Origin of the sequence: Segatella copri, assembly GCF_949820605.1 — a bacterium.
Taxonomy (GTDB): domain Bacteria; phylum Bacteroidota; class Bacteroidia; order Bacteroidales; family Bacteroidaceae; genus Prevotella.
The window spans coordinates 12501-64774 of record NZ_CATKVU010000004.1; the positions used below are offsets into that span (position 1 = coordinate 12501).

Below are 52274 nucleotides of genomic sequence, written 5' to 3' on the forward strand. Positions count from 1 at the left end.
GAAGCCCTCTTGTCCTATCGGTCGCTCTACCTCTCACGGTGACCATCCGACGCGGCACCTAAATGCCTTTCGGGGAGTACGAGCTATCTCCAAGTTTGATTGGCCTTTCACTCCTACACTCGGCTCATCCAGAAGCTTTTCAACGCTTATTGGTGCGGACCTCCATCCCGTGTTACCGGGACTTCATCCTGGCCAAGTGTAGATCACTTGGTTTCGCGTCTACCCCCACTGACTGTGCGCCCTATTCAGGCTCGCTTTCACTGCGGCTACGTGTCTCGTGACACTCAACCTCGCCAGTGACGGTAACTCGTAGGATCATTATGCAAAAGGCACGCCGTCACATCTTCCGATGCTCCGACCGCTTGTAGGCGTATGGTTTCAGGAACTATTTCACTCCCCTGCTCGGGGTTCTTTTCACCTTTCCTTCACAGTACTCGTTCGCTATCGGTCTCACGGGAGTATTTAGCCTTACCGGATGGTCCCGGCAGATTCGCGCAGGATTCCTCGTGTCCCGCGTTACTCAGGATACCGCTATGCCTGATCTGGCTTCGTGTACAGGATTATCACCTTCTGTGATGTAACTTTCCAGATACTTCCACTCACCATTTCAGTACAATGTCGCGGTCCTACAACCCCGCTGGCGCCTTGCGACGTCAACGGTTTGGGCTGTTCCCCGTTCGCTCGCCACTACTGGGGGAATCATTCATTTATTTTCTCTTCCTGCAGGTACTAAGATGTTTCAGTTCCCTGCGTTAGCTCTCTTACTTGGTAAGAGTAACCGCCCTTCAGACGGCCAGGTTGTCCCATTCGGAAATCTCCGGATCAAGGGTTATTTGCACCTACCCGAAGCTTATCGCAGCTTATCACGTCCTTCATCGCCTCCGTGAGCCTAGGCATCCGCCATACGCCCTTTCTTACTTTCTTTACGACTGTATTTGCTATCAGTTTAACCTGACAGCGAATAAGTAGCTCATACTTTCAGCTGTATTCTAACAAAGTGAAATCTCATCTTGCGATTTGATTTACTTTAGTCTGAACTAAAGTTCATTACTTACAGTTTTGCTTGTGTCAATATGTCAAAGATCTTCTTGCCTTAAAGGCATGGTGGAGATTGTGGAGTTGAACCATTTTGCTTGAGCCATCCCTACATATTATATAATGTATAAGGAATCCCAGTCTCCTGTATTTTATGAAACAGATGGTGCGTACAAGAAGAGAAGCGAACTTTTAAGTCCTGTTCCTAAATCTTCTATAGGAAATTCGTCTCTCCAGAAAGGAGGTGTTCCAGCCGCACCTTCCGGTACGGCTACCTTGTTACGACTTAGCCCCAATTACCAGTTTCGCCCTAGGCCGCTCCTTACGGTCACGGACTTTAGGCGCCCCCGGCTTTCATGGCTTGACGGGCGGTGTGTACAAGGCCCGGGAACGTATTCACCGCGCCATGGCTGATGCGCGATTACTAGCGAATCCAGCTTCGTGGGGTCGGGTTGCAGACCCCAGTCCGAACTGAGACAGGCTTTAAGGATTTGATCCGTTTTGCAAGGGACCGTCTCTCTGTACCTGCCATTGTAACACGTGTGTAGCCCCGGACGTAAGGGCCGTGCTGATTTGACGTCATCCCCACCTTCCTCACACCTTACGGTGGCAGTGTCCCCAGAGTGCCCAGCTTCAACTGATGGCAACTAAGGAGAGGGGTTGCGCTCGTTATGGCACTTAAGCCGACACCTCACGGCACGAGCTGACGACAACCATGCAGCACCTTCACAGAGGCCCCGAAGGGCGTCATTGTCTCCAAATCCTTCCTCTGCAATTCAAGCCCGGGTAAGGTTCCTCGCGTATCATCGAATTAAACCACATGTTCCTCCGCTTGTGCGGGCCCCCGTCAATTCCTTTGAGTTTCACCGTTGCCGGCGTACTCCCCAGGTGGGATGCTTAATGCTTTCGCTTGGCCGCTGACCTGTTCAGACCAACAGCGGGCATCCATCGTTTACCGTGCGGACTACCAGGGTATCTAATCCTGTTCGATACCCGCACTTTCGAGCTTCAGCGTCAGTTGCGCTCCAGTGAGCTGCCTTCGCAATCGGAGTTCTTCGTGATATCTAAGCATTTCACCGCTACACCACGAATTCCGCCCACTTTGTGCGTACTCAAGGAAACCAGTTCGCGCTGCAGTGCAGACGTTGAGCGTCTACATTTCACAACACGCTTAATCTCCGGCCTACGCTCCCTTTAAACCCAATAAATCCGGATAACGCCCGGACCTTCCGTATTACCGCGGCTGCTGGCACGGAATTAGCCGGTCCTTATTCATAAGGTACATGCAAAAGGAGTCACGACTCCCACTTTATTCCCTTATAAAAGCAGTTTACAACCCATAGGGCCGTCTTCCTGCACGCTACTTGGCTGGTTCAGGCTCTCGCCCATTGACCAATATTCCTCACTGCTGCCTCCCGTAGGAGTTTGGACCGTGTCTCAGTTCCAATGTGGGGGACCTTCCTCTCAGAACCCCTACTGATCGTCGCCTTGGTGGGCCGTTACCCCGCCAACAAGCTAATCAGACGCATCCCCATCCATCACCGATAAATCTTTAATCTCTTTCAGATGTCTTCCAGAGATATCATTGGGTATTAGTCTTACTTTCGCAAGGTTATCCCCAAGTGGTGGGCAGGTTGGATACGCGTTACTCACCCGTGCGCCGGTCGACGCCTATCGGAAGCAGGCTTCCAATATCGTTTCCCCTCGACTTGCATGTGTTAAGCCTGTAGCTAGCGTTCATCCTGAGCCAGGATCAAACTCTCCATTGTAAAATATCATTTTTACCTAGCCTTGCGGCTTGGTTTGTTTGTTGTCTGTACTTAGGACGAATATCCTTTTCGTTTATCGAAGCTTAGTAAACCTGACTTGTCAATTGCTTGACGGTTCGTTTCTTTTACCCAGTCAACTTTCTTATTTCTAAGAAGTTAACCGCTTCTTGTACTACTTGTCTGTTTATGTAAAATCTTTCAAAGAACTCTTTCTTTAATCGCTAAGAGAAACCGTATTTCTCAAAAGCGAGTGCAAAAGTACTAACTATTTTTCATTCCACCAAATCTTTTCGCAAAAAAGTTGAGATTTTAGTCAAAATTTAACATATATAAAGATTTTTGCATGACGATTTTTTGTGTATACATTATTATATATGCATGCGTACGCTTGCGTGCATATGCGCTAGTGCGCGCACATGATAAAATTATGGTATAACTCAAATCATGCTTAGTTTTAGACAAAAATAGAAACAGAAAGATGAATTTTCCTCCGATATTTTTTGTCTATTCACATATTTATATTACTTTTGCAGCAGAATTACATAAGAAGCATTAAAACAAGAACAAGCATCATGAAAAGATTTACGATTATCATTTCTTTCATTATGCTCACCTTCATGCCTCTCATGGCACAGGTGAAGCAGACCGTTGCCGTTCTCGGTGACTCGTATTCCACTTTCGAGGGGTTCATTCCTAAGGGTTATGCCACCTGGTACTCACCTACTACTCCACCAGAAACTACAGATGTAAACAAGGTTGAGCAAACCTGGTGGTGGCAAGTTATCAAGGAAGGAGGCTATAAGATGGGAAATATCAATTCCTATTCTGGTGCTACCATCTGCAACACTGGCTATCGTGACGAAGATTATACCGACCGTTCTTTCATCACCCGAAGTTCTCTTCTTGGCAATCCGGATATCATCCTGATTTGCGGTGCTACGAATGACAACTGGGCTGATGCCCCACTCGGCAACTATCAGTATAGCGACTGGAAGCGCGCAGATTTGTATAGTTTCCGCCCTGCCATGGCCAAGCTGCTTTCTGATATACGACAGCATTATCCTAATGTAGAGGCATATTTCATCTTAAACTCTGAACTCAAGGATGTAATCAATGAATCGGTAAAAAAGATCTGCAACAAATATCAGGTTCCAGTCATTGCTCTTCATGATATTGACAAGAAAAACGGTCACCCTACAATAAAGGGAATGAAAAGTATTGCTGACCAGGTTCTGAAGGTTATAAAAAAGTAAAGAAATAAGAAGTTTTAAATAGATAAATGATAGATTCAATACAAAACATTTTAGTTCAGGTTAGCGATTTCCTTTGGTCGTATATCATCATCACCGTCTTGATATGCTGTGCCCTGTTTTTCACTTGGCGTACCCGTTTCGTCCAGTTCCGCCTTATCAGAGAGATGATCAGGCTGCTGATTCATCCCGACAAGGTACAACCGGAAGAAATAGGACACGATGAACTGTCGATGGAGGTGAAAGTGGATGGAGAAATGAAACACATCTCTTCCTTCCAGGCATTTGTGGTAGCATTGGCTAGCCGTATTGGCACCGGAAATCTTGCAGGTGTGGCTACTGCTGTCAGTATCGGTGGACCGGGAGCTGTATTCTGGATGTGGATGCTGGCTTTGCTGGGCTCAGCATCCGCTTTCATAGAATCAACTCTCGCCCAACTTTACAAACGGAAAGGCAAAGCATCTTTCTATGGCGGACCGGCCTATTATATGAAGTATGGTTTGGGAAAAGGATGGATGGGTATTCTTTTTGCCGTGCTGATGATCATTACCTTCGGCTTTGCCTATAATTCAGTGCAGAGCAATACTATCTGTCTGGCATGGCAGAAGGCTTTTGGCATAGAACCTGCCACCATGGGAATTGCCCTCACTGTACTCACCCTGCTCATCATCTTCGGTGGCATCCATAGAGTGGCTAAGTTCTCTTCTACCGTGGTTCCTGTGATGGCTGTCGTTTATCTTCTGATAGCTGTAGGTGTTGTTGTTTGGAATATCACCAGTCTGCCAAAGGTTCTGCTTACCATTATTGAGAATGCTTTCGGATTCAATCAGGCTGCTGGTGGAGTTCTTGGCGTTACTGTGATACAGGGTATCAAGCGAGGTCTATTCAGTAATGAGGCAGGTGAAGGTAGTGCACCGAATGCTGCTGCGGTAGCTACAGTCAGTCATCCTGTAAAACAGGGATTGATACAGGCTCTGGGCGTTTTTACAGATACGCTAGTGGTATGTTCCTGCACTGCTTTCATCATCCTGGTGAGCGGTGTGGACCTTACGGCTTCAAATGGAATTCAACTCACCCAGGATGCCCTGACCCACGAAATTGGAAGCATCGGCAATCCGTTTGTTGCGGTAATGATATGGCTGTTTGCCTTTAGCAGCATCATCGGCAATTATTATTATGGAGAAACCAACGTGAGATATATCAGGGACTCCAAGCTGGGTGTATTTGTCTATCGTCTTGCTGTAGCAGCAATGGTGATGGTCGGAGCAGTAGTATCTCTGGATTTTGCATGGAGTTTTGCAGATATCACGATGGCTCTTCTCACCCTCTGCAATCTCGTAGCCATCGTCCTGCTTTCCCGTCAAGCTGTCTTCCTGTTGAAAGACTATCGCCAACAGAAGAAGGAAGGCAAGAATCCTATATTCACAAAGAATAAGATGCCAGAGATTGCAGATAAACTGGAGGCATGGTAAATAACAATGATGGATTTTCATTTCGCGAAGATCTATCCTTCATACAATTCATCAACAAAATTCCCCGATACGAATCCTGCAGGAATACTGAGGATTCATATCGGGGAATATTTTTATGCACTAAACTACTTTATTCCTTGTAGTAATCGTACAAGAAAGCATCAAGATAAGCACCACGCATGTTGGTCTTATAGAAATTGCCATCCTTATCTAGGATGAGACAGGCTGGAATACCATTGATGCCATACTCGCCCATCACCATACCGCCAAAACCTTCAGGATTGCGAACCTGTGTCCAGGTCATTCCTTCCTTGGTCATTGCCTTTTTCCAGTCGGCATCTCTCTCATCTACGGAAATACTGATGATGTTGAAATCCTTGTATTTCTCGTGTACCTTCTTGAGATGTGGAATCTCCTGACGGCATGGACGACACCAGGAAGCCCAGAACTCCAACATGGTGTATTCACCCTTCTTGATAAGTGAAGAAAGCTTCACCTGCTTGCCTTCAGGAGTGACAACGGTACCATCGATATAATGGTTGCCGATAGCTGTATGCTTTGCCATCTCTGCCTGCATCTGCAGCATCGGATATTGTGCAGAAGAACTCCAGTCGTTCTTCAACCAGCCCATCATCTCGTCAATCTGCTGAGAGGTATATGGGGTTGGTAAAGAAGAGAAACTCTCGAGAAGCAAGTCGAAGGCTACCAGAGAAGTGGTATGCTGCTGAATAAACAGACCTCAGTTCGGGATAACGAGCTCTATCTAAAGGCTTTATAATGTTTTTATATAAGGGACACAGAGGCTTGGCAACCATCTATATATCTTGGATGGTTGCTGAGACAAAATCCTCATGTAAAATATGCAATGTTAGAAAAGACTAAGCTGTTTCGTATCTTCGATAACGTATCCAGTAAGTGCCTTGGGCTTGTTGTCAAAGAAACAGTATGCCCCTAATGCAGAAATAATATTTATGATGAAATTCGCAACAGACCTGTGACGTGAATGTACTATCTGAGCCGTATTTTTCAACAGGTCATTAATCGTTTCAATGATGTATCTTTTGCGTAGCATCATCTTGTCATAGAACGGCATTAGTTTGTTCTTCATGTTCACTCTCAGTCCTGTTACCAACTGGATGCCTTCCTCAAAAAGCGAATCGAAAAGTTTTTGCGAGATATAGCCTTTATCTGCAAACAGCTTACCATACAGACGTTTAGCCAACACATCGAATACCGTTGGATCTTTGTCGCTAACGTTTGCACCAGTGAGAACAAAAGCAATTATCTCACCTCTATCATTACAAGCCAGATGTAGCTTGAACCCATGACACCATCCCATTGTTCCCTTTCCGTTTGTGGCAATGCCTTTGAACACTTTGTTGGCATAACGCCTGAGATTGTGGCATATTGGTATCATGGTTGAATCAACAAAGGTTATACCTGTACATCTGCCAAAAGCACGGAGATTCAGGAAGAACATAAGAGGGAAGAATACGCGACTTTCAAGTTCTACAAAACGGTTATAAGACACCGCATTTGGAAAATATGACTTCAAAGTTCCTCTAATAAAAAATAGGTAATAATGCTTGAAGTTTCGGAACGAGCCGAAATGGAAATACAGCAAAATCGTCATGATTTCACTATCAGATAAAGAGGCTTTACGTCGTCTGCGCTTTACTCCATCTTCACCCAAAAGCAATTTTCCTGCATTTTCAGCATCAAAAACTTTGTAAAATTCATCAATAATACAAAATAATTCTGTAACTTTGTCCTTGGTAATCTCCATAATGATATCTTTTTATGTTTGTAACTAATTGGATTTCAACTACAAAGATACAAAAAATATCGGAGATTACCAACTTTTTTAGGCACTATTTCTTATCCCGAACTGAGGTAAACAGACTGGTCTGATGGCGCATTTCCTCCTGCAACTTGATGGCTTCCTTGGCAAGGGATACACGCTGTGCCAAATCGGTAGTCTGGTTGATACTATCATCCATCTTGTGCATCTTGTCCTGAATAGGTGACATCAGTTCAAGATAAGCCTGATAAATATCCTGAGTGGTAGAACCCTTTACAACAGGCTCTATCATACTCATATCACGCTCTGCAGGAAAACCGGTAAGGTCTACATCGTAGGTCATCGGTTTATTCTCTACATAGACTCTTGTTGAGAATATTTTCTGATAGTCAGGCTCAGCTGTACCAGGCTTGTTCATATCAATAACCATCTGATACTGCTCAGGCTGGTTAACTACCCCCTTGAGGATGAACTCACCATTCTTGATAGTAACGCTATCCAGATTGGTAACACCTTCCAATCCATACTTCTGTAACATGACAGAACAGCCGTCCACGTTACCTTTAACCTTACCTTTCATCACAAAATTCTGCGCACTGGCAGCCATTGCAAGTACAAGACCGGCAAGTGTCATCATGCAAGTTTTCATTTTCATCTTATTCATTTTTTCTCGATTTTATTTATTATATAATGTTTATTGATTCACATATTCAGGATTCTGAACGAGAAGATTATTGGCTCCCATAGATGCCTTTGGTATAGGAAGAAGATATCGGCGGAAGCTAGGAAGTTCTGCTTTCTCATCTTCTGTCCAACTCTCGAAACCACCCTGACGGTTATAACGGCAAAGATCGAACCATTCTTCCAGATTTTCGTTACTCATATCACACAACTTATGCTTGAGGATTTCACCCAGAAGATCACTGTCGGCAATAGCGTTCACATCGTCCTCAGTATATCCAGCACGTTCGATGACAGTAGCCAAGAGCGTACGAGCCTTAGCATACTGCCCCTGACGAGCCTCTGCTTCGGCAGCGATATAATAGACTTCGGCAAGGCGCATGAAATAATAAGAATCTTCGAACATAAACTCAGGAGTCAACTTGCTGTACTTGGCAATTCCAGTCATGCCTTCACCCTTGTATGCCCAAGTATAAAGAGGATCGTAGGAAGCTGCATCATCTTCACCTGGAGGGAATGGGAAATCGCCACCATCACCACCAGGGATAACGATGCCGCCATCATCTCCATCACCAGGCAATACAACATCACCGCCTTCACCTGGATCAGGAACTACTACATCCCCACCCTCTCCCGGATCTGGAACAACGATATCACCACCTGTTTCATCATCAGGAACCAAATCATCAGCCACCTTTTTAAGGAGTGATCCTGGAGAGAAGGCAAACCAAGAAGCATCCATCAATTCATTCGGATTAGCTGTATAAGGGGCGAAAAGCATCTCCTTGGAATTGAACTGTTCTGTAAAGATATTAGCATAGTCTTTCTCCAGTTCATATCCTGCTGCTTCAGCCTCATTAATCACTTCTTCAGATAATCTTGCTGCCTCCGGATAGTTATCCTGAGCAAAATACATCTTTGCCTTCAAAGCCTTGGCAAAAAGACTGCTCATGTGATAATGGTCTGCCGGATGCTGTTCGCAATGGGCGATGGCATAATCGAGATCTTCAGAAATCAGCTTGTAAGTTTCAGCTACAGAAGAACGCTGACGAACCTGGTTATCTCTTACCAACTCATCCTTGAAGAGACAGACTCCGTATTGGGAATCCTGCTTCCAGTATTCTCCGAAACATTTCAGGAGAGTGAGATAAGCCAAAGCACGCTGGCAACGAGCCTCTGCAATCATCTCCGTACGTTTCTCCTCGCTCAGTCCTGGTATATTCTTGTTGATATGTACCAGAAAGGTATTGGCCGCATTGATTACATTGTAATAGGCGGTATAAGCCGTCTCCACATTACTGTTATTGGTCTCGATATTCTCGGCAGCAAACTCATCCGCCCCCATCACCATTGGTATCTGCAAACATGTAGTCACCTACAGCAGCTCCATTCTGATAGAAACCATATCCCTTGGCCATAGCCTGTTCATTCAACTTACTAATCTGATCCTGACTCTGATAGATGCCTGCCACTTTATATCCCTTCACGGTTCCCATGGCATGACCTTCCATATAGAGATCCTGATGCATCATATCGAGGGTTGAACCATTGAGCTTGGTAATCTTATTCCTGTTGGATGAGATACTGAGCATAGTGTTATAGGTGAAATCATTGGTACGAACTACATCACCACCGATAGAGAACTCGAAACCATTGTTGGTAAGATCAAGAATATTGCTGTAATAGGTGCCGATACCAAACTCCAGGGCGATAGGAGCAGGAGCAAGCGCACCATAAGTAAGTGTTCAAATCAAACAAAGTGTATTCTGTTCTCCGTGATACATTATTTAAAGAGGATCCCATAGCTTTTGTGTTATGGAACCCTCCCCTACTCTACTTAGAGTATCATTTTTTCATATTCCAGTCCGAAGACATCCGCTACGGCCTTGAATACCACCTTTCCATTTACGATATTCAAACCCCTATACAGGGCTTTATCCTCCTTGCAGGCCTTTCGCCAACCCTTATCAGCAAGCGCCAATGCATATTTCAGTGTAGCATTGGTCAAGGCTGTAGTAGAGGTATTCGGCACAGCACCAGGAATATTAGCTACTGCATAATGAACGATTCCATCGACCATATATGTCGGATCAGAATGTGTGGTTGGATGCGATGTCTCGAAACAGCCACCCTGATCGATTGCTACATCAACAAGTACTGTTCCTGGCTCCATCAATTTCAACATATCTTTCGTGATAAGATGCGGCGCCTTATCACCTGGTACGAGCACACTACCCACAACGATATCCACATCTGTCAATTCTCTACGAATATTATGCTCGTTGGAATAGAGCGTGTGTACATTGATAGGCAGCTCCATCTCTAACTGACGAAGACGAGGCAAACTGATATCTGTAATCCATACATCAGCTCCCATTCCTGCAGCCATTCTTGCCGCAGCTTCTCCTACGGTTCCGCCGCCCAATACCAAAACCTTGACGCGGTTCACACCAGGTACACCACTCATCAGTTTTCCTTTTCCTCCCTTTGTCTTCTGCAGATAAAAAGCACCATTAATAATGGCCATTCTTCCAGCTACTTCACTCATCGGAATGAGTAAAGGCAAATGGTGGTTATCTGTCTCCACAGTCTCGTAAGCCAGACAGACAGCACCACTCTTGAGCATGGCATCGGTAAGTTCCTTGTCACAGGCAAAATGGAAATAAGTGAAAACAAGCTGGTCTTGATGGATAAGTGGATATTCCTCAGCGATAGGCTCTTTCACCTTTACTATCATTTCCGCCTCACGATATACACTCTGAATGTCGGGTAAGATTATGGCTCCTACCTTTTCATACGCTTCATCAGCAAATCCGCTGTTCTCTCCAGCCGTATGCTGAACCATCACTTCGTGACCATGTCGAATGAATTCAGCTACTCCTGCTGGTGTCATTCCAACACGGTTCTCATTGTTCTTAATCTCTTTTGGAATACCAATTTTCATGATGTTATAGTTTTAAAGGTTCGACATCAGTTTAACTCTGTAAAGATACTGAAAATTTCAATAGGTTGTACGCACTTAGAGGAAAAATTAACATATCTTATATAAACTGTTCCTGTTGAATATACGTATTTTAGTTTATTAGGCAATTAGACTAAACTAACATTCTAATTTTATACATTATAGATATTCTACAAAAAGGATAATTAAAATGCTGAATTATAAAGTGTCAACATGTTAGGTCTGCAATATACATGTTTATCTCGCTAATCATTAGATTATTATAATTGCTGTCAGTTAGTATATTTGTTTAAACGTATTTTTATATTTTCGTCTATTCTAACAAACGTCTTTACTGCTATTAGTTTATAAGTTTGTTAGTTTATATGGTTATACATAAATATGTTTATTTATCTATTAGTATAATCGTTTATTAGCATAATGGTCTATACAAATATTTGTTTAATAGAATATTCATATATAAGTTTAATTAATTTATCCGTCTATTAGGCTATTCATATTTTCGTTTAGTAGCATATTCGAAGTGATGCTTATTCTTCATGAAGATTGTTAGAAAAGTATAAAAAAAAGGATATTTACAAAGAAATAAGACGATAAATTCTTTTATATCAACTATTTTGGCTATTTTTGCAACCAATATTAGAACTAAAGAATATTAGACAATCCAAAAATAAGACTTTTAGTCTTTCTGGACGAAAGAACATAAGTCAATTCGTTTATTCTAATTGCCAGCAATTCTAATATATGTAAATTATATTAAACCATAACGTGAAATAAGGAAAAAAGAAATATGAAACATGAACTACAGGAAATTGTTGCAGTAGTGAACAACAAGGGTGGAGTAGGCAAGACGGCTACTGTGCAGTCTCTGGCTTCTGGCATAGTCCGGTTGAATCACAACCTCAGGGTTCTGGTAATAGACTTAGACCCACAATGCAACCTCTCTTCGCTTTTCGGAGTGAGAGATAACGAATATGATAACATATACAACGCCATGTGCAAACAGAGTGGTGTGCCAGTCTACAAATGTAAAAATGGAGTATATGCAGTTCCAGGATCTGCTCAGATGGAAAATATAGAACAACACCTTCCAGGAGGCCCTTCACTGAGAGAACAGATGAAGAGCTACACGGTATTACTGGGATGTTTGCAAGACAACGATTGCCATGACATGACAGGAGAAGGACTGAAAAACGTATTTGATGATTTCGACTACATTTTCATCGACTGTCCTCCAGCACTTTCCAAGAACACTTATAATGCTTTGGTTGCAGCGAGCAAGATTTTGATTCCAGTACAGATGGAAGCATTATCTGTCAAGGGAGTAAGTGAAGTACTCAGCGTAATGGATGAAGTGAAAGAGTTCCACATGAACGATAATTTGGAATTACTTGGACTCCTGCCAGTTATGGTAGATGAACGAACCAAGATTACCAAGGAGTTGAGCAAACTTTTAGGCGAAAAACATGGCGACTTAATTCTGCCTTGCCGTATCCGCCGCTCTGTAAAGTTCCTGGAAGCTCAGGCACACGGACAAAGCATATTCGAATATGCACCTTACTCAAGTACAGGTATCGATTACGAAATTGCTATCAAGCGCATGTTCAACATCAAAATCTAATCTTGGTAGGGTAGGGTGAAACATGCAATAATAAAACAAAAGAAGATAAACTTATAAAATATAAGAATTATGGCTGTAGCAAAAAGAAATTTAGAAGAAATTGGTGAGTCTCTTGAAAATATGGGCAAGAACGACCGACCAAGTTTATTAAACACAGAAATGGCAAAAAGCGAAGAGGATAAAAATATATCTAAAGGTGGTCGCAAGAGAAAAAGTTACTGGACTGCAGAGGAAAGACGCACTAGAACGAGTGTGGCTACATATCTTAACAAGGAAGAACTCCTTCTCCTGAAGATGAAATGCCTCTCAGATGATATCCCACAGGAAAACCTGCTCTACAATATCCTGATGGATTACTTGAAAAAGTAAGCAAACAAAAAGTAGTTATTAAAAGGGTGAAAACCACAAAACTGTTTACCTAAAAAAGCGCTAAGCTTAAAAATAAGGTATAAGTTCCAACAAAAACCACATTTCTGTTTACCAAAAGAATGATAATTATAGATTATTCTTTATAATAAATTATATATCTCTTATTTATTACAGAGTGTATAATATCTTGATTAATAATGAGTTATGTTTGAAGTGGTAAATAGAAATGTGGTTTTAGGTAAATAGAAATATGGTTTATGGTAAATAGCTTGGTGGTTTCGGGTAAATATTTATGTGGTTTTAAGTAAATAAAAAAGTGGTTTTAGGTAAACAACTTTGTGGTTTATGGTAAACAGAAATGTGGTTTTTATATGAGTGAACCAAAAGGAAACAAGAATCTGGTGTGGATTAACACACCTTTTTCGCTGACAAAATTGGATAAGCAATATACATTATTGCAACAAAACATATTGATGGTTGCAAGTACCCATCTGCAGAAGTATGTTGAAGAGTATTTTACCGAGAAGAGAGTGCTTGGAGATGCACGCTCCGACTATCTTTTCGAGAAAGGAATAGAGCATGCTGTTATGGAGATTCCGCCCATCAAAATAGACATCAAGGATTTTCAGGTATCAACGGAGTTTCATAATTATAAGAATCTGCGTGATACGCTGAAGAACGATATCCTCAACCTGTCGGTGCGTGTAAAGACGGATAGCAAGACAGAGAAGATACAGCACGTATTTTCAAACATCGAGATTCCGACAACGCAGAAAGGCTATACAAAGAGCGATGGTGAGAAAGTAGAACGCATCAAGGGTGAAGTAATACTTGAGATAGATCCAAAACTCACCATGAGCCTTTTTGACATGCGTCAGGGATATATTCACCATATCTCCATGATTGCTAAATATTCCAAGAAGGTGAATACACCTCGCCTCTATATATATCTGCTTCGTCAGATGGGACTAGACAAGAGCTTGGATGTTAAGGTTGAGTTTTTGCCGATGAAACAGTATTTGGGTCTGGTAGAACTTGATGAACATGGCAATATTCTGCTTGACGACAAGGGGGAGCCTGTGATGAATAAATATCCTAAATTCTCGCAATTCAGAAAACAGGTACTCGATGTGGTAAGGGAAGATCTCAACAGAATGGCTAGTCGCAGTGAGACAGATATCGTATTTGATGAATTTTCTGAAGAAGACTTTATTTATCGGAACGGAAAGTATAAGGGAGATCCTGAATATGTTATCTTCCATATCAAGCGGACGGATGTAGGTATCAATCATATCGGAGATAAAGATGCAGATATTGCTCGTCGTCTGAATGAAAAAATAAACCGTAATAGGGGAAAGAAAACATCTGATGATGCCACGCAGCAGGGAGATCTTTTTGCGCATGTATATCAGAATCCTGACAAGAAGATAGAAGTAGACACGACTCAAGGTTTTGAGCAATGGAATCAGTTTATTTCGATGGTACAGGATACCAGTCAGCAAGCGCTGTTGGGCAGATGCAAATTCATAGGAATCAAGAATGACAGATTCTGTATTGCTGCTAGTGATGATGATTTTGCTGCTTTGAAAACATCGGGTCTTGAAAGGCTGGCACAAGAATTTTTTGACTGTGTCGGTTCATTCATGCCTGTATTCTATAGAGGCTAAGCAGAACAAGAAAGCAGAAGAGGAAGTAGGGGAGTACCGTACTTCCTCTTTTTGATATGTAAAACCACATTTCTGTTTACCTACTTTTAAGAATGGCTTATCATCATAACCACAAAACTGTTTACCTGAAATGGCATGTATATAATTCATTCCATTTTGAGGTTATATTAATTATTTACCAAATCCCGTGTTATAATTTGATATGTAATAAGTTATATAATTTTTATATCAGTCTTTTATTCTTTGGTAAACAGTTTTGTGGTTTCTGGTAAACAAAATAGTGGTTTTAGGTAAACAGTTTTGTGGTTTTTATCTTGATAAGATGCTATTTTTTATCTTATTCTATTTGAAATCAGGCACCTGAATACAATTTGAATATGTGTATAACTATCAGTATGTTAATATGTTATGTAAAACGCCTAAAGGAGTTGTCTAGACATTTTAATTTTTTCTTTAGTAGCAACTGAATAAGAATTTAAAAACCACAAAACTCTTTACCTGGCAGAACGTTCATCGATTTTTCTCTTAAACCACATTTCTGTTTACCTGTTTTTCTTATGAATTTAACTAGGTAAAAAACACATTTCAATTTACCTAAAAAGGAGCAACTGCTTTTTACTAGGATAGGTAAACAGTTTTGTGGTTTAGATAAATAGAATAGTGGTTTAGGTAAACAAAAATGTGGTTTGTGTTACAAAATGCAGTGATTTTTGGTAAACAACTTTGTGGTTTATGCGTAGTTTTTGAATTTAGGTAAACAGTTTTGTGGTTTTCTCCTTATAGAGAATCAAATTCTTAATTGTCTAATTGTAGAATTGACTAATTGCCGGAAAAACGACAAGTAAGTTTCTTTTTTAGGTTATTGTTTTGTCATTGAACTGCTTTCAAGTAAGAAACATTTTAGTAAGAGACTGACTCAAACGTTAGTTGCTGCTACAGTATTATATAATAGTGCCAAGAAAACCCAAAGGTCTTTAGTCTTTGGATTTTCTTGGCACAAAATTTAGCCTTAATCTGTTTCCTTATGTTTATGCAAACGGCTAATTATCTTGTAGCCTCTTCCGTATCTTTTGCCTTTTATTCCAATCAGTCCACCATTATAATAATTCAGAACTTCATTTTTATGGAGTCTTGATAGGGTGGTGTTGAAACAGTTTATCTTGAGAGTAGGATAGAGTTGCATAGTCTTATCAATAAGACTCTCTTTGGTTTGCGGGAGGGACTCATCTGTTAAGACTTTTACCATCGTAGATGCCAAAGAAGGTTTGGAATTAGCTTTCAGGATAGTCTTTTCTTTTTTCTTTTCCTTCTTCTCCTTCTTCTTATGGTTATCTACAGTTGGAGTGGCAGTCTTTTTCTCTTCCTTCTTTGCCTGTTTGGCAAAGGATTCCGCATTGATGTCAAGCTTCAGTCCCAGAATTTCCGAAATGATGTTCTTGAGGACATAGATGAACAACTCGCTGTCTTTACTCTTGAGTGAGGTCTCTTGTTTCCAGTAGCGACTCTTGAAAGCAAGTTGGGTCAACTCTTCAATCTCCTGTTCTGAAATATCTTCTTTGTTAGCGAGACGTGCATTGGCCACATTGAGGAATGAAGCAAAGGAGAAGGTGGAGAATTGACTTGGAATTACGTATGTGAAAATATGATTGTTTTCTCCCTTTGCTGAAGGATGTTTGAGATTAATCATACTCATCCCTTTTACCAGAGCAATTAAAAAAGCCATGCTGGCGTATGAGAGATTTGTATTTTCAACCTCACAGATTCCTTTATAGTCGAGATTCTTATCCGAGATAAAGTTCATGGTAAAAATACCATAGTTAGTCCATTCTGTAGAATGGAGCAACTGCTGGAGTGTGGGATCTTCCGGTGCACCCAAGCCTCTGTTAACGCTATCTATATAGCGACGCATTGTTTCTACTTCTTCCCATTGGAGAAGTGAATCATCTCCCGGCTCATGGTTTCTGATGCAGCCGATGGTTCCCAGTCTGATAACATCAGCAGAAGTTGAAGTTCGCAGGTGATTTGCGAGCTTGGCAAATAAATTAGGCATCCAGTCGAAATCATCAACCGGTGAATCTATATAATCTTCCTGATAGTAATTGTTATCAGTAAAATCTAAATCTTGATACATGCTATATTCTGTAAAAATATTGAATTCAAATCTTTCATGCAAAGGTAAGAAAAAATATTCTATTCTCCAAATTTTTGGCTAACTATTTGAACATCAGAGTATATTTTATGGTTTTGTTTGCTGAAAAATCACAAAAAATGGTCAAAAGACAGACTTTTTAATAGTTTACAGGTCAAAAGGTGAGAAAGAATCTGTATTGATGTCTTTGAAAACCGCAGGGATGACGTCATCAAGGTTGCGATATTTCCTGGTTAAACTAGAGAGAGGGTGTGCAAATAGGTCTGGATAATAGTTGGCGCATAACAGTTGCCCACCGCATGCATAACAGGTGTTGTGCATGCGCATATCAGCTGTTATGCAAGCGCACAACAGCTGTTGTGCGACCGTAGATACTAACTGTCTCAACAACATATCCTATCTTTTCCAACAACATATCCTATCTTTTCCAACAACATATCCTATCTATTCTAACAACAAGAAGAGGGTGAATCATTAACTTATGACCCACCCTTTCTCGTTAAAATGCTATGTTCTGCAAATATTAAGCTTTACTGTCAGGAATGGCAGATACAATACCTTGGTACATCATACGCGATTTTTCCTTAGCCAATGCCTGCATATCCACTGCCACATCGTCTTCATCTACGATTTCTACGCCAGTCATCGTTTCGATTACGTCTTCCATGGAAACCACTCCTCTCAGACATCCGTATTCATCTACGATGATAGAGATGTGTTCTCGTTTTTCCAACATCTTTTCCCATATCTGGTATAGAGATTCATCCTCGTTGAAGGAAAGAATCGGACGCATCAGTTCGGATAATCTGGTTTGGAACTCATCGTCTGAAACCAATTTGAGAACCATATCTTTCAATACGTATCCCACAATGATATCTTTATTGTAGTCATAAACGGGAATGCGTGAGAATTTCCATTCTTTCTGTTCGTAAAACTCCTTGGTAGTCAGATTCATGTTGGCTGATTCTACTACGATGGATGGAGTCATAACCTCCTTGGCCTTTACTCCTGCCAGGCGAATGCAGCTTTTGATGATCTTGCTTTCCGATTCACGGAAGATGCCTTCTGTAGTACCTACATCTACCATGGCCGATACCTCTTCGCGACTCATGGAAGCCTGGTGGTTCTTCGGAGTAAATACCTTAGTGATAAGTTCCGAAAGCAGTACCAAAGGATAGGTGATGAAGATGAGCACACGGATGATCTTGGTAGATGTCATGGCAAGAGAGCGCCAATATGAAGCTCCGATAGTTTTCGGGATGATTTCTGAAAGTACCAGAATCAACAGAGTGAGAATGGCGGAAATGATACCGAAGTATTCTTCGCCAAAGAGTTTCATAGACTCGGCTCCTACACCGGCAGAACCGATGGTGTGGGCGATGGTGTTGAGTGAAAGAATGGCACCCACCGGACGGTCTACGTTGTTCTTATACTGTTTCATCAGTGAGGCAGTCTTGTTGCCTTGATTCTCCTTCATCGAGATAAACGACATCGGAGTAGAAAGTAATACCGCCTCCAGGACGGAGCATAAAAAGGATAGTGACAGAGCACCTAAAAAATATAAAATGATTAAACCCATGTAATTTTAAATTCGTTAATAATATAGTATCTCAAGCAAGATAGATATTATTTCCGAAGGCTACAGTTGAGGATGTAATGGGGAACATTACATCTATATTTATCCAATATCAGTGTATTTATAAGTCTCATCACAATATGTTTCTATTTTCTGCAAAGATACTGATTAAAAAATGAATCTAATATGTTTTTGTTGAAAATTAAATTGTTTTAATATGTTTTTGGCAAATTTGCAGAGAAGTATAAAAAAATCTAATTTTAACAATAATATAATGTATAATTCATCAAGTATTTATGAATATTAGGTATTTTTGCAATCAGCATTTAGAAAATTGATTCAATATGAAAAAGAAAATACCTATCATTCTCCTTAACTTTACCGGCGTATACGAATTGGAGGCATTTGCCTCAAATAAGAATATTATCCATGTAGATTGCCGGGACATGAAAGGGGTAGACTGCTATTGTGACGAAGAGGGTAGCGAGGAACTGCATCGCCGATTGGCTCCTTTTCCTGCCAAAGCCGTTCATTTCATAGATTCCGGAGATTTCCATTATCTTACGGAATATTGGGTGTCAAGAATTCATGAACCTTTCTCGCTCATTGTTTTCGACCATCATCCGGATATGCAGCAACCGGAATGGGAGGGTGTTGTGTCATGTGGCGGTTGGGTGAGAGATGTTTTGGAGAAGAACCCGTTTGTCAAACACATTATCATTGTGGGGGCATCGGACGAGTTGATAGCCCAGGTGCCTGTTCACTTAAGAGAGAGGGTGTTGTTTTACAGTCAGGCAGAGATAGACCATCACCAGGCTTGGCCGTCGAAGGCTGGTAAACTTATACATGAGCCGATTTACATATCCATAGATAAGGATGTATTGAGAAAGCAGGATGCCATCACCGACTGGAGCAATGGAGATATGACACTTATGCAGCTCCAAGCCGTGCTTCGCATCATCTATGCCCATGAAAAAGTGATAGGGGTAGATATTACAGGCGAATGTTCAGCTACGCTTGATTATTTCTCTGAGTTGGAGGATGCAGAGATTAACAACGAGGCAAATGAAGAATTGCTAAGGATGATTCTGGAGGAGAACCATCCTTAGCCTTCTTAAGCGTAAGCTTGAAGAATACGGTCTAGCTCGTCGAGTTCTTCCTCCTTTGTTGCCCAGCTTGTCACGAATCGGCAGATGATTTCATGTTCGCTCTTTCTTTCCCATATCTCGAATATAAGTGGTCATTATACAGATGTCATGTTCCGTCAGTTAACCAGGTTTATTTTTTTTACAAAATCATGATTTAAATCCTCTGAAAATCACGAATTTCCGCTCGGAAAATATTTCTTGAAGAATATTGGAAATATAGCGAAATTCGTAATCGTCAGATATTCAACGTGTTATAAATCTCACTAATTTCTTCGGAAATCCGGAATTCTGTAGTCGTACAACTATAACCCCTATAGTTGTACGACTATAACTCCAGAGTTGTACAACTATAGCCTATATAGTCGTACAACTGTAGCCTTACGGTCGTACAACTATAGGTGATTCGTCTTGCAGAGAGCAAGTAATACGCTATCAAACCAAAAGATTTTTATCATCATGACCTTCTAGATTGAAAATACGGAAATTGCGATAATTAAGAAACAATATTTGACACCCGCATATTTCCGAAGTACAAATTCCAAACTGATATCGTTGTAAGCAGGGTATGATTTATATATACGTACCGCCTATTTGTCATAATCACCCTTAGAAAAATAGGAAAGTACTAAGCAAGAAAAATCTCAGGAACTTATAATTTTTTATAAAAAGAACAATATATTATACCTTTTTTTGCGTAATCTAGATTTTTTTGTTAACTTTGCAGGAAAAGTACAATATAATATACTACTTGGTATGAAAATTCAAGAAGTAATGAAATTGCAGCGTATGGCCTTGGGGATTACCCAGCAAGACCTCGCTGACATGTCTGAGATAGCCATTTCAACCATCAAGAAAATAGAGAGTGGTAAAGGAAACCCCTCTCTATCGACGGTTGAAAAAATCATGGATATCCTTGGCATGGAGGTTAAATATGAGATTCGTCAAACAGTTTAAATAAAGTAAGTCATGAGAAAAGCTATCGTTTATTGTCACGACACAGAAGCAGGATTCTTAGAGGAGTCAACTCCTGGCAGAGGTTATACCTTCACATACGACAAGCAGTATATGATGGATAGGACCCATGATCCAGTCTCACTTACCATGCCTTTCAGGGAAGAGCCTTATCAGTCTGATTATCTATTCCCTGTTTTTACCAATATGCTTCCAGAAGGAGCAAACAGAAAGATAGTCTGCAGAAGTTGGCGATTGGATGAGAAGGATTTCTTTGGACTTCTTCTGAAGATAGCAACCCATGATACGATAGGAGCATTAACTGTAAAAGAAGTAGAATCATGAAAGAATTAAATCATTGCCCATCCACCCTTGCAGATGGTTTTTCCACTTACTCTCCTACAGCTTGCAAAAAACTGTTTGATGGTCAGAAAGTGTCGCATTTGCTTGATTTTGAAGTAGATGAAATCAGTAAGACATCAGAGACTATGATAGCCATGAGACGTATCTCCGTATCTGGAGCTCAGGAGAAATTTCCTGCAGTGATAGAGAATGGAATCATCAGAATCTCGCAGACGGATGAACGTTCTCGCTATATTCTGAAGCCAGCACCTTGGGACAATACTCTTTATACAAGGAAGCAGATTCCTGCTAACGAGCATCTTACCATGCAGATAGCCTCACAGGTATATGGTATCATTACAGCAGAAAATGGTCTTTGCTTTACCCCTCATGGAGATATGGTATATATTACCAAGAGATTTGACATAGCCAAGGATGGAAGCAAATATCTCATGGAGGATTTCGCTTCTCTGGTTGGTAAGAATGAAGCCGAGCAAGGTACTTATTTCAAATATGATGGATGCTTCGAGGATATTGCCTGTGCAATAAAACGATTTATTCCTGCCTGGATGATAGCCATGGAACGTTTCTTTAAGTTAGTTGTATTCAATTACATCTACGGTAATGGCGACGACCATCTGAAAAACTTCTCCATCATGAGAATTGGCGAGCATTACCAGCTTGCTCCCGCCTATGACCTGATGAACACCTGTCTCCATATCGAGGGCGATGATTTGGGGTTGAATGGGGGGCTTTCTCTGACTCTGGAGAAAAGTGATGTGTATGAGCGGACAGGGCATCCATGCCGTCTGGACTTTGAGAGATTCGGAGAGTTTATCGGTCTGAAGAAGAAGCGTATAGAAATGATTCTTGACTCTTTTCCAGTCTTGCCTGACGAAGTAGAGCATTTGGTCAACAATTCTTTTTTGACAGACAAGATGAAACGCACCTATTTACGAATAGTCAAAGAAAGAATTCAAAGATTCAATCGTAAATCAGAATGAGAATCATGAACGGGAAATCTTTTCATGGCGCCAGTGCTTGAAAAAGAATAATTTAAATTAATACAATGAACATCAAGTCAATAGGTAGTAAAATCAAGGGAAATCCTAAGATGGTAGAGGGTACGGTATATTCCATGCTCATCATCTGTAGCATTTCCCATTTCTTGAATGATATGATTCAGTCGATTATCCCTTCCATCTATCCGATTGTGAAGGATAAGTTCGACTTCTCGTTTGCACAGATAGGTATCATCACGCTGGTCTTCCAGATGACGTCTTCCATCCTGCAACCTTTTACGGGGCTTTATGCTGACAAGCATCCCCGTCCCTATGCCCTCTCCATCGGCATGTGTTTCACCTTGGTGGGTCTGCTCCTACTGGCTTTTGCCGAGAATTATTTTCTGATTCTCCTGGCTGTGAGCGTCGTCGGTCTGGGCTCATCCGTGTTTCATCCCACAGCTTCAAGAGTGGCACAGATGGCATCGGGAGGCAAGAAGAGTCTGGCACAATCTATCTTTCAGGTTGGCGGCAATGGCGGATCGGCAGTAGGTCCGTTGCTGGCTGCCATCATCATCCTGCCTTTCGGACAGCATGCCATCTCCTGGTTTGCCCTTGCAGCCCTCCTCGCTGCCATCATCATGGTAAGATTGGGAGTCTGGTACAAGGCACGACTGGCTTACGTGGTGAACCATCCTCAGAAACAACCGCTTCTCAATACCCATATTTCTAAAAGGGTGAAGTATTGGGCACTGTTCATCCTCATCATGCTCGTGTTCTCCAAGTATTTCTATACGGCGTGCATCACGAGCTACTTCACCTTCTTCCTGATGGATAAGTTCGGTGTCTCGGTACAGACTTCACAGCTGTGTCTCTTCGTGTTCCTTGCAGCCTTTGCCATAGGAACTGTGGCAGGAGGAATGCTGGGTGACAAGTTCGGCAGAAAGTATGTCATCTGGTTTTCCATTCTGGGAGCAGCACCTTTCGCCATCGCCATGCCTTTCGTCAACTTCACGTGGACCATCATCTTTACCTTCCTGTCAGGATTGATCATTGCCTCGGCTTTCTCTTCCATCGTGGTATATGCCACCGACCTGATGCCAGATAAAGTAGGACTGATAGCCGGCATTTTCTTCGGACTGATGTTTGGTTTGGGAGGTTTGGGCTCTGCTTTCTTCGGCTGGTTAGCAGACAAGACGAGCATCGAGTTTATCTTCCAGGTGAGTGCCTTCCTGCCATTGCTCGGCATCATAGCAGGATTCTTGCCGAATACACAGAAGAAAAGCGTTGAAGAAACGGATGAAAACGCAAAGTAAATGAAAGACTAAAATGATAAGAGAATATTAACAAATGGAACAAGAAGAAAAGAAACAGAAATCTCAAGCTGCAGAGAATCAGGCATCCTGCTCGTCTCTGCAGCCAGTTGAACCACATCCTTTTATTTCTGTCATACCGCTGGCAGTACTTATCACCCTCATCGTCCTGGTTGTCAAAATCTTCCCTGATGATGCCCTGGCTGGTGCCTCTCAGGTGGCCCTCATGATAGCCACAGCCGTTTGTGTAGCACTCGGTATGGGCATCTATAGGATGAAATGGAATATCTTTGAAGAGATGATCAAAAAGACCGTGGGCGATGCCGGAGTATCTATCCTGATCCTGCTGCTCATCGGAATGATGTCAGCTACCTGGATGATCAGTGGTGTGGTACCCACATTGATATATTATGGTGTACAGATCATGTCGCCAACCTTTTTCCTTCCCTGCGCATGCATCATCTCCAGCATCATTTCTGTGATGACGGGAACCTCATGGACCACAATTGCCACCATCGGTATTGCTCTGATGGGAATCGGTGATGCCCTGGGAATACCAGCCCCCTACACCGCTGGAGCTATTATCTCCGGTGCCTATTTCGGGGATAAACTCTCGCCAATGAGCGATACCACCGTCCTTGCTTCGAGTATAGCCGGAGCGGATCTCTTCTCACATATCCGCTATATGCTCTATACTACCATACCAAGCATCCTGCTCTCGCTGGTACTCTATCTCATCATCGGACTCTGTTATGATTCCCATCCAGTGGATATCAGCCAGTATCTCACCGGTCTGAGCCATGGATTCAATATCTCTCTGTTTACCATGCTCGTTCCGGCTTTTACAGGATGGCTCATCTACCGCAAGACTCCATCTCTCATCACACTTCTTCTTTCAGCCCTTTCAGCATGCATCTGTGCCCTCATTCTCCAGCCGGAAGTACTTGTAGGGATAGCAGGTGAAGACAGCATCTCTGCCAAAAGCCTCTTTGAAGGAATCATGACCACCTGCTATACCCATACCCAGGTAGATTGCGGTATGGTGAACATCAATGATCTCGTAGCCACCCGAGGTATGGCTGGCATGCTCAATACCATCTGGCTCATCCTCTGTGCCATGTGTTTCGGTTCATGTATGGTAGCCAGCGGCATGCTCCACGCCATTACCCACATGCTCCTGAAAAGCATCCACAGCACCGTATCACTTGTCTGCAGCACCGTGACATCGGGCGTCTTGCTCAATCTCGTTATGGGTGACCAGTTCCTGAGCATTATTATGAATGCATCTATCTATAAGGATGAATATGCCGAACGAGGCTATCGTCCGGAACTCTTGAGCCGAAGTACAGAGGATAGCGCTACCGTAACGAGCGTATTGGTTCCATGGACAGCCTGCGGTATGACGCAGAGTACGGTTCTTGGCATCCCGACACTTGTCTATCTCCCCTTCTGCTTCTTCAACATCATCAGTCCTTTGATGAGTTGTCTGGTTGCCATCCTTGGCTTCGTACCCAACCCACAACCCAAGGAAAACAAAGCATCAGCAGCTGAAGAGTCTGATATCCATTAATATTAATAGGAAAAAGAACACAATGGTATATAAAAAAGTGGTTGAAAGAAGTAAACTCCCACATTTAAACGTTTATCTTCGTTCCCAATCCGTAAGCCAATCAACTTACAGATTGGGAATTATTGCTTATAAGTTTTTTATCAAGAATTTTATAAATTCATCCTTGACATTAGAGATTTCTCCCTTGTCATAGATTGTAAGAAGAGTTACATTCATACCATCCTCACTAACTTTTACATTAAGAGTTAGGATTCTTGCACCACCACTTTTGCCTTTACCCTTGTCAGCAATGGTCATTCTTATCTTACGAACGCCGCCACCAAGGTCATCTCCAACAAGAGGATTCTTGTAAATTTCATCTAACCAAGCATCATAGTCAGATTTCAATGAATGATATTTTTTAGCCAAACGTTTAAACTGTCTTTTAAACTCAGAGCCATATTCAACATGTATTTTCATGTCAATCTTCCATTTCTAAATCTTTTAATAAATCCCTTGCATCTGGTAGTTTTCTTCCTTCCAACTTTGCAAGTTTCACTTCCTGCAATGCTCTTGTCAAACTTTCCTTCACAAAAGCTTGCTGCTTCTGTGTCTTTGTCAAGACAGGCTCTTTTACAACTGTAGTTGACACAACACCACGAAGCATATTAATAGCCTTACGAATGTTTTGCAGAGGCTGGTTAGTATCTACCGTAACTAATATCTGTTTCATAATCTTCTCCTTTTAAACGTTTTACTGAATTAGGTTGCAAAAATACTTTTTTCCCCTCACACCGCCAAACTTCTTGCATTATTTTAACGTTAAAGGTCTATATTCCAGTCCATTCTTGTCATTATCATCAAACCATTTCTGAAAATCACATTATTATTTAGTTTATATAACTTGCCGCCAAAGTTACGCTTTTTTCTCAAATGAATACATCTAAAGCAGTAGATGTCGTATCACCACTAACACCTAGGCGGTCCCATCCCGCACAACCATGGCGAGGGCTTTGATGCCCCGCCAACCTTATAGCGTAGCGGTTCCGAGCACCGGAGGGCGGTTACAACTTCTCTCTTCGGGCAAGAGAGAGGCTTGGTGAGAAAGGCAATCGCCATACTGCCCGTAGTATCTTTCCTTTATCAGACTTGCTATAACCATGTTTATCTCCTATTTTCGAGTGCAAAGTTAATAAAAGTCTTGTTTTTTACGCAATAAACTTGACTTTTATATATTTCTTTAACTATTTTCATGCTATAATCCATTCCATATCCTTTCATCCTCCCTTGTTTTCCCTTCCGAGTTTGTCATCCTTTGCCAGGAGCAAGATGTCATCAAATACCACTATTGCCACCATCGGTATGGCTGGCATCCTCGCCACTCTTAAACCTATTGCCCTTACGCATATTTGTGCAAATATAATTTTAGATAGTCCAAATTTGTTGCTTAATAGAATGTCCTCGTATGATAACCTTCTCTTAAAATATTATTTGAAATAGTCAAACAGAAAAATTGGGAAAGCATTGAGTACAGCTACTTTGCAATCTTCGGTATTCACATACTGTTCTACTTGTGAGTTGAATATTTTGTCTTGAAGTATGTCTTCTTTAGATGCAGGCATCGTATTCTTCCCCTTACATAGATAGTTCGCTTTTCCCACATTCATTTCCTTTAAATATTCCCAATTTTGCTTAACTTCCTCCATCTCTACTTCTGTTGGCTCTCGATGATCTTTCAGTAGGATGAAATCGAAACTGTCATACGCAGAAAAATCTGCAGATACACCTTTAAACTTACCACACTCAGAACGTGTTACAGAATACGTCCAATAGTTTGCATCGGGCAACTGCTTAGTATATCGTATAGACTCAACCATCGGATAGTCAATATATAGCCTACCAAACTCCGTTTCGTTGTTGAATGTTTCAAGCATTTCCTTTACCTGCCTGTTGATTTCTTCGAGAGATAAATTCCGGTTATGAAAGTCATAGTCGAAGAACAGATAGATTTCAGAAATGTCAGCAGATGCATCAATATCCTTGAGCGGATTGTCTGCTTGACCAGCAAATTTCTCCATCAGCAAAGACACAATATCTCCATCGCCATCATACTCCTGCAAATCTTTGTATAGCTGATAGATGTTGTTGTTATAGGAACATACTATCTGCTCATCTCTATTTGCAAAGTATAATCGCTGGATGGTGCGGAACAAATCCGGCTCCCGTTTTACTCCTTCAAAAACGAATAGTATCATACTTCGAATGCGTTACCTCTAAACATTTTTTCTATATTATGCCCGAATCTCAACTCTTTTTGAGTGCAGTCGCTCAACGGCTTGATTTTGTTGTCTTGCAAGATGAAATTGCAATCTGGGCGAAGCAAGTCGTTGGTCATCAGATAGGTGTTGTGTGATGACGTAAAAGCCTGACATGGAAGGGAAAAGAGGGTTTTACAAACCTCATAAGAGAGTCTGAAATGATAGAATGCATCAAATTCATCTATGAAAACGAACGATGCTTTTGTCATCTGTTTCAGCCAGTAATATAGCAGCATCAGAGATTGAGTACCCGTTGATGCAATCTTATCGAATGGAATGCGACCTAATCCAAATACGCAATACAACTCTTTATCATCATCCTTTGGCTCCTGAAACTCAAAACTTTGTCCGCTTACCCGATGGATGAATTCCTCAAAGTCCCGAGTCAGCTTATTCTTGATGATATACTCATCGAGATTTGCCGGAGCAGTAGCCAACCCCATAAACTCATTTTTTTCAACACTTCTGAACCATAACATTGAGTTTACGAATTGCTGCAGTTTCAGAAGATAATGTTCCTTGGCAAGAGGATAGGAAGTAAGCAGAAAGTTTACGATGGATACATTATTGGCGTTATTGGCAAGGTTTGCCTTCACCGCAGAATCCATCGGGAATTCAACATCATCCAATGTCAAGACAGAATTCTTGTTGCAGAAAATAAGCTTGTTATTCACAACAAGTTCTTCTTCCTCCAGTTTTCCATCAGGTGATTTGCTATATGTATATAGTAACGTATTATCTCTAAACTTGAATGTATATTCAAATTTTACGGGGAAGTTCAACTTTCCCGTATATGTAAAGTTATCATAATAGTTCACCTTCTTCCACTTCTGTGAAAGATGATTGGTAATGTCGAAGATGGCCATTGCAAAGTTCGACTTGCCAGAACCATTAGGTCCATATACGATGCCATTCTTGATGATACCATCTTTAATGGCAAAAGTATTGAACGAATAGTTACTTGGTTTCGACAAATCCCATTCTATGCGATTGGCAAATCCTCTATAGTTCGTTACGGCAAATTTTACTAGCATGCTTATATATACTTTATTTTTAATTGATAACAATTTTGTTGGTGCAAAGCTAATACACACTTAAACAATGCAAACTATCTTTTATTATAATGTCAAGTGCAGCTAAGCAGTTGCAAAGATATACAAAATATCAATACGCCGTAATTTTTTTACGGTTATTTAAGATAATAATCCTTGCAATACAATTTATATGCTTTATCATTAAAAAAACTAATTGCTAAAGTTATATATTTATTTCACTTGCTTTCTTCGTCTTTCTGTCCGAAAAACTATGATTTTATGTCCAGAACTCTTCTTCGCCAGTGGTTGCATCTTGCCAATCTATACCATCATCGACATGATAGAGAATGCAGGATAACCCATAATATAATGAAGCAAATAAGTTTGATACTTCATTATATTATAGGTTAAGCTTAAACCTTTCTTTAAACATAGCCATCTCTCTAGCTGGGATTTGAAGCAGAGTAGCTAAACTTTCCCATTGACTAACTGCTGCTTGAACCTCTTGGATGATGATTTTAGCTTCCTCCCTCTTAATCATGTAGCTTTCAGATGAATCAAGCAGAATATTGATGTCTGCCTTGTTTGAAGATTCATTAATCAGAAGACTCTGATATTCATTGAGGGTAGGATTCATATCATAGGCTGGTGATAGAGTCCAGCCCTTTGGTGTGAGTAGAAAGCCATGGTTTCTGAAGTGGTCATCAGAATTTCCAATGCAGATGTTGAAAACAACCCTTCGGTAGAGTTCCAGAAGATTTTTCTCTACGTCGCAGCAACCTTGGAGTATGAAATCAACAATATCGAGATAACCATAACCACCTTGTGCATTATCTCCATCCTTCAATCCCAGCAGAGACATGGATGACGCAAAATGGATTCTCTTAGCTTCTGCAGTTCGGTCAAAGCGTTTAGACAGGAGTGTGTGATATTTACCCAATCCTCCCAACACCCTGGTTTGAGCTACCAGGATACCAGCCTTTTGAGCTAGCAGGTGAGAAAAGTGCTCCCAAAGTCCTGCGTCATAGTCATCTTTTCGAGAAGGAAACTTTGCGATGCATAGATTACCTTTTTCATCCAATACGCCTGCTTTAGGTCTTGCGCCACCCAATGAAGTACCAGGTTGGATGAGCTGCGCTATCCATTTTTTTTCAGGCAAAACATCATTCTCTTCAGATCTTTCTACTTCTTGACTGGCATGAACCAATTCTCTAATCTCTGTTAATGGAGGTATCTTGAGAGATGGAGACACATTGATATAATCACCTTCCATTTCCTTCTTAAACCTAAATCCACCCATTCTGGAGAAGTCATCGATACCCATGAGGTAATCGAACGAAGAAAGAGGTCTGACTGCTCTTTTTTCTTCAGCGGCCTGTATCTGTTCTCTTCTTTTGAGCAAGGTACGTCCCCACCTATCTGGCAAAGCATCAGAAAAACATCCGAAAATATCACTTCCTGGCTGGGTATATTGCATGCCTGGGTAATTGTTGATGTCCTCTGAAAGCTTGATTCCGGCATGAACCTTAAGCCAATTCTCATCAAACTTAAATGCATAACTGTCAGAGCCGCGCAATTTTTCATAGCACAACTCCCCTACCAGCTCCGCTTTGCCGAGCCAGTTAAAATCAGCGAAAACAAACAGTCGTTCCATTCCTACTCCTTTTTAGATGCTCGTTGACGATTCTTCAGTCCCATATCCTGCAATGCCCTTCCGAGTTTGTCATCCTTTGCCAGGAGCAAGATGTCATCATCCAGCTGAAGAGCATAGAGTACACGAAGGTAAATTCCGATGGAAACCGTTGGTAATCCCTTTTCTACCTTGCAAAGTGTAACTTCCGAGCATGTTGCCCTTTCTGCAACTTGCGCCATGCTCAGGTTGCGCCGTAATCTGGCAAGCTTAATCTGCTCACCCACGATTTCCATCTTTTGAATCAACTTCCTTGGAAGTTTGTTTGCCATTGTATTCTTTGTCATAGCTTTAATCTTAATTATGATATGCAAAAATACATAATTTACTTTATTATAAGATGGGTTATCAAGTTTTTTTAAGAATAATTAGATGTATTAAATTAAACGGATAAAAACGCAAAGTAAATGAAAGACTAAAATGATTAAACCTATTGCCCTTACGCATATTTGTGCAAATTACACTTATTAATCATGTGCTTTATGATGTGTGTGCGTAAACAGATTGCATAAACGTGCAAACGTTTGCACAAAGAAATGTAACCTTTTTGAAAGTTTTTCTTGCTTCGTATTGGATTTCCTCTTAAATTTGCAGCCGAAAAAAGATACCAACTAGCAAACGAAGACTCAGTTTAATATAAACGAAACCAAATATAAAAGTAAAGATAAGATGAAGCAAACATTCATAAAATCAGCTATGTTGCTGCTGCTGATCCTTTCAATGGCAACAACGCGAGCGCAGGAGGTCGCTCTGAAGACCAACTTACTGGGATGGGCTTCCACATCTGCCAACGCCGGCATCGAAATAGGCACGGGCAAGAAAACAACCTTCCAACTCTTCGGCACTCTGAACCCCTGGAAGTTCTCGGGCGACAAGAAGATGAGATTCTGGAATGTTATGCCGGAATACAGATGGTACACCTGCCAGAAGTTTGGAGGCCATTTCTTCGGAATTCATGCCTTAGGCGGTGAATACAACATTAAAAACATTGACATGCCCTTCGGCATCCTGCCGAAAACTCTGGAGGGCAGGCACTATGAAGGCTGGTATGTAGGTGGAGGCCTCACCTACGGCTATCAGTGGTTGCTCAATAAGCACCTCAATTTCGAAGGGTCTATCGGTTTGGGATATGCCTACAGTCCTTACAAGCTTTACGGACGATGCGAAAAATGTCTCGACAAAGATCACCGCAACTATGTGGGCCCTACAAAAGCCGCACTATCTCTCATATACGTGTTCTAAGAATTTAACTTAACTGTGGTTTTAAACTGACAATATAAACACGTAATAACTAGACAGAATACAAAAAAAAATAGGGAAATCATAATATGGATAAGATGAAGCTTTATGCGGTCATTTCGCCCCTCTGCATGCTCTTCTCTCAGGGCATCATGCCTGCTCAGGCTCAACAGCTGGCAGGGGGTAAGGTTCAGGTAGAAAGTGTTTTAGCACGCAAGAACGGCAACCGGATGGACGTTGCCTTCCGTATGAATCTGAACGATTTGAAGATGAAATCAGAGCAGCAGATTATTTTTACACCGGTAATGGTAGGAACTGATTCTATCGCTCTCAACCCTATCATCATCCAGGGTAGAAACCAGGCTGTAAGATACCGCCGACTTGCCGACAGCAAGAAGAATCCGCAGGCACAGGTTCTTACCCGCAAGAACAAGACCAGTCAGCAGGTTTACTTCGCCCAGTCTGTTCCTTACCAGAAATGGATGAAGAAGTTCAAACTCTCGGTAAAGGAAGATCTCTGCGGATGCGGCAACCTGATAGAACAGGACAATACGCCGATTGCGGATATCGACCGTACACCGAAGATTACGAAGGATTTCTTCGTGCAGCCGAAGGCGGAAGCCAAGAAGGTGAGAGCCGAAAAGGGTGAAGCTTATCTCAGCTTTGTGGTTAACAAGAGTTATATTCTTGCCAACTTCCGTGAGAATGCTACTGAGCTGAAGAAGATTACTTCCACCATCGACCTGGTGAAGAACGATAAGAACGTTGAAATCACAGATATTGATATCCATGGTTTTGCTTCGCCTGATGGTTCGTATGCCAACAACAAGCGCCTTGCCAACGAGCGTGCAGCTGCCCTCCGCAAATATGTGAGCAGCCTCTACACCTTAAACAGCAAACTCTTTACCTATCAGGCTACACCGGAAGACTGGGAAGGATTCAAGAAGAAGATTCAGGCTAGTCATCTGGCTGATAAGGAAGCGATACTCGAGATAGCTAACTCCTCGCTGGCTCCCGACGATAAGGACCTGAAGATCAGAAAGCTCCATCCGGCAAGTTACCGCTATATCCTGGATCATATCTATCCTCGTCTCCGTCATAGCGACTATACGGTAACCTACACGGTTCGTCCGTTCAGCATCGAAGAGGCCAAGGAGATATTGAAGACCAAACCACAGCAGCTTTCTCTGCAGGAGATGTTCCTGGTGGCACAGACTTACGAGCCGGGTTCGCCAGAGTTTAACGAGGTATTCGACATCGCCGTCCGCCTCTTCCCAGATGATGAGACAGCGAATCTCAATGCCGCCTGCACCGATTTGCAGAAAGGTGATCTTACTTCTGCCGAAAAGCATCTTGCCAAGGCAGGCAACTCGAAAGAGGCAGAGCGTGTAAGAGATGTCTTCAAGCAGATAAAGGAATTGGAATAACAGAAAATTAGAGAATAACGATTATATACAAGCTTAACTTTCAAAAATTATGAAGATTAAACATTTATTTGGCTTGGCTGTCATCGCAGCTATGACAGCAAGCTGTTCAAGCAATGAGGATCTGGGAACCGCAGGTCCAGGTACTGGTACTAACGAAGCTGGTGTTGGTTATGCAACTTTCACCATCAACTTGCCTACAACAAGTGGAACACGTGCAGATGGTGATCCTACCTATGGGCAAGGTACTCTTGATGAGTATGATGTAAATGACGTTACTTTACTTATCTTCAAGAAGGCTGGTAAATCTGAAGGCGACTACACATTCGTAGAAAAAGCTGAATTGGGTAATATGGCTCCTTGGAAGGCAGAAGGATCTAATGGTATTACTGCGTCTGCTACTATTACTGCAAAATTAGATAATGTTGATCTTACAGGAACAGATTATTATGCGCTTGCTATTCTTAACAATACGACTGCAACAGCAGGTAATAAAGTAAAAGACCCAGGTACAGATCAAACTTATTCAGATTGGAATGCAGCTGCAAATGCCGTTGCTGCAAATTTCACGGATACATCAAAGGGTTTCTATATGGCAAATGCCCCAAAATTTACATCAGGAGAACCAACAACTCTTGTAAAGATTGATAAGGTATATGCTACAAAGCAAAAAGCTGAAACCAATGCGGCTACAACTATTCATGTAGAGCGCGGTTTGGCTAAGGTGACAGTTGCTGCTCTTCCTACAAACATCACCCCATCTGGTACAAAATATACTAGCGATAAGGTTGATATTACTGCTTGGAAGTTGGATGTTACTAACAAAAGTACATTCCCTATCCATAAGACTGCGGGCTTGACAGAAAAATTCACTACTATTTGGAACAATGTCTCTGGTACGGCACCGGTTACTGCCCGATTCGTAGATGCTGGTAATACAGCCTTCAGCCGTGTATATTGGGGCGTTGACCCTAACTATAGTGATGATTTAGATGAGGCTAAATGTGAGGCCGCATTTAATTTACTTGAACCAAATGCAGAAATTAAGGGTACAGCAAAAGAACCTCAGTACTGTCTTGAGAATACTTTCGACATTAAGCACATGCTGCAAGGTCAGACAACACGTGTTGTATTCAAGGCAACATATCAACCTCATGGAATCACTAAGGGAGAAACATTCTATAAGATTGGTAACAGCACCGACCTTTGGAAGGAAGCTGATTTGGAGACTCAAATCAAGGCTAAGGCAGTAGAAGTTCTTGGCGTAGCAGAAACTGAAATCAAAGTTGATCTTGAAGCCAACAATTTGAACGAGGCAGGAACAAGACTGTTGACAGTTAATAATGTTAAGATTAAGGATAGTAGTGAGGCTGGTTCTCACGCTGTTTCTCAACCTAACATCGATGATATTAATGCCAAGCTTGGTTTAAAAGCTGCAAAAGGTACAGACCCTATCGTAGGTATCGCAACCTATAAGAATGGCGAGGCTTACTACATTGCCCGCATCAAGCACTTCGGTGACGTTCTGACACCTTGGAATGAGGGTGATAAGACTTATGGAGATAACGATGATACATATAACAACATGTATCTCGGCCGTTATGGTGTTCTCCGTAACAACTGGTATGAGTTGACTGTAGGAAAAGTTAGTGGTCCTGGTACTCCTGATATTCCAACCATCAAGCCAACAGAACCAGATGATGAGAGCTACAAGTACATCAGCGTCAGCGTGAAGATCCTTCACTGGGCTAAGTGGTCTCACACATACGATTTGTAATTCATTTCATATTATTATATATAGCTCAGCCGCTCTAGCGCTAAGGAGCGGCTGGCTATATCGGAAGAATAAGAATCAATTTATACACTTTACTTTTTCATAAAACAGATAAGCATCATGGCAAACAAGAAGTTTAACAGTTGGATCAAGAATATATGCATGGGATGGGGATTCATCATGGCGGGCAGTATGCTCAGCAGCTGCAACGACTTGATGCACGACGACCTGCCTCCTTGTGACATGGGTGTTGACTTGCAGTTCAAGTACGACTATAATGTGCAGCGTGCCGACATGTTCAATGATCATGTGGGCGGACTCAGCGTATTCGTATACGACGAGCAGGGCAACTTCATTGCTCGCCATGATGCCTATAACGATGCGGTATCACAGCCGCTCAAGGACCCTAACTATGCCATGCGAATCAATCTGGAACCGGGCAAATACCGATTCGCAACCTTCGCCTTCCAAAAGAAATACGAAGATGCACTCGCGCAGCCAGGTGCCAAATTCCAGATAGCTCTACCACAGCAGGGTGACAACATCACCGCCCTCCATGCACGACTCGACCGCGAACAGGGCAAGGTGAACAACCAGAGCCAACCGCTCGATACACTCTGGCAAGGACTCAGCAACGAACTGGTTGAAGTAAAAGACCTGCAGGTTACACGCCATACCATCGGTCTGGTTCGTGATACCAAGCAGCTCACCATCAGCCTGCATCAGACCGACGAGCCTGCCAACATCAATGCCGATGACTTCAGTTATCAGATAACCAATGCCAACGGCGATATCAGTTACGACAACTCTCTCCTCCCCGACGAGGAGTTGACATATACCCCATACTACACCTGGACCTCTGAGTTTAAGGATAAGGAGGGCAATGTAAAGGAGCGCACCGCTCATGCCGCCCTCATGTTCTCCCGACTCATCTGGCATCCGGTAGAAGAAAACGACAAGAACGCCATCCTCACCATCACGAACAAGACTACTGGCGAAGAGGTGGCACGCATCAATCTTGCTGACTGTCTGGCTCAAGGCCGTGGCGCCTTCGAAGCCCGCCATTATTCAGAGCAGGAATTCCTGGACCGTGAGTACGACTACAAGCTCGACTTCTTCCTCCAGGGCAACCAGTGGAAGTATATGCAGCTCAGCATTTCCATCCTGGATTGGAGCAAGCGCATCCAGCGTGTCGATTTCTAACCGTTTCAGGTGTCAGAGCCCCTTCCGGGCATTTAGCTCATAAGAGTATTTGACTTTAAAAATTAGAAACAATGAAAATACGAGATTTCATTTTAAGTTTAGTTAGTTGGTTTATATTGTTGGTTACAGTAAGTTGCTCTGACGAACTTGGAGGCGAGCGCGCTCCCATTTCGTCAGAAAGCAACTTACATGTACTCGTGCCAACCGTGCTCAGCAGCCGCGGCACCCGTACCGACGATGCTTCCGGCCTTCCTACCTATAATGCCACGGTAGATGAATGCCAGATCAACGACCTGACCCTCTATGCTTTCCCTGTCCCTACAGGAAATGGAAATGATGGCAAGCTCCTGGTAGAGACGCTCCCTGCCCCACTGGCTACGATGATGGTAGAGCAGCATGTAGCTAACTATCAGCTCAATATCGAGCCGGGCACTTACCATATCTATGTGGTTGCCAATATGAACAAGGTGTTGAGTGGTAAGAATATCCAAACTGAAGATGAACTCAAAAAAATAGTACTGAACTATGTAGATGGAGGAGAACCGGGAATGCCTGTTTCTACAAATATCCCGATGATTTATGAGCCAAAGGATGTAAACGGTACTATCATCGATACAAAAATAGAAAAAAGTGGTAAGAAATATACCGAGGTGGCAGCTAACCTGAAGTTTACATGCGTAAAGGTTAAGCTCAACCTCATTATGGACCCAACTGCGAGCGATAATCTTTATGGCAAGAGCTATAGCATAACAGATATTGTTGCACAGAAGCTTACTCCTTCTACCCATTTATTATGGGATGGTAAGTTTACCCAGACAGATGTAACTTCAGTATATGCTACAGGTATCGAGAACACCATTTACAGTAGTTCATCTACTGGCGAAGCTAGCACAGGGCGTTATTATCAGAATGGAGAATACACCATAAATGAAGATAACAAAGATGTAGCTAACGAAGATGTTGTGAAAATCGCTGATGCTTATAAGGATAAGGGTACACCGAACCCAACGAACGCTAAGCAGTGGCTTTTTCAAGGTACCTACTATCTGCCAGAGCGTTATATCTCTAAAGTAGAGGAACAGTCGGTATTGAAGATTAACGGTATAGTTAACAACAGCAACAAGAATCAATATACGATTAAGCTGGGACATCGTCAGGACGAGAGTTCAACTTCCACAGAAGTCCCAACTTTCCCTCGTGGTACCTATTATGAAATTACAGGTAAGCTGAAGAGCTATGGCGATATGGATCTTGACTGCGATGTGAAAGTGGACGACTGGAAGCCAGTAGAAATCAATGCCGATTTCTACCATACTACTTTATGGGTTAACAAGTCCGAGGCAGAAGTATCTTCAACAAAGAGTGATACCATCTCATATACATCAAGCCAAACTGATGTAATGTTTGGCTGCATTGACTCAAAGATTGTTGGTGGGAAAGATGAGAAGGTTATCATCTTAACAAAAAGAGATGGCAACAACATTATCTTTAGTATCAACCCAAACATACCAATAAATGAGTTTCCAAAGAACTCTGCAGGGAAGAGAGAAGGAACTGCTAGAGTTTACTTACAGGCAAACAACATCAAGAAGTATATTAAAGTACATTATGATGTTACTCCTTATTTTAAGGTGAGCCCAAAGAACGTAGTTATCTATTGGGGTAAGGATCCTGACGACAAGCAGGTTCTAGAGAAACACTTTGTGGTAGAAACCAACCTGGGTGGCTTGAAGGCATTTCTGAACATCAATGGTACGCTAACAGAAAAAACTTCTGGTTCAACAGCACAAGTTGGTGATGCACCTTCTCGTCTGAAGATAAGTTATGATAATACTCCTGATGATGCAGATGGAAAATATCTGATGAAGGTACAGGAAACCGTAAATCCTGTGACGACTACCGTTTATAACTTCACACTTAAGCCGCTGAATCCGATTTCTGGCGACGAGGTTGCTTCGCAAGAAGTTACGGTTACAGTAAAACCGGAGTTCGGCCCTTATCGTATCTACATGCGAGCTATCAATGATGTGTATAGTTGGAATGGAGCTAAAGATACATATGAAAATCTTGTTGTTGTTAACAAAGTTCAATTACCAGAATATACAATTCCGGAAGGAGGCTATAATGATAAGAAGAATAACAACTGGGACGATGGTTGGTTTTGGACAAATAATAACTGGGCTGGAGATAAAGAAATTCATTCAGATAAGCACTATCTCTATGCCTATACTCAGATAGGCGAGAATACAAACTCATCTCCTAATATGCCAACCTGGGTTTTTACGGAGAAGTTCCCTGGAGATAAATTGACAGGTGACATTAACAATGCAGGATGGTATTACAAAGATATAGAAAAAAATAAAAAAAGTAGTTTGACCTTCAATAATGCGCAAGGAGAGAAGGAAATCAAACCGGGACAAACTCTAGTAATATTTGGCAATGGCAATAATGCTTTTGGAGATGATGGTGGACGTACTCCGCACCGTTTTCCACATCATATGGATCCAGGTATTCCATTGTTCAATTATGAAGATCGTGAAGGATGGTATCTCTATGACCCAACCTGTATACCATATTATCGAGTATATGATGACAAACCAACCATTATAAACGTGGATTATGTAATATATACTAAAGATAATATTACACGATGGTACATCGATTTTGGAAAGAAGGACAGTAATCTAAATAAATATACTTTGGAGTGTAACCCAGATCAATTCAAGGAAAAAAGCGAAGATGTTGGAAATGGCTGGAAACGTACAGTTCTCCAATTCAAAGCTCCTAAGGGCGAATATGAAAAAGCAATAGAGGTTAGCATTGGTAATAATAACTACCACATGCTCTTCAATGGTGACAGCTACGAGTGTAAATACGATGCAACCAACGGATACCAGATATTCGGCTATTACGATGGTAGCAGCTGGCATGAAGGCAAACCGACAGGAGTTTCTAAATAATAAAGATAGAAAATATAATGATGACAAGAATAAAGACTTTAATGATATGGATAGGATTGCTCTTAAGCCTTGCATCATGTAAGGACTCTTTAGAGGCAATTACTCTCGGTGGGGACGAACTCCCTACCGAGGGAGTTACGCTGAGCATACAATTGCCTAATTTCACTCCTCAGGAAATCTCAACCCGGGCTGGAGACGAAACTACAGAGAGCATTAATTCTCTGTGGCTTGTATGTTATGACACTTCAGACAAGTATCTTGATATGCAAGATTGTACAAAAGCTTATGCTGCTGCAACTGCTGATGCAGATGGTTACAAGAAAATCAAAACGAACCTTCCTAAAGGTACAGAAACGATACATTTGGTTGCCAACGTTCCTGGCTTGACGCCAGAACAGGCTGAAAAGCTTGACGCGATGAAAGATATCACTCCTGATTTATCAAAGCCAATCTGTTGGGGTGCAAAAACACTTAGCGACCTGATGAACGACAGCAAGATTTCACTTACCCGTCAATGTGCTAAAGTTACAGTAAAAACAAGCGTTAGCAATTTCGAAATCACAGACCTTCATGTATGGCATTCTGCTAGCAAAGGCTCTATTGCGCCAGCTGGCTACAAAGTATCTACTAAGGATGACGACTTGGCAACATCTACAGAGTTGAATAGCAAATATATTGCTGGCGGTTCTGCTGCTGTAGTTGCAGTAAATGAAACTTCTGCAGGCAAGGCTGACATCATTATCAAGGCTAAATATAAGGGTACAGAGGGTACAGAGGGTACAGAAGGCTTCTATAAAGTAGCCCTCTATACAGATGATACCAAAACTGCACAATATGCATTGGTACGTAACCACAACTATATCGTGACCGTTATTTCTGTAAACGGTGCAGGCTACGCTACTGAAGAAGAAGCATTAAAGGCTGATCCAGAAAATCGACTGACGGTAACCGTGGTAGATGATAACCCAAAGATTGTAGATATGATTGCCTGCAAAGATTACGAACTGGGTGTTTGTGGTACACAGACTGTTGCAGCTACAAATGGAAAAGATCCTATCATAGTTCCTATCACTTTGGTTACAAACCTTAAAGAAGATGATGCAAAAGATGGCAAACTCTATAAGGTGGAAATCAGCAACGATGCAAAATCGTGGATAACTGAATGTACAGAAAATAGCAAGTCCACCACAACACCAACAAGTCCTGATGAATCGGCACCAAAAGGAACCAAGTTTGTTCTCAACCTCACATTGACTGCAAACAACAAATCGGAGGAGCCTCGTGAAGGTACGATTACCATCACTTCCGGTGACTTGAAAAGAACCATCTTGATTCATCAGGAAGGTTACGACTTTAAACGTGCTGATGATCGACAGGTTGTCATGAATTACAATGGTACTATTCATGATAATTACTTTGCTTGGCTTGATTCAGAAATGCATGGTGTTAAACCTAGCGAGAATAAGGTCGATAATCAGGAAAAGACCAGAAACCAGGGCTTGCACTTCAGCGTAGGAGATAATAAGATCTATTATCTGATTCCAAAGAAACCTGGTGACCAATTCGTGAAGAAATCTGACAAAATCAGTTATTCAGATGAAGTTTACAAAGGCAATAACTATTATAAAGTGACATTGGACAACAGCACCAATAACTACGATTTGTGGACAGACAAAGAAGGTTTTGTCATCGAGAATACTGAAGATGCTGCTCATCCGATTACCATCACGTATCCTATCTATCATACGGGTGTATTTAGTGAAATAACAGAATCTGCAGCAAATGAACACCAGCTAGGTGAACCCAAGAAGGGTTGGTTCTATTACGAAGTTGTGAAGGTTAATGTAACAGAACCATCTGAAGATGGTACTTCTAGTACGGACAAGACATACTATATGTTAGACCGCAACCTGGGAGCTTCCAACAGCGATTTCTATTCGCCAGGTTCTGCCAATATTGCCAATGATAAAAGTTCTATAGGTGGATATTTCAAGATATCAAATGATAAAAACAGTAACGCCTATATCGACAAGTATGTAATCGGCAATTTTAGAGTTCCAAAGGGCAACGAGCTAGAGGCTATTGCGAATAAAGCCTCAGTAGATCTGTTGGAAACATCTACAGGTGAACCGTATAATTGTATTCGCATCCCGACAAGTTCTTCGCAGAAGAATTACATCTATATCCCAATCAGCGGATATTACGAGAGCAACAGCTTCAAGGATGAATTTCATGCAAATCTGTGGAGCAAGTCTTTGTTGTCGGGCTATCAGGGCTTCAGTACAGATAGTAATGAATATGGCTTCTGGTATCTTTATCTGGATATCTATAATAAGATAAAGACTATCACAAATACCCGTTTCGTTCAGGGATATGATGGCTCGAACACTGGCCGTTACAAGGCGATGCCAATCCGCCTGATATATGTTCCATAAGGAGTTAGAATCTTACACTTTTTAATATAAAACAGAGAAATCCACAGCAGGCACTCAAGCCAGCTGTGGATTTCTTGATTCTTAGCTTCACTCAAATCTGCACTAGTGTCCCGTTTAGTCTGGACGATTATTATATAAGTTATTAATATCCAATATTTTATGCTCTAGAAATTGGGTATTCGATTTGATTTTGTACCTTTGCACTCATATGGTATCCTATCTTATTAAAACCGATGATTTCTAAACGGGACAGCAGTGAGCAGTTTTACAAAGAAGGGTTGGGTTTTCGTGAGAAAGTCCAGCCCTTCGTTTTGTCTGGATACTCCCAAAAAGGAGTCAAGACGGCACAGAGAGGTTATTATGCTAGTACTGACGTGGTAAAGGCGCTTCCATCGCTTATTGAGGGTGAATGAGAGCAAGAAAACGAATGAATGAGAGTAAGAAGAGGGGTAAAACAAGGATTTTAACCTACTAAAACAGTTCTTTCAACTAAGAAAAGAAACATTTATACCTAGATAAAATCTCCGTTCATAGACGTTGAATGTCCGTTCAACGTCTATGAACCGCCGTTCATCGACGCTGAACCGCGGTTCAACGTCTATGAACGGAGATTTCAATAGGGTTAAAGAACATTTTATCCTATAATCAACCAAGACTTTTCCCGAGATTAACCCATTATTAATACAGCAAGAAGGAAGAAAGGAGATAAGAGGAAGCCTGAAAAGAAATAAAAGGAGGAGAGAAAAGAAATAAGAGAAGGGAGAAAAGAAATAAAAGGTATAAGGAAATGAGATAAGGGGCATAAATGAAGAAAAGATGTTTTTAATTTGGTGGTTTCACCATTTATTCGTATCTTTGCCAACAAAGAGAATATCACTTAAAAGAAAGGCGAGCAATTATGGCAAGAAAACTATATCCGATAGGATTACAAACTTTCGAACGAATCAGAGTGGAAGATAAGTTCTACATTGACAAGACGGAATATGTATATCGTATGGCACATACTGATGGTACTTATTTCTTCCTGAGCCGTCCACGCCGTTTCGGAAAGTCGCTGTTGCTAACTACCATGAAGAGCTATTTTGAAGGAAAGAAGGAGCTTTTCAAAGGACTCGCCATCGAAAAGCTGGAAAAGGATTGGATAAGCTATCCGGTGCTGCATTTCGATATGAGCATGGGCAAACACATGGAGATAGCCCAGCTGGAAAGATATTTCGACCAGCAACTTGCAGAACAAGAGCAGAAATGGGGCATTACGAATCCGGCTGTTGATGCCAACGTCCGCCTCATCTCACTTATCCAAACTGCCTATAGGGAAACGGGCAAGCAAGTGGTAATACTGATTGACGAATATGATGCCCCTTTGCTTGATGTGGTGCACGAGGATGAAAAACTGGAAGAACTGTGCAACGCCATGCGCAATTTCTACAGTCCGCTAAAAGGATGCGAGAAATTGCTCCGCTTCGTATTCCTCACAGGCATCACCAAATTCTCTCAGCTCAGCATCTTCAGCGAATTGAACAACATCACCAATATCAGTATGGACGAGCCGTATGCCGGCATTTGCGGAATTACGGAAGATGAACTGGTGAACGGAATGCGGAATGACATAGATGCACTTGCTGAAAAATTAAACTTATCGTATGAGCAGACGTTAGCTAAGTTAAAGGATAATTATGACGGCTATCATTTTACATGGCCTTCTCCTGACGTTTATAATCCGTTCAGCTTATTAACCTGCTTTGCCAAGCAGAAAATTGATTCCTACTGGTTTGGATCTGGCACTCCTACTTATCTGATCAATATGATGCGCAATTTCAACTTTCTGCCAGCGAACCTGGGCGAGAGCATGGAAGCCGGAAAGGATGACTTTGATGCTGCCACGGAAACCATGACCACCATCATGCCACTGCTCTATCAGAGTGGCTACATCACCATCAAGGATTATGATGAAGAAACGGAGCTCTATACCCTAGCCATTCCCAACAAGGAAATAAGAGTTGGATTGTACAGAAGTTTGTTGCCTCATTATCTGACCTCAAAGACTGCGATGTGCAATACCACCATCGCCAAGATGTCGGTGCTTATTAAACAGGGCAAGATAGACGAAGCATTACAGTTGCTGAAATCGTTTTGGGAGACGGTGCCTTATTGCAACAACACCCATTACGAAGGGCATTACCAGCAAACGATGTATATCATCTTTGCCTTGCTCACGAATTTCAGGATTATAGTGGAGCAACATACGTCAAAGGGGAGAATTGATATAACCATGGAGACGGACGATACTATCTATGTAATGGAGCTGAAGTTTGGAAAGACTGCCCAGGAGGCTCTTGAGCAGATAGAAAGCAAGCATTATGCCGATGCCTTTGCCATGAGCGGCAAGGAAATTATCAAGGTAGGTATGAGCTTCAATATCAAAGAAGACAACACCATCGTGTTCGATTGGAAATCATCAGAAATTTAGATGATAAAAACAAAAAGCGTGCAGGCGACTATGATGTGGCTTGCACGCTTTTTCCTTTTATATTCTTTTAACAAAGCCAACGCTCAGGATTTTTATCTAGCACCTTACGCTGTAATGGTGATATACCAAAACCAGTACATAAACCTATATCCACTTATCCAAATAACATTTAAAATCCTCTATACCTATAACCTCCACTTTAGGAAAAGGAATATTTTCCAGGACCTTAAAGTGCTTGTCTTCTGTAACAATACACTTTGCATTTGCAGCAATGGCACAATCTACAAACTTATTGTCATCTTTATCTGCCTCAATTAAAGCAAAAGTATAATGAGGATCTTTGCGAATTACATTGGGTCTAGTCAATATAGCATAAACTATGGCCTCAGAAACTTGAGGAGATATATTACGAGATAAAACCTCTGAATACTCCTCTATTATTTCATTGGACACACAAAGGTTATAATCGCCACTAAGAAAAGCATTCCACACCTTACGATACGGACTTCTAGGGGCGATTGACATAATCAAACTATTTGTATCCAATACAATATTCATAACCTAAAGATTATAATATTGGTTTATTGTACGGAGTACGTTCATGGAGATGCCGGAAACTCTCGATACGTTCTTCATTCAGGGTTCCTTCATTCCACATTCTATCTAATTCAGCATCAGCCATCTGAACAAAATAATCGGAGATTACCTTATTCAAATCTCGCAAAGCCTCAGGAGTCTTGATAAATGACAGCATATCGAGGATTTGCAATTGAGCTTGATTCATTGTTGCTACCTGTGCCATAATAATTCATTTTATTAATATCTAACCGCAAAGTTACGCTTTTTCTTCGAAACCACCAAGAAAATCACAAGAAATCTGCAAGTTATCAGCAAATAACCACGAAATCAATCGTAAACAATAAACTATTAACTGTAAACTATAAACTGCTATTCCCAGGCGGTCCATCCCGCACAACATGGCGCAGACCAGAAGCAAGTTGTAATAAGGCGGTCCCATCCCGCACAATATCTGGCGAGGGCTTTGATGCCCCGCCAACCTTAGAGCGTAGCGGTTCTGAGCACCGAGTAGGGCGGTTTCCCTCTTCTTCCCTGAGGGGAGAAGACCGAGATGAGAGGTGGAGCCTTCCTTAAGGGTAAGGAAGGACGGGTAGGTTTTCGAAAAAAGGTAAGGAAGGTTTCTGTCCCTTGTGAGGGGAACCGAAGGGGTCGTAAAGACTTGAAGAAGAACGAGATGAGTTCCTTCTGCTACTTATTATAATCAATAGTTACGACATCTTAAACTATTAATTAAGATGATTATTTCCTTGATTCCGCAATAATAACTCCACGAAATCTTTTATATTTACAACAAAAATGCGAGGAAATTCAACCTCATTGAGAATTTTAAAGTGAGCATCATTACTCACTATACAACTTGCACCAGCAGAAAAAGCACAATCTACAAATTTGTTGTCATCCTCATCAGCTTGAATGAGATGCAACTTATAATAGGGTGTTACGAATTCCACATTCTTTTGACTTAGAATCACAGACACAACATTACTGGCAATATTTGCATTAGTCTTCTGCTCAATGATTTCTAAATACTCCTCAATAATTTCATTTGTAACGCACAAGGTCAATTTACCTTTCAAGAAATCATCCCAAATCTTACGATAAGGGCTTATCCTTGGAAGGCTCATCAATAAGCAATTAGTATCAAGAACTATCTTTCTCATTTGCCAGAAGTACGTAAATGTTCATTACCCCAGCTCTCTATGGTATCAAGAGTTATACTTCCATTATCGCACAACTCACCAATCCCCTCATCAACCTTCCTTGCAAAGTATTGAGAGAGAACATTTTCAAGATTATCTAATTCCTGTGGAGTCTTGATATAAGACATCATTTGAAGAATCTTCATCTGAGCAGGGTTAAATACAGTCTGTTCCATTCTATTTCAATTAAACGTTCAACTTTGCCGCCAAAGTTACACTTTTTTCTCGAAACCACCAAGCAATTAACAAGAAATCTGCAAGTTATCAGCAAATAACCACGAAATCAATCGTAAACAATAAACTATTAACTATAAACTGCTATTCTATAATGAATTGTGCATGCAAAGTTAAGAAAAAAACAATATTCAAAGGCAAAAAAACAAGAAAAATCTCAGAAACTTATAATCTTTTATAAAAAGAACAATATATTACACCTTTTCTTACGTAATCTAGATTTTTTTGTTAACTTTGCAGGAAAAGTACAATATAATACACTACTTGGTATGAAAATTCAAGAAGTAATGAAATTGCAGCGTAAGAGTCTGATATCCATTAATATTAATAGGAGATTCCTAGATATAGGAGGCTAATAGAAATGAAAAAAGAATCAAAAGTAAACCAAGCAAAATATGTAGAACTCAATTTGTTTCCTGAGGAGAAAGAGGATCATCAGAAAGACTCTATCTCTTCAGAAGACATGGAAAGCGATACTTCTCCAGACAAAGAGTATGACTTGACTGATTTGTTTGAAAGACTTTCCAAATCAGCTTTTCGCAGCCGTTTCTATCTCTCGAAGAAGGATAAGGAATATATTGCAGAAAAGGGTTTGGCTACCATCCGTAAGCATGCGGAGGATTTCGTTGCCAAACGCCTTGCTCCTGCCGTGATTCCCAATGACGGCAAGCAGACGCCTATGAGAGGGCATCCTGTATTCATTGCCCAGCATGCTACAGGCTGCTGTTGCCGTGGTTGTTTCTTCAAATGGCATCATATACCTGCCGGAAGACAGCTGACAGGAGAAGAACAGCAGTATGCTGTAGCAGTACTGATGGCATGGATTGAAAAACAGGTTTAAAAAGCATGAAGTTTTAGCAGCAAAGTTTAAATTATTTATCCATTGTTGTCAATTTTGCAGAATCTTTAGTCAAAATTGGCAAAAACTGTTTACTCCAAATCTACAAACCGGGTTGGCACGTAACTTGCTCCTACATAGAGTGAAAGCCGAAGCCGAAAGGGCAAGGGGAACGACAAGAACCCTAAGTAATGACAGTTGAGGGTTTCTGGAAATCCTTGAGCCTCGTAAGCCGAAGCAATCGTTATTAAAAAGGATAAATTAAAAACAATGAGAAATCCCGACTGAGCCGGAAGGCGAAGAGAGGACGAGAAAAATAGAATTAGGAGGTTTTACATGATGTTGTTAGCTCGTAGAAATAACAGTGTTTCAAATTGGTTGAACAGTTGGTTTAATGACAACTTCTTTGATACAAGCTTGATGCCACACATGAACGCAACAGCTCCTGCAGTCAACGTCAAGGAAAGTGCTACAGCTTATACGATGGAGGTTGCAGCTCCTGGTTTGAAGAAAGATATGGTCAAGATGAACATCGATAAGGATGGCTATCTGAATGTATCCATCGAGAACAAGGATGAGAAAAAGGAGGAGAAGAAGGAAGAGCATTACTTGCGTCGTGAGTTCTCTTACAGCAGCTACTCTCAGAGTTATGCTTTGCCAGAGGATGCTGATCAGGAGAAGATTTCCGCTGAGGTCAGTGACGGTGTCTTGAAGATTGAGATTCCTAAGATAGCCAAGGAGGAGAAGAAAGACGATGTTAAGCACATTGAGGTTAAGTAATCTTTCTTGAAGTGCTATGCAGCTTTCAAGATACATTCATTGCATCGAGAAAATAATTAAAACTGGGGGCTAGTCCTGATTATGGGGCTAGCCTTTTTTTAAACGAATAATTAGATGAATTAAAGCAACCTTGCTGTCAGTAATAATGTCAATATGAGCTTAGCCACTCTTAAACCTAGTGCCCTTACGCATATATCATTCATTCAACTATTAATCTTTATTAAATTATTAATACTATCTCAATATTTTACGTCATAATGATGTATATTTGCAATCAGAATGATTATTAATTAAACATTTTAGGCTTATGGCACAGACAGCAATGACAGTCCGTATGGACAACCAGCAGAAAGCACAGTTTGATAAACTCTGCGAACAGTTCGGTATGAGTGCGAATACCGCCATTAACATCTTTGTTAAGGCAGTAATTCGCAGTAAGAGCATTCCATTCTCCATTCAGGCAAAGAATGAAGAAGAAGATGAAGTGACTGCAAAAGCAAAGGCTGCGTTTCAATACATGTGTGACACAGCAAGAGAGAACAACATTGATATGTCACTTGATGAGATCAATGAAGAAATCAGAGAAGTCAGACGATTAAGAAAAGAACGCAATGGTATATGCAGTCATTGATACGAACATTATTGTGTCCTCGTTTATAACTAAGAACCCTTCGTCAGCAACAAGAAGGGTCATCAACAGTATGCTCAGTGGTAAAATTAAGCCATTGTATAATGACGAAATCTTGGATGAGTACTTTGATGTACTAAATAGGTCAAAATTTCATCTAAGTGAAATCAGAATCCATGAGTTATTGAACTTTTTTAAGGAAAACGGAATTGATTCGTCCCGTTTTCCTTATGCTGGCGAAATGCCAGATGAGGACGACCGAGTTTTCTATGAAGTCTGCCTGAGCAAGGAAGACTCCTTCTTAGTAGCAGGAAATCTCAAACACTTTCCAAAAGAACCGCAAGTGATTACAGCAGCAGAAATGATGGAAATCCTAGACAACGAACTATAAGATGTCTATAGTGATGTTTTTAATGAAAAAGTACGATTTTGTTCTATTCAACGAACGAAATGAGGAAAAGCAGCTTCTCCTAATTCTGCCGCATATTCAAAACCTTCGTAACTGAAGCCTGCCAGTTCCTCAGGAGTAAGAAGCTGATTATTCAGGATATATCTCAGCATGGCTCCACGGCAAGATTTAGCCCATACAGCCTGCATCTTCAATCTGCCGTCTTTCTGGCGGACATAAAAGAGTGGCTGAATGACCTTTATCTCCTTACATACTCTTTTCCAATCAAACAGATGTTCATATTCCTCAGTTGATAGATGGATGAGTATGCCATCGTCAGCCTTCACACTATCGATGAGAACATCCGTGAGTTTGTCTTTCCAGAACTGATTGACCGGCTTGTCGTTTGTGGCTTCAAGTGATACGCAATGCTCCATACGATAAGGCACGATGCCATCCATTGGACGAAGCAAACCATAGAGAAAACAGGTAATCCAGAGATGCTTCTGGGCATACTCTAAGGAGTCCTCACTTAAAGAACCGGCACAGACCGATGGTGTTGGTCCTGATTTGGGACCACAATACCGCAGCTGTATCTTCTATCGTAATGAATCTCAGAAGCAGACAGCCGAACATGTGACGGAACTTCTCCGTAGTAAGGGTGACGAGGTCAATACCTTGCTCCTGCCAGAGGAGACATTCTACATTGGCGAGGCCTACCACCAGCATTATTATGAAAAAACAAGTTTTAAAAAGTATGAAGTTTTAGCAGCAAAGTTTAAATTAATTATCCATTGTTGTCAATTTTGCAGAATCTTTAGTCAAAATTGACAAAAACTGTTTACTCCAAATCTACAAACCGGGTTGGCACGTAACTTGCTCCTACCTAGAGTGAAAGCCGAAGCCGAAAGGGCAAGGGGAACGACAAGAACCCTAAGTAATGACAGTTGAGGGTTTCTAGAAATCCTTGAGCCTCGTAAGCCGAAGCAATCGTTATTAAAAAGGATAAATTAAAAACAATGAGAAATCCCGACTGAGCCGGAAGGCGAAGAGAGGACGAGAAAAATAGAATTTGGAGGTTTTACATTATGTTGTTAGCTCGTAGAAATAACAGTGTTTCAAATTGGTTGAACAGTTGGTTTAATGACAACTTCTTTGATACAAGCTTGATGCCACACATGAACGCAACAGCTCCTGCAGTCAACGTCAAGGAAAGTGCTACAGCTTATACGATGGAGGTTGCAGCTCCTGGTTTGAAGAAAGATATGGTCAAGATGAACATCGATAAGGATGGTTATCTGAATGTATCCATCGAGAACAAGGATGAGAAGAAGGAGGAGAAGAAGGAAGAGCATTACTTGCGTCGTGAGTTCTCTTACAGCAGCTACTCTCAGAGTTATGCTTTGCCAGAGGATGCTGATCAGGAGAAGATTTCCGCTGAGGTCAGTGACGGTGTCTTGAAGATTGAGATTCCTAAGACAGCCAAGGAGGAGAAGAAAGACGATGTTAAGCACATTGAGGTTAAGTAATCTTTCTTGAAGTGCTATGCAGCTTTCAAGATACATTCATTGCATCGAGAAAATAATTAAAACTGAGGGTTAGTCCTGATTATGGGGCTAGCCCTTTTTTGAATATATGAATTTAATTTTGGAAAGGATCAAGGATGATTAAAATATTTATTTCACTTGTTTTCTGTCTGATGTCTGCCTTTGCCTGTGCGCAGTCAAACCAGTCAGATAATATGTATCAATGGGGAAAAAACAAGGCCAGCGAGCAGTTGGTCAATGGTCTGAAGTCACGTCAGAAAGCTCTCAGGAAAGAACAGCGCGACTTGCAAAACCGGATAGATAGTGTATATTGGGATGAAGCATTGGACGCTATTAAGGATACAACCTTTACCTTGGAAGCCGACAAGGTAGTTTTCCCTTATGGTCAGATTGCTTATGTTAATTCCAACACCAATTTCGTTTCCGTCAATAAGGACAATGCTGTTGTGCAGGTTGCCTTCAATGTACCCTTCTCCGGACCTAATGGCATTGGTGGAGTTACGGTTCAGGGAAGCGTAAGTGGATACAAAATTCAAACGGACAAGAAAGGGACTACACAAGTAAGTATGAGTGTTACTGGTATTGGTATCTCTGCCCAAATCTGGATTACCATGTATAAGGGAAGCCATGAAGCCAGTGTGGAAATTCTGCCTAACTTCAACTCTCGTAGGCTCACCCTTAATGGAGTCATACTACCTCTTCACAAGAGTACTGTATTTCAAGGGCGAACATTATAACAAAGAAGCCTGCTGACAATTATAGCCAGCAGGCTTTTTGCTTTCTTCGTCTTTCTGTCCCCAAAAATATGATTTTATGTCCAAAACTCTTCTTCGCCAGTGGGTTGCATCTTGCCCCCGCACTTTGGGCAAGTATGCATATCCCACCTGTGAATCCTGTCAGAACCACATATCTCCTTTCTTACCATTTTAACACCCAACTTGCATTGGATATCTTGCCAATCTATAACCTGAGGATAGATGCTATATCCATACGAACGCGGGTGGCTCCTACTCCAACCACCATATTTACATGTCGTTGATAGTAGTTTAGATACTTTTAACCGTTATTTCGTGCATAATAATATTCATCTGCGTACCTTTGCGTACAAAAAAGAGAAGAAATGAAACATTTATAATACCGAGAAGTATTTTCTAGCTTTTTTGATATTTGGATGAGATTTGGGAAGACAGATTCTGCCTACCATAGCAATGGAAGGTTCATTCTCATCATTGGAAGGGCTATACCTAAAAATGATGATTTTTCTATAGGGCCTTGTATATTACAGAATAATTGTGTAATTTTGCATTCTATTATAGAAATATCAATACAATTATGAAGAAAAGAATATTCATTTTAGCAGCCTTACTGAGCACAGGATTGATTGGTAGCATGACTGCAACAACCAAAAGTTCTCATTCAGAGATTATGACGAAAGAAGCAGATGGCAGTTACATTATCAACACTACTACTTTGGGTAAAGATGTAAGGGGATTTCGTGGCAATACCCCTCTCTCTATCCACATCAAGAAAGGAAAGATTATAGATATCAAACCGCTTGCCAACCAGGAAACGCCCAAATTCTTCAATAAGGTAAAACAGGAGTTGCTCAATAAATGGAACGGCATGAAAGTCAGCAAGGCCGCTTCAGTCCAAGTAGATGGCGTTACTGGAGCCACTTTCTCAAGCAAAGCTGTGAAAGAAAACGTAAAACGCGGTATTGCTTATTACCTGAAACATAAATAAGAGAAAACTGGAAAGAAAGAATTAAGTGTAATATGAAATCATTTTTCCGGATAAAACAGGTTGTAAATCTTTTCATTTCTCTGATTGTTGTCTCATCACTTGCCATCACAAAACATCATGAACTGTTGGGATTCTCTTTAAAATCTGAACAGAAGGCAGAAACTGCAAGCAACGACACGCTACGCATGTTTGGAAACGGAAGAGCAGAGATTAATACTTCTGGTCTAGCATCCAACATCATGGGATATGGAGGAAAGGTTCCACTCAAAATAGTAATCAGGAATGGCGTTGTAGAAAACATCATTGCATTAAAGAATGATGAGACCAAGGAATTCTTTGACAATGCCTCTACTCTGTTTGAAAAATGGAAAGGTAAAACGATAGACAAAGCTATAGATATGAAGGTGGATGCTGTCACAGGTGCTACTTTCTCATCCAAAGCTATCATCGGAAACATGCATCAGGGACTTCTGTATGCTAAAGCGCATTTAGCGACTGAAGAATCAGAAAATGGTAGCAGCAGTTTAAGTCCTTCCGAAAACAACAGCTCTTCCCTGTTCTCTCTCAGAAACATCATAGGGATAGCTGTTGTCCTGATGGCAGCCATTCTGCCATTGTTTATCAAGAACAGAAGATACCATTTCTGTCAACTGATACTGAATGTCATTGTGCTCGGCTTCTGGTGTGGTACCTGCCTTTCTTATACCTTCCTGCTGGGCTTTGCAGCCCATGGCATGGAAATATCGGGCAGCATCATAGCGATAGTCATGCTGGTAACAGCCTTTATCTATCCGCTTTTTGGAAAGAAGTCGCATTACTGTACCCATGTATGTCCGTATGGCTCCCTGCAACAGATAGCTGGCAGATGCGTGAAATACAAGTTGAAAATGAGCCCCGTTACTATAAAACGGCTTGATAAGCTTCGCAAGATGATATGGGCATTATTGATGATATGTATATGGGGAGGAGTTTGGAGCGAATGGACTGATTTTGAACCATTCTCGGCATTTATCTTCCATTCTGCCTCATGGATAGTGATTGTGATTGCGCTTCTTTTCATCGCAATATCCTTTATTATCATACGTCCCTACTGTCGTTTTGTATGTCCAATGGGAACTTTGCTAAAGTTCGCTCA

General features: G+C 41.4%; 47 protein-coding genes and 2 rRNA genes (1 of these 49 only partly in view). 27 read left to right on the forward strand and 22 right to left on the reverse strand.

The window, feature by feature from the left end; genetic code table 11:
* Together RCO84_RS00715 and RCO84_RS00720 are read right to left on the reverse strand one after the other, a co-directional pair.
* Positions 1–924 (reverse strand): 23S ribosomal RNA (locus tag RCO84_RS00715); it reaches 1972 nt to the left of the window's first position.
* Between the two features lie 348 nt (positions 925–1272).
* A 16S ribosomal RNA gene (locus tag RCO84_RS00720) occupies positions 1273–2804 on the reverse strand.
* Together the 16S and 23S rRNA genes form the textbook arrangement of a ribosomal RNA operon.
* Positions 2805–3376: 572 nt before the next feature.
* On the opposite strand from RCO84_RS00720, the gene RCO84_RS00725 reads away from it, so the two are divergent.
* Positions 3377–4057 carry an SGNH/GDSL hydrolase family protein gene (locus RCO84_RS00725; RefSeq protein WP_317583483.1) on the forward strand — a complete coding sequence of 227 codons (681 nt, stop codon included), beginning with the start codon at positions 3377–3379 and terminating at the stop codon, positions 4055–4057.
* Positions 4058–4083: 26 nt separating this feature from the next.
* A complete protein-coding gene (locus RCO84_RS00730) occupies positions 4084–5526 on the forward strand; it encodes an alanine/glycine:cation symporter family protein (protein ID WP_317583484.1) in 1443 nt (480 codons plus the stop codon).
* Positions 5527–5656: 130 nt separating this feature from the next.
* Here the strand turns inward: RCO84_RS00730 and RCO84_RS00735 are convergent, their stop codons facing one another.
* The 6 genes from RCO84_RS00735 to ald form a co-directional block, all read right to left on the reverse strand.
* The gene (locus RCO84_RS00735) at positions 5657–6220 is read right to left on the reverse strand and encodes a TlpA family protein disulfide reductase (protein WP_317583485.1); all 564 of its coding nucleotides are present in this window, start codon (positions 6218–6220) and stop codon (positions 5657–5659) included.
* 174 nt (positions 6221–6394) lie between these two features.
* Positions 6395–7312: an IS982 family transposase gene (locus tag RCO84_RS00740; protein WP_118142112.1), complete on the reverse strand. Its 918-nt coding sequence runs from the start codon at positions 7310–7312 to the stop codon at positions 6395–6397.
* Between the two features lie 85 nt (positions 7313–7397).
* Positions 7398–7991, reverse strand: coding sequence for a DUF4369 domain-containing protein (locus tag RCO84_RS00745; RefSeq protein WP_317583486.1), 594 nt, complete (start codon positions 7989–7991; stop codon positions 7398–7400).
* Between the two features lie 30 nt (positions 7992–8021).
* Positions 8022–9383, reverse strand: coding sequence for a RagB/SusD family nutrient uptake outer membrane protein (locus RCO84_RS00750; protein ID WP_317583488.1), 1362 nt, complete (start codon positions 9381–9383; stop codon positions 8022–8024).
* Positions 9340–9600, reverse strand: coding sequence for a hypothetical protein (locus tag RCO84_RS00755; RefSeq protein WP_317583490.1), 261 nt, complete (start codon positions 9598–9600; stop codon positions 9340–9342). Before RCO84_RS00755 ends, RCO84_RS00750 begins: the two co-directional genes overlap by 44 nt.
* Positions 9601–9845: 245 nt before the next feature.
* Entirely contained in the window at positions 9846–10952 is a 1107-nt protein-coding gene (ald, locus tag RCO84_RS00760; protein ID WP_287589215.1) for an alanine dehydrogenase, read from the reverse strand.
* Between the two features lie 808 nt (positions 10953–11760).
* On the opposite strand from ald, the gene RCO84_RS00765 reads away from it, so the two are divergent.
* From RCO84_RS00765 to RCO84_RS00775, 3 genes are all read left to right on the forward strand, one after another.
* Positions 11761–12591 carry a ParA family protein gene (locus tag RCO84_RS00765; RefSeq protein WP_144153504.1) on the forward strand — a complete coding sequence of 277 codons (831 nt, stop codon included), beginning with the start codon at positions 11761–11763 and terminating at the stop codon, positions 12589–12591.
* A 69-nt stretch (positions 12592–12660) separates the two neighbouring features.
* A complete protein-coding gene (locus tag RCO84_RS00770) occupies positions 12661–12960 on the forward strand; it encodes a hypothetical protein (RefSeq protein ID WP_144153502.1) in 300 nt (99 codons plus the stop codon).
* 371 nt (positions 12961–13331) lie between these two features.
* Positions 13332–14627, forward strand: a complete 1296-nt coding sequence (locus tag RCO84_RS00775) for a RepB family plasmid replication initiator protein (protein WP_317583492.1) — start codon at positions 13332–13334, stop codon at positions 14625–14627.
* Positions 14628–15636: 1009 nt separating this feature from the next.
* Here RCO84_RS00775 and RCO84_RS00780 read toward each other — a convergent pair.
* On the reverse strand, positions 15637–16758 hold the full coding sequence (locus RCO84_RS00780) for a hypothetical protein (RefSeq protein WP_317583494.1): 1122 nt from the start codon (positions 16756–16758) through the stop codon (positions 15637–15639).
* Positions 16759–17299: 541 nt separating this feature from the next.
* A complete protein-coding gene (locus RCO84_RS00785) occupies positions 17300–18355 on the reverse strand; it encodes a CNNM domain-containing protein (RefSeq protein WP_264902839.1) in 1056 nt (351 codons plus the stop codon).
* A gap of 341 nt (positions 18356–18696) precedes the next feature.
* Here RCO84_RS00785 and RCO84_RS00790 point away from each other — a divergent pair, with 341 nt between their 5' ends.
* The 6 genes from RCO84_RS00790 to RCO84_RS00815 all read left to right on the forward strand — a co-directional run bounded on the left by RCO84_RS00790 (position 18697) and on the right by RCO84_RS00815 (position 24677).
* A complete protein-coding gene (locus RCO84_RS00790; RefSeq protein ID WP_287839662.1) occupies positions 18697–19461 on the forward strand; it encodes an arginase family protein in 765 nt (254 codons plus the stop codon).
* Between the two features lie 792 nt (positions 19462–20253).
* Positions 20254–20454, forward strand: coding sequence for a helix-turn-helix domain-containing protein (locus RCO84_RS00795; protein ID WP_144153492.1), 201 nt, complete (start codon positions 20254–20256; stop codon positions 20452–20454).
* 12 nt (positions 20455–20466) lie between these two features.
* On the forward strand, positions 20467–20796 hold the full coding sequence (locus tag RCO84_RS00800; protein WP_144153490.1) for a HipA N-terminal domain-containing protein: 330 nt from the start codon (positions 20467–20469) through the stop codon (positions 20794–20796).
* Positions 20793–21797, forward strand: coding sequence for a type II toxin-antitoxin system HipA family toxin (locus RCO84_RS00805; protein ID WP_317583497.1), 1005 nt, complete (start codon positions 20793–20795; stop codon positions 21795–21797). The genes RCO84_RS00800 and RCO84_RS00805 overlap by 4 nt, the downstream gene beginning before the upstream one ends.
* A 65-nt stretch (positions 21798–21862) precedes the next feature.
* Entirely contained in the window at positions 21863–23110 is a 1248-nt protein-coding gene (locus RCO84_RS00810; RefSeq protein WP_287586884.1) for an MFS transporter, read from the forward strand.
* 34 nt (positions 23111–23144) lie between these two features.
* A complete protein-coding gene (locus tag RCO84_RS00815) occupies positions 23145–24677 on the forward strand; it encodes a Na+/H+ antiporter NhaC family protein (RefSeq protein WP_317583499.1) in 1533 nt (510 codons plus the stop codon).
* Positions 24678–24803: 126 nt separating this feature from the next.
* Here RCO84_RS00815 and RCO84_RS00820 read toward each other — a convergent pair whose 3' ends face one another.
* The 7 genes from RCO84_RS00820 to RCO84_RS00850 form a co-directional block, all read right to left on the reverse strand.
* Complete coding sequence (locus RCO84_RS00820) at positions 24804–25136, reverse strand: type II toxin-antitoxin system RelE/ParE family toxin (RefSeq protein ID WP_117729020.1); 333 nt, start codon at positions 25134–25136, stop codon at positions 24804–24806.
* A gap of 1 nt (position 25137) precedes the next feature.
* Positions 25138–25389 (reverse strand): hypothetical protein, encoded by a 252-nt coding sequence (locus RCO84_RS00825; protein ID WP_117729022.1) that lies wholly within the window; start codon positions 25387–25389, stop codon positions 25138–25140.
* A gap of 297 nt (positions 25390–25686) precedes the next feature.
* Complete coding sequence (locus tag RCO84_RS00830) at positions 25687–25818, reverse strand: hypothetical protein (protein WP_317574109.1); 132 nt, start codon at positions 25816–25818, stop codon at positions 25687–25689.
* Positions 25819–26143: 325 nt separating this feature from the next.
* Positions 26144–26911 carry a hypothetical protein gene (locus tag RCO84_RS00835; RefSeq protein WP_144153480.1) on the reverse strand — a complete coding sequence of 256 codons (768 nt, stop codon included), beginning with the start codon at positions 26909–26911 and terminating at the stop codon, positions 26144–26146.
* Positions 26908–28008 (reverse strand): AAA family ATPase, encoded by a 1101-nt coding sequence (locus tag RCO84_RS00840; protein ID WP_119230230.1) that lies wholly within the window; start codon positions 28006–28008, stop codon positions 26908–26910. Before RCO84_RS00840 ends, RCO84_RS00835 begins: the two co-directional genes overlap by 4 nt.
* A gap of 400 nt (positions 28009–28408) precedes the next feature.
* On the reverse strand, positions 28409–29662 hold the full coding sequence (locus RCO84_RS00845) for a type II toxin-antitoxin system HipA family toxin (protein WP_317583502.1): 1254 nt from the start codon (positions 29660–29662) through the stop codon (positions 28409–28411).
* 2 nt (positions 29663–29664) lie between these two features.
* Positions 29665–29985 (reverse strand): helix-turn-helix domain-containing protein, encoded by a 321-nt coding sequence (locus RCO84_RS00850; protein ID WP_006848192.1) that lies wholly within the window; start codon positions 29983–29985, stop codon positions 29665–29667.
* A gap of 382 nt (positions 29986–30367) precedes the next feature.
* On the opposite strand from RCO84_RS00850, the gene RCO84_RS00855 reads away from it, so the two are divergent.
* The 7 genes from RCO84_RS00855 (at position 30368) to RCO84_RS00885 (ending at position 43203) form a co-directional block, all read left to right on the forward strand.
* Positions 30368–30940: a DUF3575 domain-containing protein gene (locus tag RCO84_RS00855; protein WP_117729775.1), complete on the forward strand. Its 573-nt coding sequence runs from the start codon at positions 30368–30370 to the stop codon at positions 30938–30940.
* 86 nt (positions 30941–31026) lie between these two features.
* A complete protein-coding gene (locus tag RCO84_RS00860) occupies positions 31027–32364 on the forward strand; it encodes a DUF3868 domain-containing protein (RefSeq protein ID WP_317583506.1) in 1338 nt (445 codons plus the stop codon).
* 49 nt (positions 32365–32413) lie between these two features.
* Positions 32414–34138: an Mfa1 family fimbria major subunit gene (locus tag RCO84_RS00865; protein WP_317583508.1), complete on the forward strand. Its 1725-nt coding sequence runs from the start codon at positions 32414–32416 to the stop codon at positions 34136–34138.
* A gap of 117 nt (positions 34139–34255) precedes the next feature.
* A complete protein-coding gene (locus RCO84_RS00870) occupies positions 34256–35338 on the forward strand; it encodes a FimB/Mfa2 family fimbrial subunit (protein WP_317583510.1) in 1083 nt (360 codons plus the stop codon).
* A gap of 71 nt (positions 35339–35409) precedes the next feature.
* Positions 35410–38298, forward strand: coding sequence for a hypothetical protein (locus RCO84_RS00875; RefSeq protein WP_317583512.1), 2889 nt, complete (start codon positions 35410–35412; stop codon positions 38296–38298).
* 17 nt (positions 38299–38315) lie between these two features.
* Positions 38316–40733 carry a BACON domain-containing protein gene (locus tag RCO84_RS00880; RefSeq protein WP_317583515.1) on the forward strand — a complete coding sequence of 806 codons (2418 nt, stop codon included), beginning with the start codon at positions 38316–38318 and terminating at the stop codon, positions 40731–40733.
* Positions 40734–41631: 898 nt separating this feature from the next.
* Positions 41632–43203, forward strand: a complete 1572-nt coding sequence (locus RCO84_RS00885) for an ATP-binding protein (protein ID WP_317583516.1) — start codon at positions 41632–41634, stop codon at positions 43201–43203.
* A 144-nt stretch (positions 43204–43347) separates the two neighbouring features.
* Here the strand turns inward: RCO84_RS00885 and RCO84_RS00890 are convergent, their stop codons facing one another.
* The 4 genes from RCO84_RS00890 to RCO84_RS00905 all read right to left on the reverse strand — a co-directional run bounded on the left by RCO84_RS00890 (position 43348) and on the right by RCO84_RS00905 (position 45157).
* Positions 43348–43761: a putative toxin-antitoxin system toxin component, PIN family gene (locus RCO84_RS00890; RefSeq protein ID WP_117729569.1), complete on the reverse strand. Its 414-nt coding sequence runs from the start codon at positions 43759–43761 to the stop codon at positions 43348–43350.
* Between the two features lie 10 nt (positions 43762–43771).
* On the reverse strand, positions 43772–44005 hold the full coding sequence (locus RCO84_RS00895; RefSeq protein ID WP_006848704.1) for a hypothetical protein: 234 nt from the start codon (positions 44003–44005) through the stop codon (positions 43772–43774).
* A gap of 502 nt (positions 44006–44507) precedes the next feature.
* On the reverse strand, positions 44508–44942 hold the full coding sequence (locus RCO84_RS00900; protein WP_117695125.1) for a putative toxin-antitoxin system toxin component, PIN family: 435 nt from the start codon (positions 44940–44942) through the stop codon (positions 44508–44510).
* Positions 44939–45157, reverse strand: coding sequence for a hypothetical protein (locus tag RCO84_RS00905; RefSeq protein WP_287838358.1), 219 nt, complete (start codon positions 45155–45157; stop codon positions 44939–44941). Before RCO84_RS00905 ends, RCO84_RS00900 begins: the two co-directional genes overlap by 4 nt.
* A gap of 419 nt (positions 45158–45576) precedes the next feature.
* Here RCO84_RS00905 and RCO84_RS00910 point away from each other — a divergent pair, with 419 nt between their 5' ends.
* The 4 genes from RCO84_RS00910 (at position 45577) to RCO84_RS00925 (ending at position 47852) form a co-directional block, all read left to right on the forward strand.
* Positions 45577–46056, forward strand: a complete 480-nt coding sequence (locus RCO84_RS00910; protein WP_373690112.1) for a DUF4186 domain-containing protein — start codon at positions 45577–45579, stop codon at positions 46054–46056.
* A gap of 336 nt (positions 46057–46392) precedes the next feature.
* Complete coding sequence (locus tag RCO84_RS00915; protein ID WP_287863649.1) at positions 46393–46833, forward strand: Hsp20/alpha crystallin family protein; 441 nt, start codon at positions 46393–46395, stop codon at positions 46831–46833.
* A 307-nt stretch (positions 46834–47140) separates the two neighbouring features.
* A complete protein-coding gene (locus tag RCO84_RS00920) occupies positions 47141–47464 on the forward strand; it encodes a type II toxin-antitoxin system RelB/DinJ family antitoxin (protein ID WP_117729522.1) in 324 nt (107 codons plus the stop codon).
* Positions 47445–47852 carry a putative toxin-antitoxin system toxin component, PIN family gene (locus RCO84_RS00925; protein WP_317583518.1) on the forward strand — a complete coding sequence of 136 codons (408 nt, stop codon included), beginning with the start codon at positions 47445–47447 and terminating at the stop codon, positions 47850–47852. Before RCO84_RS00920 ends, RCO84_RS00925 begins: the two co-directional genes overlap by 20 nt.
* 47 nt (positions 47853–47899) lie before the next feature.
* On the opposite strand, the gene RCO84_RS00930 is transcribed toward RCO84_RS00925, so the two are convergent.
* On the reverse strand, positions 47900–48445 hold the full coding sequence (locus RCO84_RS00930) for a YaaA family protein (protein WP_317583524.1): 546 nt from the start codon (positions 48443–48445) through the stop codon (positions 47900–47902).
* Between RCO84_RS00930 and RCO84_RS00935 the strand changes: the two genes are divergently transcribed.
* From RCO84_RS00935 to RCO84_RS00955, 5 genes are all read left to right on the forward strand, one after another.
* Positions 48420–48680 (forward strand): peptide-methionine (S)-S-oxide reductase, encoded by a 261-nt coding sequence (locus RCO84_RS00935; RefSeq protein ID WP_260849754.1) that lies wholly within the window; start codon positions 48420–48422, stop codon positions 48678–48680. The genes RCO84_RS00930 and RCO84_RS00935 overlap by 26 nt on opposite strands.
* 257 nt (positions 48681–48937) lie before the next feature.
* On the forward strand, positions 48938–49378 hold the full coding sequence (locus RCO84_RS00940) for an Hsp20/alpha crystallin family protein (RefSeq protein ID WP_089544344.1): 441 nt from the start codon (positions 48938–48940) through the stop codon (positions 49376–49378).
* Between the two features lie 134 nt (positions 49379–49512).
* A complete protein-coding gene (locus tag RCO84_RS00945; protein WP_260849755.1) occupies positions 49513–50133 on the forward strand; it encodes a DUF4251 domain-containing protein in 621 nt (206 codons plus the stop codon).
* A 595-nt stretch (positions 50134–50728) separates the two neighbouring features.
* The gene (locus tag RCO84_RS00950; RefSeq protein WP_287819934.1) at positions 50729–51139 is read left to right on the forward strand and encodes an FMN-binding protein; all 411 of its coding nucleotides are present in this window, start codon (positions 50729–50731) and stop codon (positions 51137–51139) included.
* Positions 51140–51171: 32 nt separating this feature from the next.
* On the forward strand, positions 51172–52274 hold a 1103-nt coding region (locus tag RCO84_RS00955), incomplete at its 3' end, for an FMN-binding protein (protein ID WP_317583521.1).

Bases quoted from the DNA above. Each gene is read 5' to 3' on its own strand.
- RCO84_RS00725 (WP_317583483.1), top strand. From the start codon at position 3,377: ATGAAAAGATTTACGATTATCATTTCTTTCATTATGCTCACCTTCATG.
- RCO84_RS00730 (WP_317583484.1), top strand. From the start codon at position 4,084: ATGATAGATTCAATACAAAACATTTTAGTTCAGGTTAGCGATTTCCTT.
- RCO84_RS00740 (WP_118142112.1), bottom strand. From the start codon at position 7,312: ATGGAGATTACCAAGGACAAAGTTACAGAATTATTTTGTATTATTGAT.
- RCO84_RS00745 (WP_317583486.1), bottom strand. From the start codon at position 7,991: ATGAATAAGATGAAAATGAAAACTTGCATGATGACACTTGCCGGTCTT.
- RCO84_RS00755 (WP_317583490.1), bottom strand. From the start codon at position 9,600: ATGCTCAGTATCTCATCCAACAGGAATAAGATTACCAAGCTCAATGGT.
- ald (WP_287589215.1), bottom strand. From the start codon at position 10,952: ATGAAAATTGGTATTCCAAAAGAGATTAAGAACAATGAGAACCGTGTT.
- RCO84_RS00765 (WP_144153504.1), top strand. From the start codon at position 11,761: ATGAAACATGAACTACAGGAAATTGTTGCAGTAGTGAACAACAAGGGT.
- RCO84_RS00770 (WP_144153502.1), top strand. From the start codon at position 12,661: ATGGCTGTAGCAAAAAGAAATTTAGAAGAAATTGGTGAGTCTCTTGAA.
- RCO84_RS00775 (WP_317583492.1), top strand. From the start codon at position 13,332: ATGAGTGAACCAAAAGGAAACAAGAATCTGGTGTGGATTAACACACCT.
- RCO84_RS00780 (WP_317583494.1), bottom strand. From the start codon at position 16,758: ATGTATCAAGATTTAGATTTTACTGATAACAATTACTATCAGGAAGAT.
- RCO84_RS00785 (WP_264902839.1), bottom strand. From the start codon at position 18,355: ATGGGTTTAATCATTTTATATTTTTTAGGTGCTCTGTCACTATCCTTT.
- RCO84_RS00790 (WP_287839662.1), top strand. From the start codon at position 18,697: ATGAAAAAGAAAATACCTATCATTCTCCTTAACTTTACCGGCGTATAC.
- RCO84_RS00795 (WP_144153492.1), top strand. From the start codon at position 20,254: ATGAAAATTCAAGAAGTAATGAAATTGCAGCGTATGGCCTTGGGGATT.
- RCO84_RS00800 (WP_144153490.1), top strand. From the start codon at position 20,467: ATGAGAAAAGCTATCGTTTATTGTCACGACACAGAAGCAGGATTCTTA.
- RCO84_RS00805 (WP_317583497.1), top strand. From the start codon at position 20,793: ATGAAAGAATTAAATCATTGCCCATCCACCCTTGCAGATGGTTTTTCC.
- RCO84_RS00810 (WP_287586884.1), top strand. From the start codon at position 21,863: ATGAACATCAAGTCAATAGGTAGTAAAATCAAGGGAAATCCTAAGATG.
- RCO84_RS00815 (WP_317583499.1), top strand. From the start codon at position 23,145: ATGGAACAAGAAGAAAAGAAACAGAAATCTCAAGCTGCAGAGAATCAG.
- RCO84_RS00820 (WP_117729020.1), bottom strand. From the start codon at position 25,136: ATGAAAATACATGTTGAATATGGCTCTGAGTTTAAAAGACAGTTTAAA.
- RCO84_RS00825 (WP_117729022.1), bottom strand. From the start codon at position 25,389: ATGAAACAGATATTAGTTACGGTAGATACTAACCAGCCTCTGCAAAAC.
- RCO84_RS00830 (WP_317574109.1), bottom strand. From the start codon at position 25,818: ATGGTTATAGCAAGTCTGATAAAGGAAAGATACTACGGGCAGTATGGC.
- RCO84_RS00835 (WP_144153480.1), bottom strand. From the start codon at position 26,911: ATGATACTATTCGTTTTTGAAGGAGTAAAACGGGAGCCGGATTTGTTC.
- RCO84_RS00840 (WP_119230230.1), bottom strand. From the start codon at position 28,008: ATGCTAGTAAAATTTGCCGTAACGAACTATAGAGGATTTGCCAATCGC.
- RCO84_RS00845 (WP_317583502.1), bottom strand. From the start codon at position 29,662: ATGGAACGACTGTTTGTTTTCGCTGATTTTAACTGGCTCGGCAAAGCG.
- RCO84_RS00850 (WP_006848192.1), bottom strand. From the start codon at position 29,985: ATGACAAAGAATACAATGGCAAACAAACTTCCAAGGAAGTTGATTCAA.
- RCO84_RS00855 (WP_117729775.1), top strand. From the start codon at position 30,368: ATGAAGCAAACATTCATAAAATCAGCTATGTTGCTGCTGCTGATCCTT.
- RCO84_RS00860 (WP_317583506.1), top strand. From the start codon at position 31,027: ATGGATAAGATGAAGCTTTATGCGGTCATTTCGCCCCTCTGCATGCTC.
- RCO84_RS00865 (WP_317583508.1), top strand. From the start codon at position 32,414: ATGAAGATTAAACATTTATTTGGCTTGGCTGTCATCGCAGCTATGACA.
- RCO84_RS00870 (WP_317583510.1), top strand. From the start codon at position 34,256: ATGGCAAACAAGAAGTTTAACAGTTGGATCAAGAATATATGCATGGGA.
- RCO84_RS00875 (WP_317583512.1), top strand. From the start codon at position 35,410: ATGAAAATACGAGATTTCATTTTAAGTTTAGTTAGTTGGTTTATATTG.
- RCO84_RS00880 (WP_317583515.1), top strand. From the start codon at position 38,316: ATGATGACAAGAATAAAGACTTTAATGATATGGATAGGATTGCTCTTA.
- RCO84_RS00885 (WP_317583516.1), top strand. From the start codon at position 41,632: ATGGCAAGAAAACTATATCCGATAGGATTACAAACTTTCGAACGAATC.
- RCO84_RS00890 (WP_117729569.1), bottom strand. From the start codon at position 43,761: ATGAATATTGTATTGGATACAAATAGTTTGATTATGTCAATCGCCCCT.
- RCO84_RS00895 (WP_006848704.1), bottom strand. From the start codon at position 44,005: ATGGCACAGGTAGCAACAATGAATCAAGCTCAATTGCAAATCCTCGAT.
- RCO84_RS00900 (WP_117695125.1), bottom strand. From the start codon at position 44,942: ATGAGAAAGATAGTTCTTGATACTAATTGCTTATTGATGAGCCTTCCA.
- RCO84_RS00905 (WP_287838358.1), bottom strand. From the start codon at position 45,157: ATGGAACAGACTGTATTTAACCCTGCTCAGATGAAGATTCTTCAAATG.
- RCO84_RS00910 (WP_373690112.1), top strand. From the start codon at position 45,577: ATGAAAAAAGAATCAAAAGTAAACCAAGCAAAATATGTAGAACTCAAT.
- RCO84_RS00915 (WP_287863649.1), top strand. From the start codon at position 46,393: ATGTTGTTAGCTCGTAGAAATAACAGTGTTTCAAATTGGTTGAACAGT.
- RCO84_RS00920 (WP_117729522.1), top strand. From the start codon at position 47,141: ATGGCACAGACAGCAATGACAGTCCGTATGGACAACCAGCAGAAAGCA.
- RCO84_RS00925 (WP_317583518.1), top strand. From the start codon at position 47,445: ATGGTATATGCAGTCATTGATACGAACATTATTGTGTCCTCGTTTATA.
- RCO84_RS00940 (WP_089544344.1), top strand. From the start codon at position 48,938: ATGTTGTTAGCTCGTAGAAATAACAGTGTTTCAAATTGGTTGAACAGT.
- RCO84_RS00945 (WP_260849755.1), top strand. From the start codon at position 49,513: ATGATTAAAATATTTATTTCACTTGTTTTCTGTCTGATGTCTGCCTTT.
- RCO84_RS00950 (WP_287819934.1), top strand. From the start codon at position 50,729: ATGAAGAAAAGAATATTCATTTTAGCAGCCTTACTGAGCACAGGATTG.